49 protein-coding genes (1 of these 49 only partly in view) are annotated in these 56,401 nt (G+C 67.4%); 27 read left to right on the top strand and 22 right to left on the bottom strand.

What is annotated here, in order from left to right; genetic code table 11:
- The 3 genes from AC1DOP_RS05405 to AC1DOP_RS05395 all read left to right on the top strand — a co-directional run.
- A protein-coding gene (locus AC1DOP_RS05405) for a two-component regulator propeller domain-containing protein (RefSeq protein WP_441933484.1) crosses the window boundary here: on the top strand, positions 1-3,668 show its 3' portion. Its footprint begins 166 nt before the window's first position; only the last 3,668 of its 3,834 coding nucleotides appear in the window; its start codon lies off the left edge, out of view; the stop codon is at positions 3,666-3,668.
- A gap of 7 nt (positions 3,669-3,675) precedes the next feature.
- On the top strand, positions 3,676-4,785 hold the full coding sequence (locus tag AC1DOP_RS05400) for a DegT/DnrJ/EryC1/StrS family aminotransferase (protein ID WP_441933483.1): 1,110 nt from the start codon (positions 3,676-3,678) through the stop codon (positions 4,783-4,785).
- Between the two features lie 145 nt (positions 4,786-4,930).
- Positions 4,931-5,380: a RidA family protein gene (locus tag AC1DOP_RS05395; RefSeq protein WP_441933481.1), complete on the top strand. Its 450-nt coding sequence runs from the start codon at positions 4,931-4,933 to the stop codon at positions 5,378-5,380.
- Positions 5,381-5,447: 67 nt separating this feature from the next.
- Here AC1DOP_RS05395 and AC1DOP_RS05390 read toward each other — a convergent pair whose 3' ends face one another.
- The 3 genes from AC1DOP_RS05390 to AC1DOP_RS05380 form a co-directional block, all read right to left on the bottom strand.
- Complete coding sequence (locus AC1DOP_RS05390; RefSeq protein WP_477250241.1) at positions 5,448-6,986, bottom strand: right-handed parallel beta-helix repeat-containing protein; 1,539 nt, start codon at positions 6,984-6,986, stop codon at positions 5,448-5,450.
- A gap of 144 nt (positions 6,987-7,130) precedes the next feature.
- The gene (locus AC1DOP_RS05385) at positions 7,131-7,985 is read right to left on the bottom strand and encodes an oxygenase MpaB family protein (protein ID WP_477250239.1); all 855 of its coding nucleotides are present in this window, start codon (positions 7,983-7,985) and stop codon (positions 7,131-7,133) included.
- Between the two features lie 34 nt (positions 7,986-8,019).
- On the bottom strand, positions 8,020-8,964 hold the full coding sequence (locus AC1DOP_RS05380) for a LysR family transcriptional regulator (protein WP_477250237.1): 945 nt from the start codon (positions 8,962-8,964) through the stop codon (positions 8,020-8,022).
- A 124-nt stretch (positions 8,965-9,088) separates the two neighbouring features.
- On the opposite strand from AC1DOP_RS05380, the gene AC1DOP_RS05375 reads away from it, so the two are divergent.
- The 4 genes from AC1DOP_RS05375 to pyk all read left to right on the top strand — a co-directional run bounded on the left by AC1DOP_RS05375 (position 9,089) and on the right by pyk (position 14,314).
- Positions 9,089-10,177, top strand: a complete 1,089-nt coding sequence (locus tag AC1DOP_RS05375) for a tartrate dehydrogenase (protein WP_477250235.1) — start codon at positions 9,089-9,091, stop codon at positions 10,175-10,177.
- Positions 10,178-10,256: 79 nt separating this feature from the next.
- Positions 10,257-11,612: a dicarboxylate/amino acid:cation symporter gene (locus AC1DOP_RS05370; RefSeq protein WP_477250233.1), complete on the top strand. Its 1,356-nt coding sequence runs from the start codon at positions 10,257-10,259 to the stop codon at positions 11,610-11,612.
- Positions 11,613-11,616: 4 nt separating this feature from the next.
- Positions 11,617-12,903, top strand: a complete 1,287-nt coding sequence (locus AC1DOP_RS05365; protein ID WP_477250231.1) for a glycerate kinase type-2 family protein — start codon at positions 11,617-11,619, stop codon at positions 12,901-12,903.
- Positions 12,893-14,314: a pyruvate kinase gene (gene pyk / locus AC1DOP_RS05360; protein WP_441933468.1), complete on the top strand. Its 1,422-nt coding sequence runs from the start codon at positions 12,893-12,895 to the stop codon at positions 14,312-14,314. Before AC1DOP_RS05365 ends, pyk begins: the two co-directional genes overlap by 11 nt.
- Positions 14,315-14,317: 3 nt before the next feature.
- On the opposite strand, the gene AC1DOP_RS05355 is transcribed toward pyk, so the two are convergent.
- The 4 genes from AC1DOP_RS05355 to AC1DOP_RS05340 all read right to left on the bottom strand — a co-directional run bounded on the left by AC1DOP_RS05355 (position 14,318) and on the right by AC1DOP_RS05340 (position 17,493).
- The gene (locus AC1DOP_RS05355) at positions 14,318-14,701 is read right to left on the bottom strand and encodes a group III truncated hemoglobin (RefSeq protein WP_441933466.1); all 384 of its coding nucleotides are present in this window, start codon (positions 14,699-14,701) and stop codon (positions 14,318-14,320) included.
- Positions 14,702-14,708: 7 nt separating this feature from the next.
- The gene (locus AC1DOP_RS05350; protein WP_477250228.1) at positions 14,709-15,653 is read right to left on the bottom strand and encodes a D-2-hydroxyacid dehydrogenase; all 945 of its coding nucleotides are present in this window, start codon (positions 15,651-15,653) and stop codon (positions 14,709-14,711) included.
- 102 nt (positions 15,654-15,755) lie between these two features.
- The gene (locus AC1DOP_RS05345; protein ID WP_441933462.1) at positions 15,756-16,112 is read right to left on the bottom strand and encodes a hypothetical protein; all 357 of its coding nucleotides are present in this window, start codon (positions 16,110-16,112) and stop codon (positions 15,756-15,758) included.
- Positions 16,113-16,233: 121 nt separating this feature from the next.
- Entirely contained in the window at positions 16,234-17,493 is a 1,260-nt protein-coding gene (locus AC1DOP_RS05340; RefSeq protein ID WP_477250226.1) for a M28 family peptidase, read from the bottom strand.
- 132 nt (positions 17,494-17,625) lie between these two features.
- Between AC1DOP_RS05340 and AC1DOP_RS05335 the strand changes: the two genes are divergently transcribed.
- The 7 genes from AC1DOP_RS05335 (at position 17,626) to AC1DOP_RS05305 (ending at position 28,003) form a co-directional block, all read left to right on the top strand.
- Positions 17,626-19,326 (top strand): M28 family metallopeptidase, encoded by a 1,701-nt coding sequence (locus tag AC1DOP_RS05335; protein WP_477250224.1) that lies wholly within the window; start codon positions 17,626-17,628, stop codon positions 19,324-19,326.
- A gap of 102 nt (positions 19,327-19,428) precedes the next feature.
- On the top strand, positions 19,429-22,056 hold the full coding sequence (ligD, locus tag AC1DOP_RS05330) for a DNA ligase D (RefSeq protein WP_477250222.1): 2,628 nt from the start codon (positions 19,429-19,431) through the stop codon (positions 22,054-22,056).
- A 174-nt stretch (positions 22,057-22,230) separates the two neighbouring features.
- On the top strand, positions 22,231-23,106 hold the full coding sequence (locus AC1DOP_RS05325) for a fumarylacetoacetate hydrolase family protein (protein WP_477250220.1): 876 nt from the start codon (positions 22,231-22,233) through the stop codon (positions 23,104-23,106).
- Positions 23,107-23,126: 20 nt separating this feature from the next.
- Positions 23,127-24,185 (top strand): gentisate 1,2-dioxygenase, encoded by a 1,059-nt coding sequence (gtdA, locus tag AC1DOP_RS05320; protein ID WP_477250218.1) that lies wholly within the window; start codon positions 23,127-23,129, stop codon positions 24,183-24,185.
- Positions 24,186-24,205: 20 nt separating this feature from the next.
- Positions 24,206-25,408 (top strand): FAD-dependent oxidoreductase, encoded by a 1,203-nt coding sequence (locus AC1DOP_RS05315; RefSeq protein WP_477250216.1) that lies wholly within the window; start codon positions 24,206-24,208, stop codon positions 25,406-25,408.
- 92 nt (positions 25,409-25,500) lie between these two features.
- Entirely contained in the window at positions 25,501-26,616 is a 1,116-nt protein-coding gene (locus AC1DOP_RS05310) for a porin (protein WP_477250214.1), read from the top strand.
- Between the two features lie 25 nt (positions 26,617-26,641).
- Positions 26,642-28,003, top strand: coding sequence for an MFS transporter (locus tag AC1DOP_RS05305; protein ID WP_477250212.1), 1,362 nt, complete (start codon positions 26,642-26,644; stop codon positions 28,001-28,003).
- Between the two features lie 30 nt (positions 28,004-28,033).
- Here the strand turns inward: AC1DOP_RS05305 and AC1DOP_RS05300 are convergent, their stop codons facing one another.
- On the bottom strand, positions 28,034-28,702 hold the full coding sequence (locus AC1DOP_RS05300) for a TetR/AcrR family transcriptional regulator (protein ID WP_477250210.1): 669 nt from the start codon (positions 28,700-28,702) through the stop codon (positions 28,034-28,036).
- An 80-nt stretch (positions 28,703-28,782) separates the two neighbouring features.
- On the opposite strand from AC1DOP_RS05300, the gene leuC reads away from it, so the two are divergent.
- Positions 28,783-30,201 carry a 3-isopropylmalate dehydratase large subunit gene (gene leuC, locus AC1DOP_RS05295; protein ID WP_477250208.1) on the top strand — a complete coding sequence of 473 codons (1,419 nt, stop codon included), beginning with the start codon at positions 28,783-28,785 and terminating at the stop codon, positions 30,199-30,201.
- A 9-nt stretch (positions 30,202-30,210) separates the two neighbouring features.
- Positions 30,211-30,858 (top strand): 3-isopropylmalate dehydratase small subunit, encoded by a 648-nt coding sequence (gene leuD, locus AC1DOP_RS05290; protein WP_477250206.1) that lies wholly within the window; start codon positions 30,211-30,213, stop codon positions 30,856-30,858.
- Here leuD and AC1DOP_RS05285 read toward each other — a convergent pair.
- The 3 genes from AC1DOP_RS05285 to AC1DOP_RS05275 are packed head-to-tail and all read right to left on the bottom strand — an operon-like array spanning position 30,853 to position 33,236.
- Entirely contained in the window at positions 30,853-31,140 is a 288-nt protein-coding gene (locus AC1DOP_RS05285) for a hypothetical protein (RefSeq protein WP_441933439.1), read from the bottom strand. The genes leuD and AC1DOP_RS05285 overlap by 6 nt on opposite strands.
- Positions 31,141-32,232, bottom strand: coding sequence for a non-homologous end joining protein Ku (gene ku / locus AC1DOP_RS05280; protein WP_477250203.1), 1,092 nt, complete (start codon positions 32,230-32,232; stop codon positions 31,141-31,143). It lies immediately after the preceding gene.
- Positions 32,233-32,252: 20 nt separating this feature from the next.
- Positions 32,253-33,236: an SDR family oxidoreductase gene (locus tag AC1DOP_RS05275; RefSeq protein ID WP_477250201.1), complete on the bottom strand. Its 984-nt coding sequence runs from the start codon at positions 33,234-33,236 to the stop codon at positions 32,253-32,255.
- A gap of 170 nt (positions 33,237-33,406) precedes the next feature.
- Between AC1DOP_RS05275 and AC1DOP_RS05270 the strand changes: the two genes are divergently transcribed.
- Positions 33,407-34,876, top strand: a complete 1,470-nt coding sequence (locus AC1DOP_RS05270; protein ID WP_477250199.1) for a GGDEF domain-containing protein — start codon at positions 33,407-33,409, stop codon at positions 34,874-34,876.
- Positions 34,877-36,529, top strand: coding sequence for a SulP family inorganic anion transporter (locus tag AC1DOP_RS05265; RefSeq protein ID WP_477250197.1), 1,653 nt, complete (start codon positions 34,877-34,879; stop codon positions 36,527-36,529). It begins immediately after the preceding gene.
- 9 nt (positions 36,530-36,538) lie between these two features.
- Here the strand turns inward: AC1DOP_RS05265 and AC1DOP_RS05260 are convergent, their stop codons facing one another.
- The gene (locus AC1DOP_RS05260; RefSeq protein ID WP_441933429.1) at positions 36,539-37,174 is read right to left on the bottom strand and encodes a 1-acyl-sn-glycerol-3-phosphate acyltransferase; all 636 of its coding nucleotides are present in this window, start codon (positions 37,172-37,174) and stop codon (positions 36,539-36,541) included.
- A 171-nt stretch (positions 37,175-37,345) separates the two neighbouring features.
- On the opposite strand from AC1DOP_RS05260, the gene arsC reads away from it, so the two are divergent.
- Positions 37,346-37,687 carry an arsenate reductase (glutaredoxin) gene (gene arsC, locus AC1DOP_RS05255; protein ID WP_441933428.1) on the top strand — a complete coding sequence of 114 codons (342 nt, stop codon included), beginning with the start codon at positions 37,346-37,348 and terminating at the stop codon, positions 37,685-37,687.
- Positions 37,688-37,707: 20 nt separating this feature from the next.
- Here arsC and AC1DOP_RS05250 read toward each other — a convergent pair whose 3' ends face one another.
- Positions 37,708-38,805, bottom strand: coding sequence for a DUF1565 domain-containing protein (locus AC1DOP_RS05250; RefSeq protein ID WP_477250194.1), 1,098 nt, complete (start codon positions 38,803-38,805; stop codon positions 37,708-37,710).
- Between the two features lie 219 nt (positions 38,806-39,024).
- On the opposite strand from AC1DOP_RS05250, the gene AC1DOP_RS05245 reads away from it, so the two are divergent.
- On the top strand, positions 39,025-39,879 hold the full coding sequence (locus tag AC1DOP_RS05245; protein WP_441933426.1) for an aldo/keto reductase: 855 nt from the start codon (positions 39,025-39,027) through the stop codon (positions 39,877-39,879).
- Here the strand turns inward: AC1DOP_RS05245 and AC1DOP_RS05240 are convergent, their stop codons facing one another.
- The 4 genes from AC1DOP_RS05240 to AC1DOP_RS05225 form a co-directional block, all read right to left on the bottom strand.
- Complete coding sequence (locus tag AC1DOP_RS05240; RefSeq protein ID WP_441933424.1) at positions 39,880-41,658, bottom strand: putative bifunctional diguanylate cyclase/phosphodiesterase; 1,779 nt, start codon at positions 41,656-41,658, stop codon at positions 39,880-39,882.
- A complete protein-coding gene (locus AC1DOP_RS05235; protein WP_441933422.1) occupies positions 41,645-42,973 on the bottom strand; it encodes a sensor domain-containing diguanylate cyclase in 1,329 nt (442 codons plus the stop codon). The genes AC1DOP_RS05240 and AC1DOP_RS05235 overlap by 14 nt, the downstream gene beginning before the upstream one ends.
- A complete protein-coding gene (locus AC1DOP_RS05230) occupies positions 42,970-43,362 on the bottom strand; it encodes a phosphonate transporter (RefSeq protein ID WP_441933421.1) in 393 nt (130 codons plus the stop codon). The genes AC1DOP_RS05235 and AC1DOP_RS05230 overlap by 4 nt, the downstream gene beginning before the upstream one ends.
- Before the next feature lie 116 nt (positions 43,363-43,478).
- Positions 43,479-43,910, bottom strand: coding sequence for an acyl-CoA thioesterase (locus AC1DOP_RS05225; RefSeq protein WP_441933419.1), 432 nt, complete (start codon positions 43,908-43,910; stop codon positions 43,479-43,481).
- Positions 43,911-44,080: 170 nt separating this feature from the next.
- Between AC1DOP_RS05225 and AC1DOP_RS05220 the strand changes: the two genes are divergently transcribed.
- Positions 44,081-44,440, top strand: a complete 360-nt coding sequence (locus AC1DOP_RS05220; RefSeq protein ID WP_441933417.1) for a hypothetical protein — start codon at positions 44,081-44,083, stop codon at positions 44,438-44,440.
- 6 nt (positions 44,441-44,446) lie between these two features.
- Here AC1DOP_RS05220 and AC1DOP_RS05215 read toward each other — a convergent pair whose 3' ends face one another.
- From AC1DOP_RS05215 to AC1DOP_RS05205, 3 genes are all read right to left on the bottom strand, one after another.
- Positions 44,447-45,208 carry a hypothetical protein gene (locus AC1DOP_RS05215; protein WP_441933415.1) on the bottom strand — a complete coding sequence of 254 codons (762 nt, stop codon included), beginning with the start codon at positions 45,206-45,208 and terminating at the stop codon, positions 44,447-44,449.
- Between the two features lie 13 nt (positions 45,209-45,221).
- Positions 45,222-47,864, bottom strand: a complete 2,643-nt coding sequence (pepN, locus tag AC1DOP_RS05210) for an aminopeptidase N (protein WP_477250190.1) — start codon at positions 47,862-47,864, stop codon at positions 45,222-45,224.
- 175 nt (positions 47,865-48,039) lie between these two features.
- On the bottom strand, positions 48,040-49,104 hold the full coding sequence (locus AC1DOP_RS05205) for an alkene reductase (RefSeq protein WP_441933411.1): 1,065 nt from the start codon (positions 49,102-49,104) through the stop codon (positions 48,040-48,042).
- A 167-nt stretch (positions 49,105-49,271) separates the two neighbouring features.
- Between AC1DOP_RS05205 and sugE the strand changes: the two genes are divergently transcribed.
- On the top strand, positions 49,272-49,592 hold the full coding sequence (sugE, locus tag AC1DOP_RS05200) for a quaternary ammonium compound efflux SMR transporter SugE (RefSeq protein WP_441933409.1): 321 nt from the start codon (positions 49,272-49,274) through the stop codon (positions 49,590-49,592).
- A 14-nt stretch (positions 49,593-49,606) separates the two neighbouring features.
- On the opposite strand, the gene AC1DOP_RS05195 is transcribed toward sugE, so the two are convergent.
- Positions 49,607-50,383, bottom strand: a complete 777-nt coding sequence (locus AC1DOP_RS05195) for a substrate-binding periplasmic protein (RefSeq protein WP_441933407.1) — start codon at positions 50,381-50,383, stop codon at positions 49,607-49,609.
- A gap of 180 nt (positions 50,384-50,563) precedes the next feature.
- On the opposite strand from AC1DOP_RS05195, the gene AC1DOP_RS05190 reads away from it, so the two are divergent.
- The 5 genes from AC1DOP_RS05190 to AC1DOP_RS05170 are packed head-to-tail and all read left to right on the top strand — an operon-like array spanning position 50,564 to position 55,348.
- Positions 50,564-51,574, top strand: coding sequence for an NAD-dependent epimerase/dehydratase family protein (locus AC1DOP_RS05190; protein WP_441933405.1), 1,011 nt, complete (start codon positions 50,564-50,566; stop codon positions 51,572-51,574).
- On the top strand, positions 51,567-52,604 hold the full coding sequence (locus tag AC1DOP_RS05185; protein ID WP_441933404.1) for a glycosyltransferase family 2 protein: 1,038 nt from the start codon (positions 51,567-51,569) through the stop codon (positions 52,602-52,604). The genes AC1DOP_RS05190 and AC1DOP_RS05185 overlap by 8 nt, the downstream gene beginning before the upstream one ends.
- Entirely contained in the window at positions 52,601-54,232 is a 1,632-nt protein-coding gene (locus tag AC1DOP_RS05180) for an ArnT family glycosyltransferase (RefSeq protein WP_441933402.1), read from the top strand. The genes AC1DOP_RS05185 and AC1DOP_RS05180 overlap by 4 nt, the downstream gene beginning before the upstream one ends.
- Positions 54,233-54,237: 5 nt before the next feature.
- A complete protein-coding gene (locus tag AC1DOP_RS05175; RefSeq protein WP_441933400.1) occupies positions 54,238-55,071 on the top strand; it encodes a phosphatase PAP2 family protein in 834 nt (277 codons plus the stop codon).
- Positions 55,064-55,348, top strand: coding sequence for a lipid-A-disaccharide synthase N-terminal domain-containing protein (locus AC1DOP_RS05170; protein ID WP_477250186.1), 285 nt, complete (start codon positions 55,064-55,066; stop codon positions 55,346-55,348). Before AC1DOP_RS05175 ends, AC1DOP_RS05170 begins: the two co-directional genes overlap by 8 nt.
- 16 nt (positions 55,349-55,364) lie before the next feature.
- Here the strand turns inward: AC1DOP_RS05170 and AC1DOP_RS05165 are convergent, their stop codons facing one another.
- Complete coding sequence (locus tag AC1DOP_RS05165; protein WP_477250184.1) at positions 55,365-56,264, bottom strand: LysR substrate-binding domain-containing protein; 900 nt, start codon at positions 56,262-56,264, stop codon at positions 55,365-55,367.
- Positions 56,265-56,401: the final 137 nt, after the last annotated feature.

The following is a 56,401-nucleotide window of genomic DNA, read 5'->3' as shown; positions in this document are numbered from 1 at the left end:
GCACCCAGGCCGGACTCGACCGCTACGACGGCTACCGCATCCGCAGCTTCCGCAGCGACCCCGGCGATCTCTCCAGTCTGCCCGACAATTTTACCCAGGCCTCCTACGAGGACGATGAAGGCCGGCTGTGGTTCGGCACGCGCGGCGGCCTGGCCCGCTTCGACGAAGCCGGCCAGAAATTCGTTCGCTATCCCTTCGCGTCCGTCAGCGAACGGGTGGCGCGCAACCGCGCCGTCACCGCCATCGTCGGCGCCGGCCGCGGCGGCCTGTGGGTCGGCACCGGGGATGGACTGATCCACCTCGATCCCGCCAGCGGACGCTTCCGCGCCTTCCGCCACAATGCCGGCGATCCTGCCAGCCTGCGCGACGACCGCGTCAGCGCGCTGGCGCCGGACGGCCGCGGCGGCGTGTGGGTGGGCACCGGCGTCGGCATCGACCATTTGCCGGCCGGCGCCACCAGCTTCGAGCACTACGACATCGATCCGCGCGGCGGCGCCAAGCGCAACACGGTGCTGTCGCTGTCGATGGGGCAGAACGGCACCCTGTGGATCGGCACCGCCGCCGGCCTGGACGCATGGCGTACCGGCGACGGTCCGCCCGAGCGGCGCCACGTCGGACCCGAAGAGGGCATGAGCGACGCCGGTATCCTGGCCCTCTACCACGACGCCGGCAACAACCTTTGGGTCGGCACCGACCTCGACGGCCTGAAATGGCTGGACCCGGTCACCCAGCGCTTCGTCGGCTACAACAACGTGCCGCTCGACCGCCACAGCCTGTCGGACAACCAGGTCAGCGCGGTACGCGTCGACCGCACCGGCACCCTGTGGGCCGGCACCCTGTTCGGCGGGGTCAGCCGCGCCGACCTGGCCAGCGGCGGCTTCGGCAGCTTCGTGCTGTTGCCGGGCGCGGCGGACGAGCGCCCGGAAACCCTCAGCCGCAAGGTCCGCGCGATCGCCGCCGGCGCCGACGGCAAGCTGTGGCTGGGCACGACCGGCTCCGGCCTGATCCACCTCGAACCGATCAGCGGGCGCTTCGAGCGCATCCGCCACGACCCGAAGCGCCGCGACAGCCTGCCGGACGACGTCATCACCGCGGTGCTGCCGGGGCGCGGCCGGCTGTGGGTCGGCTCGGGGACCGGGCTGTCCTGGCGCGACGCCGCCAGCGGCGGCTTCACCACCGTCCCGCTGGGCAAGGACTCGGCGAGCAACTACGTGCAGGACCTGATCCTCGACCACAGCGGCAACCTGTGGGTCGCGACCCGCGGCGGCCTGTTCCTGCTCGACCCGGAGGGCCACGTCCTGAGCGCCTGGCGCCACGATCCCCAGGATCCGCGCAGCCTCGGCGAGAACTACGGCTTCGCCTTGTTCGAAGACCGCGACGGCACCATCTGGTACGGCACCGAGAATGGCCTGGACCGTTTCGACCGCGCCAGCGGCACCTTCCGCCATTACCGCCATGACGACCGGGATCCGACCACCCTGCGCCACAACCGCGTCTATTATCTCTACCAGTCGAAGATCGGCGAGATGTGGGTCGGCACCGCGGCCGGCCTGCACCGCATGGAGCGCGATGCCGGCGGGGCCGCCGTGTTCCGCTATTTCCCGGTGACGAAGGCGCGCGGGCCGGTGCCGATCGGCGCCATCCTCGAGGGCAATCACGGCGAGCTGTGGATCAGCACCACGGTGGGCCTGACCCGCCTCGACCCGGCCACCGGCGAGTTCATGAACTACAGTGCCAAGGACGGCCTGCTGGACGGCACCTATTTCGTCGGCGCGGCCGCACGCGACGCCGACGGCGAGCTGCACTTCGGCGGCGTCAACGGCATGACCTCCTTCATGCCGGACGCGGTGCGCGACAACCCGTATCCGGCCCAGGCGGTCGTCACCGAGTTCCTGGTGCAGGGCCGCTCGCTGCTGCCGCATGGCGTGGCCGAACCGCACATCGATCTGCCTTACCGCGATGCCGGCTTCACGCTGGAATTCGCGGCGCTGCACTACGCCGACCCGCTGGCCAACCGCTTCGCCTACCGCCTGCTGGGCTTCGACCGCGACTGGACCGAGACCGACGCCAGCAAGCGCTTCGCCACCTACACGAACCTCGATCCGGGCGATTACGTGTTCGAAGTCCGGGCCGCCAACAAGGACGGCCTGTGGAGCGACGTCCCGGCGCGCATGGCGATCACCATCGAGCGGCCGTTCTGGATGACCTGGTGGTTCCGGCTGCTGGTCGCCCTGTTCCTGCTGGGCGGCGGCTTCGCCATCTACCGCCTGCGCATCCGCGCGCTGGTGCAGCAGAAGGAAACCCTGGAGCGCACCGTCGGCGCACGCACCGCCGAACTGGTGCTGCAGAAGGAGGCCGCCGAACAGCAGAAGGAAGCGGCCCTGCAGGCGCGCCGCAACATCGCGCTGCTGTCCGACATCGGCCGCGAACTCACCGCCAACCTGGACGGCGACGCGATCATGAAGAATGTCTACGGCCAGGTGCGCCAGCTGATGGACGTGCACGTGTTCGCGATCGGCGTGCTGCGCGGGGACCGGCTCGACTGTCCCTTCGTGATGGAAGACGGCAAGCGCGTCGCCGGCGCCGAGCATTGCGGCGCGCGCGTGCTGGCGATGGCGCAGCGCAGCGCCGAGCGCGCCGAAGAGATCCTGATCGACGACTTCGAACACGAAGCTGCAAGCTGGGTCGGCGAGCTGCGCGATTCGGTGGATACGCGGCCGCCGGCCTCTCTGATCATGGTGCCGGTGATGGTCGGCACCCGTTCGCTTGGCGTGATCTGCGTGCAGAGCCACACGCCCCACGCCTACCAGCACATCCAGCTCGACATGCTCAGCACCCTGGCCGCCTACGTGGGCGTGGCGCTGGACAATGCCGACGCCTACCGCCAGCTGAAGGACACCCAGGCCCAGCTCGCGGCGCACGAGAAACTGGCCTCGCTCGGCTCGCTGGTGGCCGGCGTCGCCCACGAACTGAATACGCCGATCGGCAACAGCCTGCTGATGGCCAGCACCCTGCAGGAAAAGACGGAGCAGCTGGCGGCGCGCTTCACCCAGTCCACCCTGAAGAAATCGGAGCTGGAAGGATGGATCGGCGCGGCCAGCGAAGCCAGCGCCCTGATCCAGCGCAGCCTGCATTCGGCGGCCGAGCTGGTGAACAGCTTCAAGCAGGTCTCGGTCGATCAGGCCAGCACCCAGCGCCGCCGCTTCGACCTGGCCCAGGCCTGCCACGAGATCGCCGCCACCATCATGAACCAGGTGCGGCGCGGCGGGCATGTGCTCGAGATCGAGGTGGCGCCGGGCATCGTGATGGACAGTTATCCGGGGCCGCTCGGGCAGGTGCTGATCAACTTCGTCAACAACGCGCTGCTGCATGCCTTCGACGGGCCGGGCGGCACCATGGTGCTGGCGGCCGCCATGTCGGGCGCCGAGCGGGTGCGGATCGAATTCCGCGACGACGGACGCGGCATCGGGTCCGAGCACCTGTCGCGCATCTTCGATCCCTTCTACACCACGCGCATGGGGCAGGGCGGCACCGGCCTGGGCCTGAACATCGCCTACAATATCGTCACCACGCTGCTGGGCGGGACCATCCGCGTCGAGAGTCTGCCTGCCATGGGGACGGCATTCATCCTCGACCTGCCGCTGCGCGCCGCATCATCACTTCAATGAGGACTTCGTGGCACACCTGAATTTTTCGCAACCGAGCATTTCCGAAGACACGATCGCCGCGATGGCGGAAACCATGCGCAGCGGCTGGATCGCCAGCGGCCCGCGCGTGCTGGAATTCGAGCGCGCCCTGTCGCACTCCTTCGGCGGGCGTCCGACGCGGACCCTGACCTCGGCGACCGGCGCGATGGAACTCGCCCTGCTGGCCTGCGGCATCGGCCCCGGCGACGAGGTCATCACCTCGACCCAGAGCTTCTTCTCGACGATGAACATGATCGTCAAGGTGGGTGCGCGGCCGGTGTTCGTCGACTGCGACCTGGTCACGCGCGCGATCGACCTGGCGCAGGTCGAAGCCTCGATCACGCCGCGCACCAGGGCCATCGTGCCGACCCATTTTCCCGGTGCGCTGGGCGACATGGACGCGCTCTACGCGCTGGCCCGCCGCCACGGCCTGCGCGTGATCGAGGATGCCGCGCTGGTGCAGGGCTCGGCATGGCAGGGCCGCCCGGTCGGCAGCTTCGGCGACATCGCGACCTTCTCCTTCCACCCCAACAAGAACATGACGACCATCGAAGGCGGCGCCATCGTGGTGCCGGACGAGGCGACGGCACGCAGTATCGAGGTGTTGCGCTTCCACGGCATCGAGCGCATGCCCGACGATACGCGCGACGTCGCGGTCGCCAGCGGCAAGTACAACATGTCCGACGTATCGGCAGCCATCGGCCTGGCGCAGCTCGCGCAGCTGCCGGGCTTCCTGGCGCATCGGCAGGCGCTGGCGGACCATTATTTCGAGGTGTTCCCGAACATCGAGGACGCGGTGCTGCCGCCGCGCGGCGTCGCGGGGCAGAGCTGGAACATGTTCTGCGTGCTGCTGCCCTACGACCGCCTGGGGACGACCCGCCAGTCCTTCCGTGCGGCCTTGCGCGAGCGGGGTATCGCCACCGGGCTGTCGTATGAACCCTCGCATTTGACCAGCCTGGGCCAGAGCCTCGGTTACCGCCGCGGGCAGTTCCCGCATGCCGAGCGGATCGGCGACCAGACGCTGACCTTGCCGCTGCATTGCGGCATGGGTGTGGCGGATGTCGAGAGGGTTTGCGCTTCGATTCGGGAAATTCTCTGAACCTGCGGTTCGGGGCGTCCGTCGCGCCTTTGTATTGACACGCCTGATTGGTGATCTATATTGGTTTACCGTGGGACCGAGCTGAGCAACGCGCTCTTTCGCCCCAACGAGTCCGATATCTTTTCTTCGAAGAAAAAGGAAAACCATGAAAACGAATATCCGCTTCGGCTGCGCAATCGTTCTTGCTCTCGCCTGCTACCCGGTCCTGCACGCATCGGCCGCGGACGTCATTGCCACAAAAGACGCCCCCGCGGCAATCGGCCCTTATTCCCAGGCCATCCGGGCCGGCAATATGGTCTTCCTGGCCGGCCAGATTCCCATCGATCCCAAGACCGGTCAGTTGAACCAGGGGTCGATCGAAGATCAAACGAGGCAAGCGCTCGACAATCTCAAGGCGGTACTTGCAGCCAGCAATATGTCGATGGAAAACGTCGTTTCCACGACCGTGTACGTCAAGGACCTGAACGACTTTACCCGGCTGAACACCGTGTATGGCACGTATTTCAAGGATAAACCGCCAGCCCGTGCCACCGTGCAGGTGCAACGGCTTCCCAAGGATGCCGCCGTCGAGATTTCCGCTATTGCGGTGCATTGACGCCTGCGCGGATTCGACCATCCCGGGCATCGCCAGTACCGGGCACCGCAGAATCCGATAAGGGCGCTCAGATATTGCCGACGGTGCTGATGTTTGCGTCCGTGCCGTCGGTATAAACCCCCATCGGGGTCTTCCCTGAAAACGTGTTGTTGGAAACGACGGTGGGCTTGCCGTACACGTAGGCCAGTGCGATATGCGCCTGGAACTGGCTGGGCGTCTTGCCGCCGCTGCGCCGGTTCATTACGGAAAAGCTGCAATTCGAATCCATCTTGTTGGCATTGATCGTGTGGCCGCCCGTGTCGGTCCACTTGGCCCTGTCGCCGCCGCCGTACACCTGGATACCGTTCCCTTCATTGTTCGAAACAATGTTGCCGTAGACCGAGCACCGGTTGGTGCCGTCGTCGATGCCGATGCCGACGCCTTCCGAACCGTTGTCCAGCGGACCGCCATAGTTATAGTTGAACCTGCAGGTGTTGTAGCGGATCGTATGTCCCGATACGGCATCTTGCCCTTTCGCCGACGACAGCTCGATGCCCCGGCCGTAATAGGTCGTGCTCAGGGTCCCGCCATTCGAATTGCAGGTGTTGCGCTCGATGATGTAGGACTTGGCAAAGCCGCTGATATGGATGCCGAAATTCATATTGTTGCTGCAGTTGTTGTTGCCCACATAGCTGCCATCTCCACCGTTGATGAAGATTCCGACCAGCATGCCGGTCACGGTATTGTTGTCCAGCCTGGCAGCGGACCCCTGGATGAGAAAGACGCCCATCGCACTGCCGTTCATGCAGTAAGCGATGCCGGGAGGCGGCGAAACGCGGTTCCCGCTGATCACGAGATGGGTGAGGAAAGAGCTGCTGTTGTAGGTCTCGCAGCGGATGCCATGCGATCCCGAGGTGCCGCCGCCGCGATGGCGGACGGTGTTGTTCAGCAAGCGGAGGTCGTCGATCGTCGTGTTCGCAGCGACCAGGATCCCCTGGTTGCCATAGCTCGGACCATTGCTGATGACGTCGAGCAGGCAGCCGGAAACGGTCACATGGTTTTTTGTGTAGACATACACGCCGCCGCAATTCGACGTCACGTTATTGTTTTCGAAAACGCAGTTATTGCCCAGCCAGATGATCGCTACGCCGGCGGCTTCCGGCAGGGCGGTGTTGCGGATGTCCAGATTGCGGTAGGTGATGAAATCGCGCTCCTGGTTGAGCGCCGCGATCGAGGCGCCGGCGGCCGGGGTGGTGGGCGCGCCCGGCAGGATGATGACCGGTTTTGGCTGGGTAGGATCATCGTCGCCATTCGATTTGTAATAGGCACCGATCGTGATGCGCTGGGCCGCCGTGCCGCTCGCGCCTACCCGGAAGACACCCGAATAGGTCGTGCCCCGTTTCTGCAGGTAGGTATGGCCGGGCGTCCAGGACACGCTGGTCCATGACCGGTAGGGATTGGCAAGCGTGCCGTCGCCGGGACCGGGAGCGGTGGCGCCTGGATCGATGTAGTGCACGCTCGTCTTGCTGCCGCTTTGGGCCATGGCGAAGCGCGGAAGCACGGCCGCCGCGCATGCCGAGACGCCCGCCCTGGAAGCAATCCGAAGGAATTCTCTTCTTCTGGTCATGGCTGCTCCTCCATTCAGGACCCGGGCACAGTGTTGTGCCCGGTTGGAGGATGCTACGCTTGGCGGTCACAGCCTTGCAACGACTGTTTGTTAAAAAACTCGGGAAATCGCCAGGTCGAGTGGCGTCAATACAAATTCCCGACATCAAGTAGCTCGACCTTGATGGCGCACTGCGCGGCCGCCCGCCATCCGCCGCGCAGCCTGCACCGGCGGCGTATCCCCCAGCGGCAGCAACCCGGAACCGCGCGCCAGCGACCGCACCAGCGCCGCCTCCCCGAACCGCAGCCGATGTCCACGCAGCTGCGGCAGCGACCGCACCGGCGCCGGCGTCATCTCCACCGCGGCGCGCACCAGCAGGCGCTGGAGCCAGCGCAGCGGTGCGGGAAGAATGGCCGCTTCCATCATGATGCCCAGGAACTCGGCAAGGACATCCGAGCCTTCCAGCCCGGGCGCGGTCCGCGCCAGCATGGCCTCCCACGCCGACCAGGACGCGGGTGCCCCGGTCGCGCCATACAAGCCGGCGGACGCCAGGCCTTCGGCATATACCGCGTCCTTCTCGGCCGCCGATAAAGCCCGGACGTAGCGGTGATACGCCTCGGCGAACCCGAAGCTGGCCGTCGCATGCACCCAGTCCAGCAGCCGCGGATCGTTGGCGCGGTACGCCACGCCGGCGGGCGTCGTTCCCTGCACACGATCGTGCATGCGCACCACGTGGGCGATCATCTTTTCCGCCGCCGGGCGCGGCCCGTAGACCGTCATCATGGCCGCAAAGCCGGTGCGCCGCAGGCGCGTGGGCGGATCGCGTCGGAAGCCGCTGTGGTCCCACACGCCCGAGCGCACCGAGGGCTCGGCCAGTTCGAGCAGCACCGCCGTCACGCCGCCGACGAACAGCGACACCGGATTGGCGAACACCCGCCAGGAGACACCGTGCGCCGGGGTCAGGGCCGGCTCGCCGCGCGGCTGGCTGAAGTCGAAGGCCATGCCCGGAGGAGGGCGCATCAGGTCCTGGATTGAGTTCAGCAGCATCGCTTCCCTATGCCTCCATCGCGCGATAGGCGCGGTGCTGGGCGAAGCGCTCGAAGGCCTGCGACAGGAAGGCGACCAGGGTCCGGATCCGCGCCGACTGGTGCTGGTGCTGCGGATAGATCGCATAGATGTCCGCATCCGGCGTCCGGTACTGCGGCAGCACCCTCACCAGGCGGCCGCTTTCCAGGTAGCGCTCGATATCCCATTCCGCCCGCAGCAGGATGCCGTGGCCGTCGAGCGCCCAGTTGACCGCGATCTCGCCATCGTTGGTGGTCAGGTTGCCGCGCACCTTGACCGGCTCGCCGGGGCCATTCGTATCGCGGTCCCTGAACAGGCGCCAGGTGCCGTAGGCTTCGTCGCCCTGGCGGATGCAGATGCAGTTGTGGCGCACCAGGTCCGACGGCGTCATCGGCTCGCCGCGCGCCGCCAGGTATTTGGGCGAGGTGCACAGCAGGCGCCGGTTCGATGCCAGCTTCTTCGCGATCACGCGCGTGTCGCCGGGCTCGCCGAAGCGGATGCAGACGTCGAACTGGTCCTCGGTCAGCGGCGGCGGATTCACGGACAGCTGCAGCTGCACGTCGACCTCCGGGTAATTCAGCACGTATTGCGAGATCGCCGGCGCGATGTGCAGGCGGCCGAAGCCCAGGGTGGCGTTCACCCGCAGCAGGCCCTTGGGCTGGTCTTTCGAGCTGCCCAGCAGCTGGTCGAGGTCGGCGATCTCGCCGAGGATGCGGCGGGCGTGCTCGAACAGGACTTCGCCGTCCGGCGTCAGGCTCATGCGCCGCGTGGTGCGGTTCACCAGCGGCACGCCGAGGCGCGCCTCCATCTGCGACAGGCGCTTGCTGACGGCGGCCGTGCTAATGCCGAGTTCGCGCGCCGCACCGCTCAGGCTGCCGCAGGTGCCGAGCGAGACGAAGAAGCCGAGTTCGGCCGGTTGGATGCCGCTGCTCATGTCGATTCTTAACTTCGGGTTAAAGACGGATTAAGTCTAGCCAAGATATTTGCCCCCGTCCAGGCCATACAGTGGCTCCACGGATGCACGTTTACCTATACAGGCTTACACAGGAGACAGGAATATGAAGACCTACCAAATCGCAACCATCCCCGGCGACGGCATCGGCAAGGAAGTGGTGCCCGCGGGCCGCCAGGTGCTGGAGGCGCTCGCCGCGACGAGCAGCAAGTTCAAATTCGCCTTCGAAGATTTCGACTGGGGCGGCGACTACTACCGCAAGCACGGCGTGATGATGCCGGCCGACGGCCTCGACTCTCTGCGTAACAAGGATGCCATCCTGTTCGGCTCCGCCGGCGACCCGGACATCGCCGACCACATCACCCTGTGGGGCCTGCGCCTGAAGATCTGCCAGGGCTTCGACCAGTACGCCAACGTGCGCCCGACCCGCATCCTGCCGGGCATCGACGGTCCGCTGAAGCGCTGCGCGCCGGAAGACCTGAACTGGGTCATCGTGCGCGAGAACTCGGAAGGCGAATACTCGGGCGTCGGCGGCCGCGTGCACCAGGGCCACCCGATCGAAGCCGCCACCGACGTCAGCATGATGACCCGCGTCGGCGTCGAGCGCATCCTGCGCTTCGCCTTCAGGCTGGCCCAGTCCCGCCCGCGCAAGCAGCTGACCGTCATCACCAAGAGCAATGCCCAGCGCCACGCGATGGTGATGTGGGACGAGGTGGCCGTGCAGGTGGCCAAGGACTTCCCGGACGTGAAGTGGGACAAGGAGCTGGTCGACGCCGCCACCGCGCGCATGGTCAACCGCCCGGCGACCCTGGACACCATCGTCGCCACCAACCTGCATGCCGACATCCTCTCCGACCTGGCCGCGGCCCTGGCCGGCAGCCTGGGCATCGCCCCGACCGGCAACATCGATCCGGAGCGCCGCTATCCGTCGATGTTCGAGCCGATCCACGGTTCGGCTTTCGACATCATGGGCAAAGGATGGGCCAATCCGATCGGCACCTTCTGGTCGGTGGTCATGCTGCTCGAGCACCTGGGCGAGAACGAAGCCGCACAGCGGGTGATGCAGGCGATCGAGACCGTCACCGCCACCCCAACCCTGCACACCCGCGACCTGGGCGGCGCCGCCACCACGGCGGACGTCACCAGGGCCGTGTGCGGCATCCTCGACGGCAGCCAGGAGCGCGCAGCGGCCTGAGTCCGCATCAGCCCCGTCCCCGACCGGCCATGAAGAGCCGGGGGGACTCGAAACACATCACATAATGGAGACCGACATCATGTCCAGAAGCTTCTTTGGCAGGCTATACGTCCAGGTTCTAATCGGCGTCATCGCAGGCGGCCTGCTCGGCTACCTGTATCCCAAGCTCGGCACCGACCTCAAGCCGCTGGGCGACCTCTTCATCCGGCTGATCAAGATGGTGTTCGCACCGGTCATCTTCGCGATGGTGGTGCTCGGCATCGCCAAGATGGAGAGCTTGAAGGAACTGGGACGCGTAGGCAGCAGAGCCCTGATCTATTTCGAAGTCATGTCGACCTTCGCCCTGCTGCTCGGCCTGATCGTCGTAAACGTGGTCCAGCCCGGCGTCGGCATGAACGTCGATCCGGCCCACCTCGACACCAAGGCTATCAGCAACTATACGGCGGCGGCGGCGAAATCGACCGGTTTCGTCGACTTCCTGCTGAACATGGTCCCGACCAGCGCCATCGACGCCCTGGCCAAGAACGATATCCTGCAGATCCTGGTGTTCGGCACCATGTTCGGCATTGCGCTGTCGCGCATGGGCCGCCACGCCAAACCCGTGGTCGACATCCTGGAAGCCTTCAATACCGGCATGTTCATGGTGCTCGGCATGGTCATGCGGATCGCGCCGCTCGCCGCTTTCGGCGCCATCGCCTTCACGGTCGGCAAATACGGCCTGGGCTCGCTGCTGTCGCTCGGTCAGCTGATGGGTTCCATGTACCTGACCTGCGTCGCCTTCGTGTTCGTCGTGCTGGGCGTGGTCGCCCGGATCTGCGGCTTCAGCATCTGGAAGTTCCTGCGCTTCATCCGCGAGGAGATCTTCACCGTGCTCGGCACCAGCTCGTCCGAGTCCGTCGTCCCGCAGCTGATGAAGAAGCTGGAGTACCTGGGCGTCTCGAAGTCGGTGGTGGGGCTGGTGGTGCCGTCCGGCGTCACCTTCAATCCCGACGGCCAGTGCATCTACTACACCATGGCCGCGATCTTCATCGCCCAGGCCACCAACACGCCGCTGTCGCTGATGGACCAGCTGGTCGTGCTGGGCGTGCTGATGATCACCTCGAAAGGCTCGGCCGGGGTCACCGGTTCCGGCTTCATCACCCTGGCCGCCACCCTGGCTTCGATGGGCAAGATCCCGGTGTCCGGCATGGTGCTCCTGCTGGGCGTCGACCGCTTCATGTCCGAGGCGCGCGCCATCACCAACACGATCGGCAACGGCGTCGGCACCCTGGTGGTGGCACGCTGGGTCGGCGCCGTCGACCGCGTCCGCATGAACCGCATCCTGAACGGCGAGGAACCGGCGCCGGAACAGGAAGCCCTGATCACCCCGCACGGCAACGAGGACCGCGAGGACGTCGCCGTCAGCCTGGTGAAACCGCAGAACGTATCGGCCTGAAACCATGGACGCGAAAGCACTACTGAAGGCGATGTTCGACGCCGCCATCGCCGCGGCCCAGCCGGACAAATGCGTTCCGCCCCATCTGCCCGCCGCGCCGCGCGGCCGGCTGGTGGTGATCGGGGCGGGCAAGGCCTCGGCGGCGATGGCGCGGGCGGTCGAACGGGCCTGGCCGGGCAAGCTGGAAGGCCTGGTCGTCACGCGCTACGGCTATGCGGTGCCGTGCGAACGCATCGAGATCGTCGAGGCGGCGCATCCGGTGCCCGACGCCGCCGGCGAACGGGCGGCAAGGCGCATGCTGGAACTGGTGCGCGGCCTGGGTCCCGACGACACGGTGCTGTGCCTGGTCTCCGGCGGCGGCTCGTCCCTGCTGCCGCTGCCGCTGCCCGGCATCACGCTCGAAGACAAGCAGCTCGTGAGCCGCGCGCTGCTGGCGTCCGGCGCCAGCATCGGCGAAATGAATTGCGTGCGCCGCCATCTTTCCGCCATCAAGGGCGGACGGCTGGCCGCCGCCTGCCATCCGGCAAAGGTGCTGACCCTGCTGATCTCGGACGTGCCGGGCGACGAACCCTGCGACATCGCCTCCGGTCCGACCGTCGCCGATCCGAGCACCTGCGCGGATGCCCTCGACATCGTGCGCCGCTACGGTATCGCGTTGCCGGGCAGGGTGCGCGACGTGCTGGAGAGCGGGGCAGGGGAATCGGTCAAGCCGGGCGATCCGCGCCTGGCCGGCAATGAAGTCCGCTTCGTCGCCACCCCGCAGATGGCGTTGGAGGCCGCGGCCCGCGTGGCCGAGGCGGCCGGCGTCGCCGTCCACATCCTCGGCGACAGCCTGGAAGGCGAAGCCCGCGAGGTCGGCAAGGTCATGGCCGGCATGGCGCTGCAGGTGGCGCGGCGCGGCCAGCCCTTCGGCACGCCCTGCATCCTGCTGTCCGGCGGCGAGACCACGGTGACGGTGCGGGGCGACGGCCGCGGCGGGCGCAACGTCGAGTTTCTTCTGTCGGCTGCGATCGCCCTGCGCGGCGAAGCCGGCATATACGGCCTGGCAGGCGATACCGACGGCGTCGACGGCCAGGAGGAGATCGCCGGCGCTTACTTCTCGCCGGATACGTTGGCGCGCGCCTTCGACAGGGAGATCCGGCCCATGCAAAGCCTGGACCGCAACGACGGCCACGGCTTCTTCCAGGCGCTCGGCGACGCCATCGTCACCGGTCCCACGCTCACCAATGTGAACGACTTCCGCGCCATCCTGATCGACACGCCCCACGGGAGCACCACACATGCATCGTAATCGCAAGGCGAAAATCGTCGCCACCCTCGGCCCGGCCAGCACGGACGCGGCCACCATCGAGGCCCTGTTCCGCGCCGGCGCCGACGTCTTCCGTCTCAACTTCAGCCACGGCAGCCACGAGGACCACAAGGCCCGCCTCGACAAGCTGCGCGCGCTCGAACAGTCGCTGGGCCGCCCGGTGGGGGTCCTGATCGACCTGCAGGGGCCGAAGCTGCGCATCGGCACCTTTGCCGAAGGCCGCGTCACCCTCGAGGCCGGGGCATCGTTCCGGCTCGACCTGAATGCCGGCCAGCCCGGCGACGGCAGGCGCGTCGCGCTGCCGCATCCCGCGATCTTCGCGGCGCTGGAGCAGGGCACCATCCTGCTGCTCGACGACGGGCGGATCGCGCTGCGGGTCGAGCAATTCAACGCCGAGTCGGCCGATACCACGGTCGTGAATGGCGGCGTGCTGTCCGACCGCAAGGGCGTCAACGTCCCCGGCGTGGTGCTGCCGCTGTCGGCGCTGACCGACAAGGACCGCCAGGACCTGGCCTTCGGCTTGAGTCTGGGGATCGACTGGGTCGCGCTGTCCTTCGTGCAGCGGGCCGAGGACATCCGCGAGATCAAGGAGATCGTGCAGGGACGCGCCCGCATCGTCGCCAAGCTGGAGAAGCCGGCTGGGGTGAAGGACCTGGAAGCGATCGTCGAGGAAGCCGACGCCATCATGGTGGCGCGCGGCGACCTCGGCGTCGAGATGCCGGCCGAGCAGGTGCCGGCGATCCAGAAGCGCATCGTGCGCGTCTGCCGCCGTCTCGGCAAGCCGGTCATCGTGGCCACGCAAATGCTGGAATCGATGGTGACGGCGCCGGTGCCGACCCGCGCCGAAGCCTCGGACGTCGCCACCGCGATCTACGACGGCGTGGATGCGGTGATGCTGTCGGCCGAGTCGGCGTCGGGCAAGTACCCGGTCGAGGCGGTCACCATGATGAACAACATCATCGTCCAGACCGAGTCCGATCCCGTCTACCGCGAAAGCATCGCGGCGAGCCAGAGCCCGGCGCGGGCCGAGATCGCGGACGCGATCGGGCTGGCGATGCGCAACGTGGCCGAACTGCTCGACGTGGCGGCCACCGTCGCCTACACCAGCTCCGGCCACTCGGCCCTGCGGCTGGCGCGCGAACGGCCGCAGGCGCCCATCATCGGCATGACGCCCAAGCTCGCCACCGCGCGCGCCCTGGCGCTGGTGTGGGGCGTGCACGCGGTGCTGACCCATGATGTCGCCGACGTGTCGGAGATGACGGACTTCGCCTGCATTACCGCCCGCCGCGAAGGGCTGGCGCGCGAAGGCCAGACCATCGCGATCGCCGCCGGCATGCCGTTCGGCGCGTCCGGCACCACCAATCTGCTGAGGATCGCGCGGCTCGACCACTGAAGTTCAGACCTGGACCTGGATCTCGCCGAAGAAACCCAGCTGCAGGCTGCTGGCGATGCGGTTGGCCACGACCACCGCCTCGGCGGAGTCCTCGGTGCCGAACACTTCGATCGCGGTCATCCTGAACAGGGTGAGCCAGCGGACGAAGTGTTCTCGGCCGATGCCGCTCAGGGCCATGTGCTTGCCGAAGACATTGCCCTGGAATTCGCCGGTATCGAGCAGGACCTTGGTCCAGAAGGCAACCATGCGCGGCATGTGCTCGTGCCAGTGGCCGGCCAGCTTCTCTTCGAAGACGGGGCCCAGCACGGCGTCTTCGCGGACGCGGGCGTAAAAGGTGTCGACCAGCTGGACGATGGTCGACGGGGTGATGGCGTCGGTGGTACTCATGGCGCGGTCATACGAGGTTCGTGGGCGTGCCGGCCGCCCAGGCGTCGATGTTATCGACCAGCATGTCGGCGAGGGTCTGCATGGCGCCGCCGCTGGCCCAGGCCACGTGCGGGGTCAGCACGAAGTTCGGCAGGTTCAGTTTCAGAAGCGGGTTGTCCGGCACCGGCGGTTCCTTGCTCAGCACGTCGAAGCCGGCGCCGGCGATGACGCCGTTCCTGAGTGCCTCGGCCAGCGCGGCTTCGTCCACCAGGCCGCCGCGCGCGGTGTTGATCAGGATGGCGTTCTTCTTCATCGACGCCAGCTCGGCCGCGCCGATCATGTGGCGGGTCTGCCCGGTCAGCGGCAGGTGCAGGCTGATCACGTCGCTGGTGGACAGCAGCTCGGACAGCGGCAGCTGCACCACGTCGCCGTCGCCGACCGGTGAGCGCGACGCCACCGCGATCTCCATGCCGAAGGCGCGGCCGATCTGCGCCACGCGGCGGCCCAGCGCGCCATAGCCGACGATGCCGAGACGGCTGCCGGCGAGGTCGCCGATCGGGTGGTCGAGCAGGCAGAAGCGCGTCGAGCTTTCCCAGCGCCCGGCGGCGACGTCGGCGGCATAGGCCAGCAGGTTGCGCCGCACCGCCAGCATCAGGGCGAAGCAGTGCTCCGGCACCGACACCACCGAGTAATTCCGGATATTGCAGACCGCGATGCCGCGCTCGCGGCAGGCGGCCAGGTCGACGTTGTCGGTCCCGGTCGCGGCCACGGCCACCAGTTTCAGGTCCGGCAACTGGGCGATCGCCTCCGCGCGGATCGGCACCTTGTTGATGATCGCGACCGTGGCGCCGCGCAGGCGTTCGACGACGTCCTGCTGGGCGGTGGCCCGATAGTCCTGCCAGGCATGTTCGAAGGCGGGCGGACGGACGTCGGCGATCAGGCTGTCGCGGTCAAGGAAGACGATCTTGTGCATGGCGGAATCCCAGTCGGAGGAACCGCCATTGTAGTGCGGAGACGAAAAAAAGACAGGGTAGGCACCCTGTCTTTCGAAGCGATGGGGCTTGAGCCGCTTGGCTTAGTGTGCTGCTGCCGTGTCGGCTTTCTGGTCTGCGTGAGCGGCAGCCTTGTCGGCAGCGGCCTCCGCTTTGGCCTTTGCGGCCTTCTTGTGTGCTTTTGCCTTGGTCTTGGCGGCGTCGGCCTTGGCGACGGCGACGTCGGAATTGGCCTCGGCTGCTTTCTTCTCTACCTTGGCGTCTGCCTTGGCTGCCGCTTTCTCTTCCTTGGCTTCCGCTTTGGCGACATTCTTGTCGGCTTTTGCATCGGCCTTGGCGGCATGGGTGCTTGCCGGCGCCGGCGACATAGCGGTCGACTGGGCGGCAAATGCCGAGGTGGCGAACAGACCGGCGATCAGGGTAGCGACGATTTTGCTCATGGCGATGTTTCCTTCAGTGTTGTCTTCGAAATTTTTGGGACATTCCCGGGTGCTACTGATCCCTCAACGCGGCCAGCCGCCGGCCAGTTGACGCGTTTTTACATGTTCTTACAAATAGCTATCATTTCTTTTCCTGGGCGCCGGCCAGCCGGGCAATCGCCGCCAGCGTGGTCTGGGCCGCATTGAGGCCCAGCAGGAAGTCCTTGTCGCTGAAGGTCGACACCAGGTCGGTCGGCTGGTGCCAGTGCGGATTCCAGCCGGCGCCGATCTGCTGGCCGCGCTCGTTCTCGCGCAGCGAGATCGACGGCACCAGGTCCATGAACGGGGTCGAGTCCGTATTCGTCATGTGCGGACCGACGGCGGCCGGATAGTCGGTGGCGTATTGCTCGTTCGCGGCGCGGAAGGCCCAGGCCAGCTTCTGCGAGCCTTCGGCCTGGCGCGAGTTCGCCTGGAACTCGATGTTGACGTCGGCTTCGCGGCGCTGCTCCGGCGGCGGCGCCGTGACCGTCTTGCCGTTCGCATCCGTGCGCGCGACCGGCATGCCGTGGTCGAACATCATCATGTCGTGCTGGATCATGCCCAGCCAGCGCGGTTCCGGATAGCGGCCCGAGCCCTTGGGCGATTCGATCCCCTGCAAATCCTTGCGCTGGGCCACATAGGCGGAGGCGCCGTTCAGGCCGGTCTCCTCGTTGTTCCACAGCGCGAAGCGGATGCTGCGCTCGGTAGTGACGCCGGGCGCATTGAGGATCCGCGCCAGTTCCATCACCAGGGCCGTGCCGGAGGCGTCGTCGTTGGCCGCTTCGCCGAAGCCGAGGCCATCCATGTGGGCGGCCACGATATACATCTCGTCGGGACGGCTGCTGCCGACCTTGGTGCAAACCACCTCTTCGCGCGGGCCGCCCTTCGGATCCGGCTGCTCGGCGTTGAGGGCGCGGAGGCGCTCGTCGGGCTGGGCCATCGGATCCTGATTGACGCCGGTGGGCGCGCGGGTGCCGAACAGGGTGCTGCCACCCTGGCCGGCCGGGCTGCCGCGGCCGCCTCCCGCTGCCGCCGGACGCGGGCTGCCGGGCGGACGCGGCGCCGGCGGCACATAGTCATAACGGATGCGCTCGGTGGCGCAGCCGTAGGACTTCAGCTGGGCCTCGATCCAGTCAATCGCCTTGCGGTTGCGTTCGGTGCCCTGTTTGCGGTCGCCGAAGCGGGCCAGGCCGCGAATGGTCTCCTTGTAGCGTTCGAGGTCGAGCTGGCCGACCAGGCGGGCGACCGGGTCTTGAGCGGCCGTGGCCGACACCGGCGCGGTGGATTGGGCCAGGGCGGCGGGCAGGGCCAGCGCGAGGGCGGCGAAGACGGCGCAGGGCAGGAGCAGGGCGGAAGGTTTCACATGAGCTCTCGAATCGATGCTGAAGGAAGCTCGACTATATGCGATGCGCACGATTGATGCCTGTTTGACATTGCAAATTATTCAAAGGATACTCATCCGGCATTTCCACCAACCAAGAAAACCAACGAGACCGTGAAGACCACCACCTCCATCGCCATCCTATCCGCGGCCGCGCTGGCCGCGTCCGCGCATGCCGCCCCGGCCGTGAACGCCGCTGTAAAGCCGGCGGTGCCCGCCGGCCAGGCCGTGCAGATCGAAGCCTCCCACCTGTCGCACGACGTCAAGGTGCTGTCCTCGGACGAGTTCGAAGGCCGCGGCCCGAACACGCCGGGCGAAGCCAAGACCGTCGCCTACCTCATCAACCAGTTCGAGGCGGCCGGCCTGAAGCCGGGCGGCGACGCCATTGACGGCAAGCGCGGCTGGACCCAGGACGTGCCGCTGGGCCGCTTCGAGATCAAGGGCCCGGTCGAGGTCAGCGTCAAGGGCGGCGGGAAAGAAGAAACCCTCACCCAAGGCGAGCAGATCGCCGTGCGCGCCTCGATGACGGGCGCCAAAGGCGTGGAATTCAGGGATGCGCCGCTGGTCTTCGTCGGCTACGGCGTGACCGCGCCGGAGCGCAAATGGGACGACTTCAAGGGCCAGGACATGAAGGGCAAGCTGGCCGTGGTGCTGATCAACGATCCGGACTTCGAGGCGGGCCGCGGCGATTTCGGCGGCAAGGCCATGACCTATTACGGCCGCTGGACCTACAAGTTCGAAGAGATGGCGCGCCGCGGCGCCCTCGGCACCATCATTGTCCACGAGACCGCGCCGGCTTCCTATGGCTGGGCGACGGTGAAAAACTCCAATACCAACGTCATGTACGACGTGGTGCGCAAGAACCCGCGCGAATCGCATGCGCCGGTCGAGGCCTGGATCCAGCGCGACCTGGCCGTCGACCTGTTCAAGCGCGCCGGCCTGGACTTCGACAAGCTGAAGAAGTCGGCCGCCTCGCGCAGCTTCAGGCCGGTCGAGCTGACCGGCGTCTCGATGTCGGGCAAGTACGCCGTCGACGCCCAGGTGATCACGTCGAAGAACGTGGTCGCGCTGCGCGAAGGCAGCCGGCATCCGGACCAGGTCGTGATCTACAGCGGTCACTGGGACCATCTCGGCATCGGCCTGCCGGACGCCAAGGGCGACAGGATCTACAACGGCGCGGTCGACAACGCGACCGGCATCGCGGCCCTGCTGGAACTGGCGCGCGTGTACGCCGCCGCGCCGGCGCCCCAGCGCAGCGTGGTGTTCCTGGCGGTGACGGCCGAAGAGAAGGGCCTGCTGGGCTCCGAATACTATGCCTCGAACCCGGTGTATCCGCTGGCGAAGACGGTCGGCGTGATCAATATGGACGCCCTCGACCCGCACGGCAAGGCCAAGGACTTCACGATTTCGGGCAGCGCGAAGCTGGATCTGCTGGACCGCCTGAAGGCCAAGGCCAGGCTGGCCGGCCTGAGCTACTCGCCGGATCCGAAGCCGGAAGCCGGCCACTTCTTCCGCTCCGACCACTTCCCCTTCGCCAAGCGCGGCGTGCCGGCGATCTCCTTCGGATCGGGCGAGCATTGGGAGCAGGGCGGGCTTGCGGCCGGCAAGAAGGAGGCCGAGCGCTACGTCAAGGAGAACTACCACCAGCCGTCCGACGAATGGCGTCCGGAGTGGACCTTCGAGGGGATGGCGCGCGACCTCGGCATCCTGTACGCGGTGGGCCGCGAACTGGCCGATTCGAACGCCTGGCCGAACTGGTCGAAAGACTCGGAGTTCCGTGCGGCCCGCGATCAGAGCGCATCTGAGCGGAAATAAGTGCTCAAATGAGCGTCGGCAGTGACGGTTAGCTGCCGTACAGTCATGCCCGTGGCATCGCAGTATATTGAGCAATATTGCTGCTGATGTACAGGTGATGCCATGCCCGACGCACTCAAGGAATACAAGGCCAAGCGGAATTTTTCGATCACGTCGGAACCCGCGGAAGGGGGCGACGCCAGCACCGGCGCGCTCACCTTCGTGATCCAGAAACACTGGGCCTCCAGGCTGCACTACGATTTCCGTCTCGAGCTCGACGGCACCATGAAGAGCTGGGCCGTGCCCAAGGGCCCCAGCTACGACAGCCACGACAAGCGCATGGCCGTGCACGTCGAGGACCATCCGATCTCCTATTCCGATTTCGAAGGCACGATCCCGCCCAAGCAATATGGCGCGGGCGAGGTCATCGTCTGGGACAAAGGCACCTGGGAGCCGGTCGGCGACCCGCGCAAGGGCTATGCCAAGGGCGAGATCAAGTTCGAGATGCATGGCCACAAGATGCACGGACGCTGGGTGCTGGTGCGCCTGCGCGGCCATGAGGAAGACAAGCAGGAGCCCTGGCTGCTGATCAAGGAAAACGACGAGTACATGCGGCCGGCGTCCGAGTTCTCGGTGGTCGACGAGATGCCGGACAGCGTCAAGGACCTGCCGATGCCGGGCTCGCCCGAAGACCGGGAAGCGGCGCGCGCCAAGCTGGTGGCCTTGAAGGCCGAGGCCAGGCCGTCGAAGAAGCCGGCAAAGACCACGCGGCGCGGCGCCATGCCCGAGGGCGCGGTCAAGGCCGAGCTGCCGGAAACCCTGAATGCCGAACTGGCGACCCTGGTCGACGGCCCGCCCGAACGGCCCGAGGAATGGATCTTCGAGATCAAGTTCGACGGCTACCGCATGCTGACCCGCGTCGCCGACAAGGGCAAGGACATTCGCCTCGTCACCCGCAACGGCAAGGACTGGACCGACAAGCTGCGGCCGCTGCGCGACGAGATCAAGCGCATGAAGCTGCCGGACGGCTGGTACGACGGCGAGATCGTGGTCCACGACGAGAACGGCAAGCCGAACTTCAACCTGCTGCAGCTGGCCTTCGACGGCTCGAACCGCGCCCAGATCGTCTACTTCATCTTCGACATCCCTTACTTCAAGGGCTACGACCTGCGCGAGGTGAGGCTCGACCAGCGCCGCCCGCTGCTGCAGGACGTGCTGGCCGCGAAGGCGTCCGACAGCGTGCGCTTCTCCAGCGAATTCGGCACCGACCCCAGCCAGCTGGTGGTGGCCGCCTGCCAGATCGGCCTCGAAGGCGTGATCGGCAAGCGGCGCGACTCGCGCTACGTGAACCGGCGCTCGCCGGAATGGATCAAGCTGAAATGCGGGATGCGCCAGGAATTCGTGATCGGCGGCTATACCGACCCGCAGGGCGCCCGCACCGGCATCGGCTCGCTGCTGCTCGGCTACTATGACGAGAAAGGCGTGCTGCGCTACGCCGGCAACTGCGGCAGCGGCTTCAACGGCGCCTCGCTGCGCCATATGCGCGAGACCCTGGAAACCATCGCCAGCGACGAGAATCCCTTCCCGCCGCGCGCCGTCCCCGGCCGCGGCAACCACTGGGTCAAGCCGACCCTGGTGGCCGAGGTCAGTTTTTCGGAGTGGACGGCGACGAATTCGATCCGCCACCCGGTGTTCCAGGGTCTGCGCAAGGACAAGCCGGCCGGGAGCGTCGTGCGCGAGCAGGCCAGACATGTGCAGGAGACCGCGAAACCGGCCCCTCGCACGCGTGCGGCCGTGAAAGCGGCACCGAAAGCGAAAGCGGAAGCCAGGGCAGACAAGGCCGAACCGGCGGACAGCAGCCTGCCGGCCAAATTCAAGGTCACCCACGGCGAGCGCGTGATGGACAAGGAGAGCGGCGTCACCAAGCTCGAACTGGTCGAATACTACGCGCTGGTCGGCGAGTTGATGATGCCGCACCTGAAGGGCAGGCCGGTCTCGCTGGTGCGCGCGCCCGAGGGTGTGGGCGGCGAGCTGTTCTTCCAGAAGCACGTGGTCGATCCGCGCAAGATGCCCGGCGTCGGCCAGCTCGACCAGTCCCTCGATCCGGACCACCCGCGCATGACCCGCATCGACACCGTCGAGGGCATCCTGTCCTGCGCCCAGTGGAACGTGGTCGAGATCCACAGCCAGAACGCGGTCGAGAAGCGCTACGACACGCCGGACCGCTTCGTGTTCGACCTCGACCCGGGCGAGGGCATCTCGTTCGCGCAAGTGCAGGAAGCGGCCCAGCTGGTGCGCGCCTTCCTGCAGGAGCTTGGGCTGAATCCCTTCCTGAAAACCAGCGGCGGCAAGGGCCTGCACGTGGTGGTGCCGCTCAAGCCCAGGCTCGATTGGGACACCGTGAAGGACTTCTCGCACGCCATCGTGACCCACCTGGCGAAGACCATTCCGGACCGCTTTTCGGACAAGAGCGGCGCCAAAAACCGCGTCGGCCGCATCTTCATCGACTACCTGCGCAACGGCCGCGGCGCGACCACGGTGTCGGCCTGGTCGGCGCGCGTGCGGCCGGGACTGGGGATTTCGGTGCCGGTGCGCTGGGACGAGTTGATGGACCTGAGGTCGGGGGCGCACTGGACGGTGAGGACCGTGGGGGAGCGGCTGGCGATCGGGAATTCGCCCTGGGAGGATTATGAGGAGAGTGCCACGACCTTGACCAAGGCGATGAAGGCGCTCGGATTCAAGCCGAAATAGTCGCGGCGGCGGCCGCGTGATGGATGAGGACCCTTGCGAGGGTCCTTTTTTTCGCCCCTGCAAATCCTCGTTGACAATCCTCAAGTCCCGCTCAATAATGACCTAACTCAAAAATGAGCGCGCTCAAAAAAAAGTGCGACGCAAAGTTAACCGTGAGAACCTGAGGAGCACGAGATGAAGATTTGCCGTTTCAATGACAACCGCATCGGCCTGGTCGAAGGCGGACAGGTGTACGACGTGACCGAAGTGGCTGCCCAGCTGCCGGCACTGAAGTGGCCGCTCGAGCCGGGCGACCAGCTGATCGCCCATCTGGAGCGCCTGAAGGGCCAGATGCAGGAACTGAAGGGCCGCGCCAACCCCGTGGCGTTGGACAGCGTCAAGCTGCTGAGCCCCGTCGCCAACCCGTCGAAGATCATCGCCGCGCCGCTGAACTACCAGCTGCACGTGGCCGAGTCGAAAGCCGACAAGGGCATCCACAACGGCGTGCACCTGCCGGATTACGATGGCTTCGCTTCGCCGGTCGCCAAGTTCGGTGTGTTCCTGAAGTCGCCGTCGTCGATCGTCGGCGCGGGCGAGGGCGTGCGCATTGCCTACCCGGGCCGCCGCAACGACCATGAAGTCGAACTGGCCGTGATCATCGGCCGGAAGTGCAAGGACGTCGGCCGCGAGGATGCCTTCAGCGTCGTCGCCGGCTATGCGATCGGCCTCGACATGACCGTGCGCGGTCCCGAAGACCGCAGCTACCGCAAATCCGCCGACACCTATTCGGTCCTCGGTCCCTACCTGGTCACCCGCGACGAAGTGGCGGACCCGGACGCGCTGGACTTCTCGATCACCGTCAACGGCGAGCACCGCCAGAAGGCGAACACCCGCGACCTGATCACCGGCGTGGCCGAACTGATCGAAGTTGCCTCGCGCGCCTACACCCTGTACCCGGGCGACATCATCATGACCGGCACCCCGGAAGGCGTGAACAGCATCGAGCCGGGCGACGTCATGCATGCGTATATCGAAGGCATCGGCGAGATGGACGTCGCCATCCGCGCCTGAGACGCGCCGAAGGAGGAGACATGAACACCACCACGACAGGCGAAGCCGGCGCCCTCGAAGCGCGCCGCGACTTTTACCGCCGCATCGACCCGGACAACCTGGCCCCGCTGTGGGAACAGTTGCACAGCCTGGTGACCCGCACCCCGGCCTCGCAGTGCCGCCCGGTGCACTGGGACTACCGCAAGATCCGCCCCTACCTGGACGAAGCCGGCCGCCTGATCACCGCCGAGGAAGCGGTGCGCCGCGTGCTGATTCTCGAGAACCCGGGCCTGCGCGGTCAGGCGGCGGCCACCACCTCGCTGTACGCCGGCCTGCAGATGATCCTGCCGGGCGAGATCGCGCCGCCGCACCGCCACACCCAGGCGGCGATCCGCCTGATCCTCGAAGGCGAGGGCGCCTACACCTCGGTCGACGGCGAGAAGACCTTCATGGAGCGCGGCGACTTCATCATCACCCCGGCCTGGCACTGGCACGAGCACGGCAACGAAGGCGCGGCGCCGATGGTCTGGCTCGACGGCCTGGACGTGCCGATGGTAGCCATGCTCGACGCCAGCTTCGCCGAGCATGCCGCTGACCTGCCGGCTCCGATCCCGGCGCGCCGCGGCGGCGAGAGCAAGGCGCGCTTCGGCAGCAACCTGCTGCCGGTCGACTACCAGGCCCCCGGCCCGTCTTCGCCGCTGTTCAAGTATCCGTATGCCGAGACCCTGGCGGCACTGCGCGCGATCGCGGCCGGCAATCCGCCTGACGCCTGCCATGGCCACAAGCTGCGCTACGCGAATCCGCTCGACGGCGGCTATCCAATGCCGACCATGGGCGCGTTCATCCAGTTGCTGCCGGGCGGTTTCGGCACCGCGCCTTACCGCTGCACGGCCGGGACGGTGTTTGCCGTGATCGACGGCGAGGTCGAGGTCGCGATCGGCGAACAGCGCTTCACGGCGCGCCCGAACGACGTGTTCGTGGTCCCGAGCTGGGCCGAGCATCGCATCACGGCGGGGACGGACGACGCCGTGATCTTCAGCTTCTCGGACCGTCCGGTGCAGGAAGTACTCGGCCTGTGGCGCGAGCAGCGGTCGGCGTGAATCATCAAGGAACTAGAATCATGAGCAAGAAACCCGTAGTCATCGCGGGCGGCGGCCCGGTCGGCCTGGTCACCGCCCTGGCCCTGGCGCGCCAGGGCATCGAAGTCGTGCTGCTGGAAGCGGAGAGCCAGATCCCGCAAGACCTGCGCGCCGGTACCTTCCACCCGCCCACCGTCGAGATGCTCGACCGCCTGGGCCTGGGCAATGCCATGCTGGAGCAGGGCATCAAGGTGCCGGAATGGCAGATCCGCGACCGCCGCACCGGCGTGGTCGCCCAGTTCGACCTCGGCCTGCTGGCCGACGTCACCCCGCATCCCTTCCGCCTGCATTGCGAACAGCACAAGCTGTCGCGCATCGCCGCCGACGTCCTGGTATCGATGCCGAACGTGAAGCTGCTGTTCGGCCATCGCTGCACCGGCTTTGTCCAGGATGCCGAAGGCGTCACGGTCAAGGTGCAGTCGGAAAACGGCGAAGACGAGATCCGCGCGAGCTGGCTGGTCGGCACCGACGGCGCCCACAGTGTGGTGCGCAAAGGAATGAACGTCGAGTTCGATGGCTTTACCTGGCCCGAACGCTTCCTGGTGTTCGCCACGCCCTATGACCTGCGCGAGCAGGGCTTCACGGGCAATGCCTACGTCGCCGATCCTGACGAGTGGTGCGCGATCTTCATCCAGCCGCACAAGGGGCCGCCGGGAATCTGGCGCATCGCCTTCCCCACGAAGCCGGAGATGAGCGAGGAAGAAATCCTGTCCGACGCCTTCGTGCAAAGCCGGATCCAGGGCTTCCTGGCGCCCGACCGCGAGTACGAGATCGCCTACCGCAGCGTGTACCGCGTGCACCAGCGCGTGGCCAGCGATTTCCGCGACGGCCGCGTGCTGATCGCCGGCGACGCCGCCCACATCAACAATCCGCTCGGCGGCATGGGCCTGAACAGCGGTATCCACGACGGCGTCAACCTGGCGGAGAAGCTGACCGCGGTGTTCGAGGGCGCGAGCCAGGACCTGCTGGACCGCTACGTGCGCCAGCGCCGCCTGACGAATATCGAGTACGTGCAGGCGATCACGATCCGCAACAAGCGCCTGCTGGAAGAACGCGATCCGGCCATCCGCAAGGAGCACCTGGACGAGCTGCGCCAGACCGCCGCCGACCCGGCCAGGGCCCGCGCCTACCTGCTCAATTCGTCGATGATCGCCAGCATCGCGCGGGCGCGGGAGATCCAGTAAGCAGTAGACCCGTAGTACAACCCGGAAGGCGGCCGTTACTAGAGGCGCAGCAAGCGCCCGGCCGAGCTGCCTTCCTCTTTGGAGGAGACTCGATGTTCAAGCAGCAAACGATCGCGCTGGCCTGTGCCGCCTGCGCAGCAGGCATGCCGGCCGCGTCCGCGATGGCGCAGACCAGCGTGGCACTTTACGGCAGCGTCGACGGCGGCATCAGCTATGTCAGCAATGAGCGCGGCAGCGGCAACACCCGCGTCGACAGCGGCAACCGCTCGCCGGACCGCTTCGGCTTCCGCGGCGTCGAAGACCTGGGCGGCGGCCTGAAGGCCATGTTCATGCTGGAGAGCGGATTCAATCTCGACGACGGCACGCTCAAGAAAAGCACGGCCCTCTTCAACCGCCGCGCGGTGGTCGGCCTGGACAGCAGTTACGGCCTTCTCACTCTCGGGCACATGCCCGACTTCATGTACGATTACCTGCGCTTCCAGAGCAACGGCATCATGGGGTCTTCGTACTTCTTCCATCCGGGGAACCTGGACAACCAGGCCAGCACCTTCCAGATCGATAACGCGGTCCGCTACGAGACCCCGAGCGTGGGTGGTTTCAAGCTGGGTGCGATGATCGGCTTCGGCGAAAATCCTGGCGACAGCAGCAAGAACCGCAACTGGAGCGCAGGCGCCCAGTATGCGGCCGGCCCGCTGAAGGCAAACCTCGCGTACACCGTGTCGAACGACCGCAGCTTCAACCTGGGCGGCACGCTCGGCATCCGCAGCCTGCTGGGCCAGGCGCTCTCGAACGGCGACCCGTCGGCGCCGAGCGCCGCCTACACGAACTTCGCATCGTCGAAGACGACCAGCGTGGGCGCCACCGGGAGCTACACCGTCGGACGATTCACGCCGCACGCGATGATTTCGCGCGTCGAGCTGGAAAACCGCGTGGGCTCGGCCGCCCAGACGAACTATGAGCTCGGCACGGATATCGATACCGGCAATTTCAATATCGTCGGCGTCTCGACCGGCATCTCGCGCTTCGCCGGCGTGCGCTGGACCCAGTTCAACGTGATCGACATGCTTGCCCTGTCGAAGCGCACGACCTTGTATGCCGCGGTGGCCTACCAGCGCGCCAGCGACGGCCTGGCGGTGATCAACGGCCTGGCGCCGTCGTCCACCAACCGCCAGGTCGTGAGCCGCATCGGTATCCATCATTTCTTCTGATTTCCAGCCGTATCGGGATTTGTACATGAATACATCACATAAAAAGGTCGACGTCGTCGACCTGCTCGACCACGCCAGAGTGAGCCGGCTGCACGTCAGCCTGATCGTCTGGTCCTTCCTCGTCATGGTCGTCGACGGTTTCGACCTGCAGGCGATCGGCTATGTCGCCCCTTCCTTGATCAAGGCCTGGGGACTGAACCGCGCCGCCTTCGGCGTGGCCTTCTCGGCCGGCCTGGTCGGCATGATGATCGGCGCCACCCAGGGCGGCACCCTGGGCGACCGCATGGGCCGCAAGCGCACCGTGCTGAGCGGCGTGCTGCTGTTCGGTGTCTTTACCCTGGTCACGGCCTGGGTCTCGGGCCTGACCGAACTGGTGGCGCTGCGCTTCCTCGCCGGCGTCGGCCTGGGCTGTGCGGTGCCGAACGCGATCGCGCTGAACACGGAGTACGCCCCCAAGCGCCTGCGCGCCACCATGGTCACGCTGATGTTCCTCGGCTATACGATCGGCGCCGCCCTGGGTGGGGCCGCCGCGGCCTTCCTGATCCCGCGTTTCGGCTGGAGCTCGGTGTTCGTTGCCGGCGGCGTCGCGCCGCTGGTCGTGGCCGCGCTGTGCGCACGCTTCCTGCCGGAGTCGGTGCGCTTCCAGATCCTGAAGGGCGACCTGGCGGCCGCCCGCAGCCGCCTGCAGGCGTGGTTCCCGCAGGCCGGTATCGCACGGGACACGGAACTGGTGCTGCACGAGGAGAAGCGGCCCGGCTTTTCGGCCGGCCACCTGTTCAAGGAAAAGCGTGCGCCCTTCACCATCCTGCTGTGGATCTGCTTCATCGCCAACCTGGTGACGCTGCACTTCATTGCCAACTGGCTGCCGACCGTCATCGAAAGCACCGGCGTGCCGCTGCAGCGCGCCGTGATCGTCACCTCGCTGTTCCAGGTTGGCGGCACTGTCGGCGGCATCATCATCAGCCGCCTGCTGGACCGCGGCAGCCTGCTGCCCCTGGTCGGCTTCTTCGCCCTGGCCGCGCTGATGATCGCCTCGATCGGCATGTTCAGCCGTAGCGAAACCATGCTGGAAGTGATCGTGTTCGCCGCCGGCCTGTTCGTGGTGGGCACCCAGTTCGGCCTGAACGCGCTGGCCGGCAGCTCCTACCCGACCTTCATCCGTTCGACCGGCGTGGGCTGGGCCCTGGGCATCGGTCGCATCGGCTCGATCATGGGCCCGATGGTGGGCGGCATCCTGATCGCGTTGAAGTTGCCGCTGCAGGAAATTTTCCTGTGGGGCGCGATGCCGATGCTGGTGGGCTGCATTGCCTCGGGCATGCTGCTGCGGCTGCGCCAGGGAGCGATCCGCGCCGGCGCCGACCTCCAGGTGGCGGCAGGCTCACATTAGGTGAGCCTGCCGGGTTCGCACTAAGCGGGCTCAGGGTGTGGCTTCGCCGTCGGCCGGCCGCACCCCGGACAGCGCCAGCGCCAGCAGCTTGCGCAGCCTCTCCACGCCGGCCTCGGGCTGAGGATCGTCATCGTTGAGCCAGCGCCGCACCTCGGTCAGGTAGATCGTCATGCACAGCGAGGCGATGTCGGCGGCGGCATGCTCGCGCCCGATGCGCCCCGCGTCCTGCTTGGCGCGGATGATTGTTTCGAGCAGCTCCACGATGCGTCCGCGGCGGCCGTAGAAGCGGGCGGTCTCCGGTCCCTGGCCGGTGCCGCGCGACAGGAAGTCGAAGGTTTCCTGGACAGCGGGGCGGGCCAGGCGCGGCTCGCTCGCCCAGTAGGCGTAACGGCGGCCGAAAAATCCGGTCAGCTGGTCGATCAGTGGACCTTCCCAGCGCCGGGCTGCCAGCTCGTCGTTCACCTGGTCGAGATCGTCGTTGATGATCATCATCAGGAGGTCGCGCTTGTCTTTCGCATACACGAACAGGGTGCCAATGGCGACCTCGGCGGCGTTCGCGATCTCGCGTGTGGTGGCATCCTCGTAGCCCTTGTCGAGGAAGACCTTGCGCGCGGCCTGCTTGATGCGGCGGCGCTTTTCCAGCTTGCCGCGTTCGCGCAGGCCGAGCTTGGGGGCGGTGGTGTCGTCGGTGTCTGTCATATGGAAAGTATATCGAGTTCGCCATGTGAAATAAATAGAGCGCGCTCATTTTTGATCATGTTGTTGAAAGGAAGTATCAAATGACGGCAGCCAGAACCCTTTACGACAAGCTGTGGGACGAGCATGTGGTCCGCGTCGAAGACGACGGTACCGCCCAGCTCTACGTCGACCGCCACCTGCTGTACGAAGTCACCAGCCCGCAAGCCTTCGCCGGCCTGGCGCTGGAGCGGCGGGTGGTCTGGCGGCCCGGCGCCAGCCTGGGCGTGTGCGACCACAACGTACCGACCAGTGGCCGCGCCGGCGGCATCCGTGATCCGCTGTCGCGCATGCAGGTCGAGACCCTGGAAGCGAACTGCGACGCCCACGGTATCGCCCAGCTGCGCCTGCTCGATCCGCGCCAGGGTATCGTGCACGTGGTGGGCCCCGAGCAGGGCGCCACGCTGCCCGGCATGACCGTGGTGTGCGGCGATTCCCATACCAGCACCCACGGGGCCTTCGCCGCGCTGGCGTTCGGTATCGGGACTTCCGAAGTCGAGCACGTGCTGGCGACCCAGACCCTGCTGATGAAAAAGAGCGGCAACATGCTGGTCGAACTGGAGGGCAGCCTGGCACCCGGCTGCACGGCCAAGGACCTGATCCTGTACGTGATCGCGCAGATCGGCGCCGACGGCGGCAATGGTATGGCGATCGAGTTCGGCGGCAGCGCCGTGAGCGCACTGTCGATGGAAGGCCGGATGACGCTGTGTAACATGGCGATCGAGGCGGGCGCGCGCGCCGGACTGGTGGCGGTCGACGATACCACCATCGCCTGGCTGGAAGGCCGGCCCGGCGTGCCCCGCGGCGAGGAGTGGCGCCAGGCGGTCGATCACTGGCGTGGCCTGGCCAGCGATCCGGATGCCCGGTTCGACCGCCGCGTGCGGCTCGAGATCGGCGGCCTGCGCCCGCGCCTGACCTGGGGAACCTCGCCGGCGATGGCCGGCGACATCGATGGACAGGTGCCCGATCCGGCGCAGGAACAGGACGCGGGACGCCGCGCATCGATGTGGCGCGCCCTCGACTACATGGGCCTGGAGCCGGGACAGGCATTGAACGGCTTGCGCTTCGACCGGGTCTTCATCGGCTCCTGCACCAACAGCCGGATCGAGGACCTGCGCGCCGCGGCGCAGGTCGTGCTGCGGATGGGCGTACGCGTGGCGGCCGGCGTGAAGCAGGCGCTGGTGGTGCCAGGCTCCGGGCTGGTCAAGCTGCAGGCCGAACGCGAAGGCCTCGACCGGGTGTTCGTCGAAGCCGGCATGGAGTGGCGCGAGCCGGGCTGCTCGATGTGCCTGGCGATGAACGAGGACCGCCTCCAGCCGGGTGAGCGCTGCGCCTCGACCTCGAACCGCAACTTCGAAGGCCGCCAGGGCGCCGGCGGCCGCACCCACCTGATGAGTCCCGCGATGGCGGCGGCGGCGGCCCTGGCCGGCCATCCCGTCGATGTCACGTCCTTTTTCGCCTGAGGAGCCGTCATGCAAGCATTTACCGTACTGCGCGGTGTGGCCGCGCCGCTGGACCGCGACGACGTCGATACCGACGCCATCATCCCCAAGCAGTTCATGAAGTCGGTCGAGCGGACCGGTTTCGGTCCCAATCTGTTCGACGCCTGGCGCTACCTCGACATCGGCGAACCCGGCATGGACCATGCGGCGCGGCCGAGGAATCCAGAGTTCGTGCTGAACGACCGGCGCTACGCCCAGGCAAGCATCCTGCTGGGACGCCGTAATTTCGGCTGCGGCAGCTCGCGCGAGCACGCACCCTGGGCGCTGCTGCAGGCCGGCTTCCGGGTGGTCATCGCGGCCAGCTTTGCCGACATCTTCATGGGGAACTGCTACAAGAACGGCCTGCTGGCCGTGCCGCTGGGCGTGGAAGCGATGGACCGGCTGTTCGCGGCCGCCGGCGGGCCGGAGCCCTTGCTGCTCGAGGTCGACCTGCGCGCCCAGACCGTTACCGGGGCGGGCATTGCGGAGCGCTTTGCGATCTCGCCATTCGTCCGCGAGAATCTGCTTACCGGGAAGGACGACATCGCGCTGTCACTGGCGCATGCGAGCGATATCGCAGCCTTCGAAGCGCGCCGCAATGCGCGCTATCCGTGGCTGGCGCGGGCGCTGGCCTTATGAGGCGGGCTGGGCCCCGGATTCGTTGCGGGTCTCGGCTTCGGCCTCCTTATGATTCCGCACGATCCCCCGCACATTCATCGCGCACAAGCCCGCCTGCAGCGCAATCAAGGCCCAGGCCTCGTCGTGCACGCCCCACACGATCCACAGCAGGTTGCTGACGATGAAGGTATAGAAGCCGAAAATCCGCCGCCTGGCGTGGCGTGCACCGACTAAAAACGCGGCGCCCAGGGTGACCGCCATCGCCGGCCATTGCAGGAGATCGATCAGCGTATCCCAGTCCACTCAGGCCGCCTTCCTGCGCCTGGCCGGGGTCTTGGCCGCCGTGGCGGTTTTGGACGCAGCGGCCGTGCGCTTGGCGGGCGCCTTCGAAGCGGCGGTCTTCGTCGCAGTCTTTTTTGCAGGCGGCTTCTTGGCCGCGGTGGCGCGCGCCTGCACGGTGGGGGACGAAGCCGTCTTGCGGGCGCGCGGCGGCGGTGAGTCGGTGCTGTCCTCGTCCTCGTCGCTGGACGGCTTGCGCGACTTGCGCGGCGGCGGGTCGTCATCGTCGTCGCCGTCGCCGTCCGCATGCGCGGGCGCCGGTTTCTTGCCCAGGCTGGCCTGCAGCAGCGAGACCAGGTCGATGACGTTGGATTTCTTCGGCTTGTCTTGGTCCGGCTCCGGCATGGTGATGGTCTTGGTCTGGTTGGCCGCGATCTTCTTCTTCACCATCGCCATCACGTCTTCGCGATAGGTGTCGTGGTACTTCTGCGGCTTCCATTTCTCGCTCATTCCTTCGACGAGCGCCTTGGCCATCTGCAGTTCCTTTTCCGTGAGCTGGGCCGCCTTCGAGTTCTCGTCGGGAATCTTCAGTTCGTCGGTGGGGCGGATCTCGTCCGGGTAGCGCAGGGTGTTGAGGACGATGGTGTCGCCCACGCAAACCAGCGCCGCCAGGTGCTGCTTGACGCGGATGACGACGTTGGCGATGCCGATCTTGCCGACTTCGCGCAGGGTCTCGCGCAGCAGCGCATAGACCTTGTCGCCGCCCTTGCCGGGCGCGAGGTAGTAGGGCTGCTCGTAGTAGATCAGCGGCACCTGTTCGGCGTCGACGAAGGCCAGGATGTCGATGGTGCCCGTGGCCTCCGGATTCGCGCGGCGCAGGTCCTCGTCGGACAGCACCACGTATTCGTCGGTCGCGTACTCATAGCCCTTGATGATGTCGTCCCACGAGACTTCCTTGCCGGTGTTCTTGTTGTAGCGCTTGAAGCCGATCGGCGAGAAGTCGCGCCGGTCGAGCATGTGCAGGTCCAGGCCGTTGTCGCTGGTTGCCGGGTACAGTTCGACCGGGATGTGCACCAGACCGAAGCTGATCGCACCCTTCCACATACTCCTCGCCATGATCACACTCCTTTAGTAGATCACTCGCCCACCGAACCCGTAATCGGCAGCACCACGCCCGTCACATAACCCGAGCACACGTTCGACGCCAGGTAGACGTAGGCCGGCGACAGCTCTTCCGGCTGGGCCGGGCGGCCGAAGGTGGTCTGCTGGCCGAACTTGGTGATGTCCTCGGGCGACTGGTCGGCCGGGTTCAGCGGGGTCCACACCGGGCCCGGGGCCACGGCGTTCACGCGGATGCCCTTGTCGAGCAGGTTGGCCGCCAGCGACATCGTGAAGGCGTGGATGGCGCCCTTGGTGGTCGAGTAGTCGAGCAGTTTCTTCGATCCCTTCAGGCCGGTGACGGAACCGGTGTTGACGATCGCGGCGCCGCGCTTCATGTAGGGCAGACAGGCCTTGGCCATGTGGAAGTAGCCGTAGATGTTGGTCTTCATGGTCTCGTCGAAACGGTCTTCCGTCAGGTCGAGCAGGGACTCGGCATGCTCCTGGAAGGCGGCATTGTTGACCAGGACGTCCAGGCGGCCGAATTTGGCGACGATCTGGTCGACGGCCTGCTGGCAGAACTCCATGTCCTTGACGTCGCCGGACACGGTCACGCACTGCTGTCCCTCGGCTTCGATGTGGCGCTGGGTCTCGGCGGCGTCCTCGTGCTCGTTCAGGTAGAGGATGGCGACGTCGGCGCCTTCGCGCGCGAACAGGATCGCGACCGCGCGGCCGATGCCGGAATCGCCGCCGGTGACGATCGCCACCTGGCCGGCCAGCTTGCCGCTGCCCTTGTAGTGCTCGGCCATGAATTTCGGCTTCAGTTCCATCTGGGCTTCGAGGCCGGGCTTGGCCAGGTGCTGGGCCGGAAAGTCGCCCGACGGCTGCCGGATGCCGGTCTGGGCGGGTTTCTCTTCGCCTGCGCCCGAGCCATGATCGCCTTTCTGCATGCTGCCGTCCAGCTGGTCCTGGCGGTTCTGAATCGCTTTCTGCTTGTTCGCTACATCATCCTGGTTTGCCATGCCGATCTCCTTGTGCACTCGGTAGTACGTCATCCTTCAGTATTCCCGCCGGGTGGGCTTCGCTACCGTGCGCTTCCACACACAGCGCCGCAATTGCTAGGCGCGCATGGTGCTTTGTGGCAAACTTCAGCCCGTAGCACGCTATACCTTCAGCTTTTCCAGGAGTGCAGATGTCGCAGCTGACCGAGCAGGATGCAGGATGGACCGGGATCTACCTCAGCCCGATGGCGCCGCGCCGCGCCGACTTCGCCCAGGCCTGCGGGCCGCTGTTCGCGCGCCTGGACCTAGCCGATAGCCCCGAGGCCGCGCTCGCGCTGCTGGCCGCACAGGCACCCCGCCTGTTGATCGTCGACCTCGAACGCTTCGAGCCGGGCATCGATCTCGATGCGCTGGGCGGCCTGCTGGCGCGTCGCGGCGGTGCCCGGGTGCTGCTGCTGTGCCCCTTCGCCAACGCCCGCTGGCTGCCGCTGCTGAACGCATCCGGTCCGGCCGCGTATGCGATCACGCCGATCGAAGCGCCGCGCCTGCAGGACGTCGTGCGCGCATGCCTGGAGACGCCCGCCGGCGGCGCCCCGGCCGCCGATGCCGGCGCCTTGCGTGCGCTGCTGGCGCTGCGCGTCCGCGTGCAGGCGGCGCTCGAGGAAGGCGAAGAAGAAAGCCTGGCCGAGCGCCTGTGCCGGGCCTTGCTGGCGTGGCCGGGCGTACTGCACGCCGCCATGTTCCAGCTGCGGGGCGACAACGACCTGCAGCTCGAGGCCGAATCGGGCCGCGGGCCGGCCGCCGGCCTGCGCCTGGCGGCGCTGCTGCAGCGTGGCGAGCGCCTGCTGCAGGTGCCGCTGCGCCATGCCTTCCCCGGCCTGCTGGCCGCCGCCAGCGGTGAACTGGTCCTGCTCGACACCCTGGAGCAGGCCGGCGAGCCGGCGCTGGCCGAGACCCTGGGCGCGCACGGCGTGGTGCAGGCGCTGGGCATTCCGGTGCCGGCCGACGGTCCCGGCGCCCCGCGCGGCGCGCTGTCGCTGCTGCTCGACGACGGCGCGGCGCTGGCGCCGGAAGTCTTCGACACCCTGCGCGACTGCGCCGCCATGGCCGCGCTGGGCCAGCGCCAGATCGACATGAACATCGAGAGCGAGCAACTGCTGGCGCGCCTGACCTATGTGTCGACCATGGACGCCCTGACCGGCGTCGCCAACCGCCGCCACGGCGAGGAACTGCTCGAGCGCGAGGTGCGGCGCGCGCGCCGCTACCGCACCCCGCTGGCCCTGCTGTCCTTCGACATCGACCGCTTCAAGGCCATCAACGACAACTACGGCCATCCGGTCGGCGACGTCGTCCTGCGCACGGTGGCCGACTGCGTGCGCGCGGTGCTGCGTTCGAGCGATGTGCTGGTGCGATCGGGCGGCGAGGAATTCCATGTGATCGCGCCCCACACCAGCGCCATCGACGGCCTCAAGATGGCCGAGAAGATCCGCCAGGCGGTCGAGCAGGCCGCGATTCCCGGCTGCGACCACGTGACCGTCAGCCTGGGCGTGGCCCAGCTGGGCGAGCAGGAGAGCGCCGATTCCCTGTCCCGGCGGGTGGACGCCGCGATGGCGCGCGCCAAACGGGCGGGGCGCAACTGCGTCGAACTGGCGATGCAATAGATGCTGGGCTGGTTGAAGGGCTACCGGCGCGCCTGGCTGCCGGGCGACCTGGGCGCGGGCGCCGTCGTCGCCATGATGATGATCCCGCAGGGCATGGCTTACGCCCTGGTGGCCGGACTGCCGCCGGTGGTCGGCCTGTACGCCAGCATCGCACCGCCGCTGCTGTACGCGCTGTTCGGCACCAGCAGCACGCAATCGGTGGGGCCGATGGCGATCGTCGCGCTGATGACGGCATCGAGCCTGGCGCCGCTGGCGAGCCATGGCAGCGCGCTGTACGGCGAGCTGGCCGCGCAGCTGGCCCTGCTGTCCGGGCTGGTGCTGCTGGCCTGCGGCCTGCTGCGGCTCGGCTTCCTCGCCAATTTCTTCTCGCGTCCGGTGATGAACGGTTTCACCATCGGCTCCGCGATCGTGATCGCGGTCGGCCAGGTCCGCCCCCTGCTGGGCGCCGCGCCGCCGCACTGGCACGGTCCCAGCGCCGCCCTCGGCCTCGGATCCCTGGCGCTGCTGATGCTGGCGCGCCGCCACGGCGCCGCCTTGCTGAGGCGCTGCGGCCTGGCACCGGGCGCCGCCGATGTCGGGGCGCGCCTGGCGCCGATGGCGCTGGTGGCCGGCGCCATCGCCCTGGTCGCCATCTTCGGGCTCGACCGCATGGGCGTGCGGACCATCGGCCAGGTGCCGGCCGGGCTGCCGCAGCTGAACCTGGCCGTCTCCAACGCGCACTGGCGGGCGCTGCTCCAGCCGGCCCTCCTGATCGGCTTCATGTGCTTCCTGATCTCGATGTCGGGCGCCCAGACCCTGGCGGCCCGGAAGGGGGAAAAGCTGTCCACCGACGCCGAGCTGGTCGGCCTGGGCGCGGCCAACGTCGGCAGCTTCCTGAGCGGCGCCTTTCCCGTCACCGGCGGCCTGTCGCGTTCCGCCGTCAATTTCGCGGCCGGCGCCAACACCCAGCTGGCCGGGGTGAGCGCGGCCGCGCTGTTGGGCGCCGCCCTGGTACTGCCGACCGGCTGGCTGGCCCTGCTGCCGCTGCCGGTGCTGTCGGCCACCATCATCGTCGCCGTGCTCGGGATGCTGGAGACCGCGACCCTGCGCACCGCCTGGCGCTACGACCGCGCCGACGCGCTGGCGCTGCTGACCACCGCCGGCGGGGTGCTGCTGCTGGGCGTCGAGGCCGGCGTCGTGCTCGGCCTGCTGCTGTCGATGGGCGCGATGATCTGGCGCGAGAGCCGGCCGCATATCGCGGTGCTGGGCCGCATCGCCGGCACCGAACATTTCCGCAACGTCGACCGCTACGAGGTCGAAATCCGCAGCTGCGTGCTGCTGCTGCGCGTGGATGCCGGCCTGTTCTTCGGCAACGTGGAAGCCGTCCACGCGCGGGTCGAAGAAGAGCTGGCGCTGCATCCGGGCGCCCGCGAGCTGGTGCTGGTGCTGTCGGCCGTGAATGCGATCGACACCTCGGCGCTGTTCGGCCTGCTGGAACTGAATGCGGAACTCGGCCGGCGCGGCGTGCGCCTGCACCTGGCCGAGGTGAAGGGACCGGTGATGGACAGGCTGAAGGAATCGAGCCTGCTGGATCGCCTCAGCGGCCAGGTCTTCCTGACCACCGCGAAAGCCTGGGACGCCCTGTCCGCCAGCGACGAATCCTGGTCGGTCTGAGCGCTCCGCTTATTTGCCCGAGGTCTGCTTGCGGGCGTCGTCGGTGCCCGGCTCGGCCAGGCGGATCGGCGCCGCATCCTTCGGATACTTCGCCTGCACGCCTTCGTAGGCCTGGGCGATCGCGGCCATGTCGGCGGCTTCGTCGCCGCTCAGGGTCATGGTCTTGGTGACGTCGACGACCTTTTTGCCGTAATCGATGGACACCAGCAGCACCGGCACCTGGGCCGCCAGCGCGATGCGGTAGAAGCCGCTCTTCCAGTAGGGACGGTAGCCGCGCGTGCCTTCCGGCGTGATCGCCAGCCAGAACCACTTCGATGCCAGCATGGTCTCGGCCAGGCGCCGGATGGCGCCCTGCGGCGCGCTGCGGTCGACGGCCACGCCGCCCCAATAGCGCATGATGGCGCCCATCGGGCCGCGGAACAGGGAATCCTTGGCCAGCCAGCGGAATTGCAGGCCGACCGCCCACTTGGCCAGCAGGCCGACGAAGAAGTCGAGATTCGAGGTGTGCGGGTAGACCACGGCGATGCCGTGCGGGCCGGGCAGGGGTTTGAAATATAGATTCCAGCCGATCAGGTTCAGCAGGCGCAGGGCGGTGCGCTGGCCCCAGGTCGGCAGCTGTGCCGGGCGCGTCAGGTATTCTTGCATTGTGTCTCTTTCAACCGGGCTTCTTTCATTTCGTCCCGGCAAATAAAGCGGCGATTCTATAGCGGGAAAAAACGCCGGACAAGCGAAAAAACTGGAAGCGTTGTAGCGCCGTCGGTATCATGCCTCGCCTGAGCAACAAGACTCACGCATTCTGCAACCTGGGATTTAACGATGGATATCAAGATTTTTCACAATCAGCGCTGTGGCACCTCCCGCACCACGCTCGGCCTGCTGCGCGACGCCGGCCACGAACCCGAAGTGGTCGACTACCTGGCCAATCCGCCCGCACGCGAGGAGCTGAGGGAAATGATCGCGAACGCCGGCCTGTCGGTGCGCGAGGCGGTGCGCAGCAAGGAAGCACGCTACGCCGAGCTGGGACTGGACGGCGCCGACGACGAGGCCCTGCTGGACGCCATGGTCGCCAATCCAATATTGATCAACCGGCCTTTCGTGATCACGCCGAAGGGTGTGCGCCTGTGCCGGCCTTCGGAACGGGTGAACGAGATCCTGTAGAGCGTCAAACGCTCTTGAACTCAGTGCTGGCAGGCGCCGATGTCGACCGAATCCGCCGGCCCGCGCAGCTTGCCGTAGAAGTCGGGCCCGTCGGCGCCATGCTCGAGGCCCTTGCCGATCGCCGGTGAATCCGCCGCCAGGCGGAAGTCCGGCGTGCCGCTGCGCGAGTAGCCGATGAAGCCGGGTGCGGCGGCGACGGTGCCGGACTGGCGCATGCCCTCGGCCAGGCGCCAGTCCGCCCCGCGGTTTCCGAACACCAGGTTGTTGCGGTAGCTGTTGTGCTTGCCCGTCGCGCCCTGTTCGGAAATGCCGTAGCGGTTGTCGAACACGATGTTGTTGAACACGTGGGTATGGTCGTTCGGCCCCTTGCTGTGATAAAAGTCGCCGCCGCCGACCAGGATGCCGGTGTTCGAGGCCGTGACCGTATTGTTGACCACCACCACCCGATTGGCGTCGTGCCACAGGTGGATGCCGGCTTCGGTCACGCGGTAGACGATGTTGTTGCGCACCGTGCCCGAAGTGCTCATGGCGATGCCCTTCACGTAGCGGCAGCCGGGCGGGCCGATGTCGTGCACGCTGTTGCTGGCGACTTCGGAAAACATTCCCTTGTAATAACTGTCGACGGCGATGCCGGCGCCGCCCTTGCTGGTGCAGGGCTGGCCGGTGGCGATGTGGTGCACGTGGTTGGCGGCGATGCGATTATAGGAACCGGTGCTGTAGATGCCTGTAGTCCAGGCTTGTCCGGCAACGTGGGCCGAGCCGTCGACCTCGAAGCCGAGGATGTCGACGTAGCTGGCGCGGTTGTCCCAGGCCACCTCGTGCCGCGAGGCCGGCGGCGGCACCAGGCGGGCCTGCCAGCGTTCGGTGGAGCGGAACACGATGCGGGCATTGGCCAGGCCGTTGACGCTGGTGCGGAAGCCGCCCTGGTAGGTGCCGGGCAGCACGTTGACCGTGGTGCCGGGCGTGACCAGCTGGGCCGCACGGGCCAGCGAGCGCAGCGGTGCCGTGGGCGTGCCGGGGTTGCTGTCCAGGCCGTCCGGCGCGACGTAGAGCTCGGTCGGCACGATCTGGGGCGTGACCGCCACCGGATGGTTGTCCTTGACGGTGCAGCCTGTCATGGCAAGGACTAGAAGAAAGAAACGGAAGCGCGTCAGTGTCATGGTCGCAAGGCATGGGGCCGGTAAGAACCTGTCGGCTCTAAGCGGCCCAGTGTGCGCCTCGCAGGGGCGCGGAAACCCGGCTGCCTCAATCTCGCTTTTGTGCGCGCACAAACCCATGCGGCGCTTTGCTGCATGCCGTGTCTGCGGTATGGTTGGCTTTTACGCAAGGGAGGAAGCATGAAGGGATTGCTGTTGCCATCCGGAAGCCGGATTCCCGTGCTCGGCCAGGGCACCTGGAACATGGGCGAGGATCCATCCGCCCGCCGCGGCGAAGTAGCGGCGCTGCGCCTCGGGCTGGAGCTCGGCGTGACCTTGATCGACACCGCCGAGATGTACGGCGAGGGTGGCGCCGAGGAAGTAGTGGGCGAGGCGATCGCCGGCCGCCGCGACCAGGTGTTCCTGGTCAGCAAGGTCTATCCCCACAATGCCGACCGCCGCGGCGTGCAGGCGGCTTGCGAGCGCAGCCTGCGGCGCATGAAGACCGACAGCATCGATCTCTACTTGCTGCACTGGCGCGGCAACGTGCCGCTGGAAGAGACGCTGGAGGCCTTCGTGCGCCTGCGCGAACAGGGCAAGATCCGCGACTTCGGCGTCAGCAACTTCGACCTCGACGACATGCTGGAAGCGGCGGCGCTGCCCGGCGGCGAACTGATCGCCACCGACCAGGTGCTGTACAACCTGTCCCGGCGCGGCATCGAATGGGAGCTGCTGCCGTGGTGCCGCGAGCGGCGCATCCCGGTAATGGCCTACTCGCCGCTGGAGTCGAACCCGAACGAGCAGGCCGGCCTGCTGGGCAATCCGCAACTGGCGGCGGTGGCGGGCCGCCATGGCGTGACGCCGGCCCAGGTGGCGCTGGCCTGGCTGCTGCGGCAGGAAAACGTGGTGGTGATCCCGAAGGCGGTGCGGCCACAGCACGTGCGCGAGAACCGCGCCGCGCTGGACCTGGCGCCGGCGCTCAGCGCCGAAGACCTGGCCCAGCTGGATGCCGGGTTTCCGCCGCCGCAACGGAGACGGCCGCTGGCGATGCGTTGATCAAGCCGCTTTGCACAGGCCGGCCCGCAGCCAGTCCACGAGGGCCGCCGAAGTCAGCGGCCGGCTGAACAGATAGCCCTGTCCCTTGGCACATTGCTGACCGCGCACGGCGGCGGCCTGGGCTTCGGTCTCGATGCCCTCGGCCACCGTGCTCATGCCCAGGCTCTGGGCGACCTTCACGGTGGCTTCGATCAGCACGCGGTGGTGCTGGCTGGTGTCGGCCTGGCAGACGAAGGAGCGGTCGATCTTGACCGTGTCGACCGGCAGCTGGTGCAGGCTGGACAGCGAGGAATAGCCGGTGCCGAAGTCGTCCAGCGCCAGGGTGATGCCGATCGCCTTCAGCTCGTGCAGGCGCTGCTGCACCTGCTGGTCCTGGGCCGCCAGGCTTTCCGTCACTTCCAGCTGCAGCTGGGACGGGTGCATGCCGGCATCGAACAGCACGCCGCGCACCGTGGCCGGCCACTCAGGCTGGCCCAGCTGGGCGCGCGACAGGTTCACCGCCAGCAGGCGCGGGGCGGCGTCGCCGAGTTCGCGCTGCCAGCCCATGAAGTCGCGGCAGGCGCGGCGCAGCACGAAATCGCCCAGCGCCCCGATCAAGCCCGATTCCTCGGCCACCTGGATGAATTCGAAGGGCGCCACCACGCCGCGCGCCGGATGCTGCCAGCGCACCAGGGCTTCGACCCCGGCCGAGAGGTCGGTGCCGCCGTCGGCGCGCAGGCCGACCACCGGCTGGTAGACCACGAACAGCTGATCCTCGAGCAGGGCCAGTCTCAGGTCCGACTCGATGTCGGCGCGGCGCGCGGCGCGTTCGCGCATGGCGGGCTCGAACATGGTGCACTGGTTGCCGCCGGCGCGCTTGGACTCGACCATCGCGATGCTGGCGTCGCGCAGCATCTCGCCGGCGAAGTCGCCGGCATCCGCGCCCCAGACCAGGCCGATCGACAGCTTGCAGGTGACTTCCTGGCCGCCGGACAGCTGGTGCGGACGGCCCAGCGCGTCCAGCAGGCGCGCCGCGATGCGTTCGGCGTCGTCGCGGCTGCGCAGGCCGTCGAGCAGCACCGCGAATTCGTCGGCGCCGACCCGGGCCGCCAGCTGGCCGCTGCCGCCGTTCGGATCGATGCGGTCGCTGGGCGGGCGCAGGGTAGCGCGGATCCGCTCGCCGATCTGCACCAGCAGGCGGTCGCCGGCGCTCTGGCCGAGGGCGTCGTTGATCTGGCGGAAGCGGTCGCAATTCATGAACAGCAAGGCGAAACCGCCACGGTTCGGATCGAGCCCGTACGAGCGGGCCAGCATCTGCTGCGCCTGCTCCAGCAGGGCTTCGCGGTTCGGCATGCGGGTCAGGGCGTCGGTGCGGGCCGCCGTCTTGAGGCGCCGGGCCAGCCTTTCCTGCTCGCGCTGGACTTCATGGGTGGCGTCGGTGACCACCGCCATCAGGCGGGTCGGGTCGAGCTTCAGCACCGACAGCGAGAGCCACTGCGGCGTGCCGGGCCCGGCGGCGTCGCCGAGCTGCAGGCGCAGGCCTTCGCAGACCGCGCCGGACGGCTCGGTGAAGTTGTCGGTCAGTTCGCGCAGCTGCGGCGCCACGCCGGCCAGCACGGTGAACAGGTTGTCCATGCTGCCGTCGCGCACCAGCGGCATCAGGAGACTGGACGACATCGGGTTCAGCATGTCGACCGCGCCGTCCAGGCTCGCCTGCACCAGGCCGATCGGGGCCCGGTACAGGAACTGCACCAGGGCTTCGTAGGCGTCGGCGTGATTGATCGGCTTATCGGTGTGCATCGCGGTCTCCGCTCCAGCATTCGATCCGGTTGCGTCCGTTCGCCTTGGCGGCGTACAGGGCCCGGTCGGCGCGCTTGATCAGGGTGTCGAGATCGATGGTCTCGCCGGCATCGACGGCGGCGATGCCGGCGCTCACGGTGTACGCGATCGAAACGCCGTCGCACACGACCGGCTGGCTTTCGACCAGGCGGCGCAGGCGCTCGGCCACGGCCTCGGCGCCGGCCAGGGTCGAGGAGGGCAGCAGCACGGCGAATTCCTCGCCGCCCACGCGCGCCACCACGTCGACCTGGCGGAAGGTCAGCGACAAGGCCGCGCCGAGCTGGCGCAGCACGCAGTCGCCGGCCGGGTGGCCATGGCGGTCGTTGATCTGCTTGAAGTGGTCGGCGTCGAACAGGACCAGGGCGATCGGGCGCGGCGTGCGGCGGTTGCGCGTCAGCTCCAGTTCGGCGGCTTCGAAAAAGGCGCGGCGGTTGGCCACGCCGGTCAGGTGGTCGCAGAACACCGACTTGCGGCGCTTGTCGACGGTGTCGCGCTTGTCGCTGATGTCGCGCAGGACCAGGCAGTAGGCCGCTTCGCCGTCGGCGGGCAGGTCCGGCTCGCGGTCCGGCAGCGGCGAGATCATGGCGCTGCCCCAGAACTGGCTGCCGTCCGCACGCAGGCGCGGGCCTTCGTCCAGGCTCCAGCCATTGGCGTCGGCTTCGTGCAGGCGGTCCTGTACCTGCTCGGCGGTGGTCGCGCCTTCGGGATAGAACACGGAATAGGGCTGGCCGACCACCGAGGGCTGGAAGCCGGTCACGCGGCCGATGGTCTCGTTCCAGTCGCTGACCCGGCCTTCGCGGTCCAGCCCGACCAGCGCATAGTCGCTGATGCTGGTCAGCAGGGCGCTCAGCCAGGCGTCGCTCTGGCGCAGCTGGCGCTCGCGGCGCACCTGCTCGCTGACGTCCTGCAGCACCGCCATCAGGCGCGAGCCGTCCAGCTTCAGGAGGCTCAGGGACAGCACCTGCGGCACCCGCATGCGCTTGCCGGCGGCGCCGCTGTTCAGGTGGATGTGCAGGCCGTCGCAGATCATGCCGCTCGGGCGGTCGAAGTTTGCGCACAGGTGGCGCAGCTCGGGCGCCACGTCTTCCAGCGCCGTGAACAGATTGGTCAGGCTGGCGTCGCGCGAGAGCGGCATCAGGAGCTGGGCCGAGATCGGATTGATCATCACGATCTCGCCGTCGATGCCGGTCTGCACCAGACCCACCGGGGCAAGGTAGAGGAACTGGATCAGCGCCTCATGCTCGGCCGCCAGTCGGGCGTGCGCGTCGGCGCTCACAGCTTGCGCTGTACCAGCACGTAGCGTTGCTCGCTGCCCGGCTCGGCCAGCAGGCGCAGCTTCACCTTCACCGGACGCATGCGCAGGGTCAGCACGTAGTCGATGGTATCGTCGAGCGCATTGCCCTCGTCCTGGGCGTCTTCGAAGCGCTGGGCCACCATGAAATTGTTCATGCAGGGGGCGACGTTGGTGAACAGCGGCTGGCCCAGCACGCGCGCGGCGTGCAGGCCGGCGGCGTCGGACTCGGTCTGGTTGTACTTGCAGACACTGGTATCGGCGCCGAAGCCGATCACGCCGAAGTCGAGGCGGTCGAGTTGTTCGGCATTCAGTTGCGCCAGCTGGCCATGGAGGCCGGGCGCGGTGAAAGACAGGTCGGTGGCGGCGGTCATGGCGATGTTTTTTTTGTCGGAAAGCGAAAATTGTTGCAACACAGAAAGGAATGGTGACATGTCAGATTCCGCATGTCAAATCAATCGTGTGCGCATGTGACATTGGCACAAGGGGTTCAGTCGACGATCGCCGGCATGTAGGCGGCGAGGAACTCCTGCGGCATGCGGCGCGGCTTGCCGCTGCCGATCTCGATGCAGACCAGGTCCCAGCGGCCGCGCAGCACGGTGGCGCGGTCGCTGGCGCGCACCAGCTGGAAGCGGCGCGCCATCGACAGCTTGCCGTCGCCGCCCACCAGCCAGGTGGCCAGCAGCAGTTCCTCGTTCTCGAAGGTCGGCAGGATGTAATCGTATTCGCCGCGCCGGATCGCCATCGCGCGGTCAAGGCGCCGGTAATCCTCCAGGCCGAGCCCGAGCGATTCCGAATGGGCCCAGCCGATCTGCTCGCACCAGCGCACGTAGACGGCGTTATTGGTATGGTTCAGCCCATCGATATCGGCGGCGACCGGCACGCGCGGCAGCGTGAAAGGGTTTGCATGATCCCAGTTCAAGACGGTTCCTTCCTGGCGTTTGCGGTAGGGCCGGCCATTCTACAGCCGGTGCATGCGACACGCCAGGACGCGCTTTGCGACAATCAAGGCGGAGATGATGCAGCTCAGGCGTGCGCCGGGAACATCAGGGCGCTAATGTGGTCAAGCATCCGTTCAACGCGGGGGAGCCGATGTACACGATGATTCTGTTGCTGTATCTGCAGGCGGGGCTGGACGTCACCCTCGACCAGGCCAATCTGCGCGGGGAGTTCCGCAGCATGGGCGACTGCGAAGCCGCGGCGCGCAAGCTGCGCGGGCCGATCCCGATTCCGCGCAACGTCCAGGCCGCCTGGCAGGACGTCATGTGCATCAAGATCGATCCGAAGGTCAGCGTCAACCAGATGAAGCCGGTCGAGCTGGGCAAGCTGCTGCAGGAGCATCCGCCACTCGGTTGCCAGGGGGAGGGGGCGTGGGAGCGGGTGGCCGAAATGTGCGTGGCGGCGCCTGCGGCGTCGAAAGGTGGCGCCGACAGCCCGGGCGGCAAGCGCTGAGCCCTCTCAGTCTTTCTTCCACTCCACGTTGCTGGGGCAGGGAATGTTATCGGCCACCTCGTTACCCATGGCCATGCGTCCCATGCCGAGCGGACTGATGTTGCCGCCGCGCCGGCAGATGCTGCCGTTGCCGATCCGCTTGCGGTAGATGACGGTGCCGTCCGGCGAGGTATAGGTGTCGAAGTGCACGCTCTTCGAGCGGTCGACATGGGCCGCTTCGAGGCCGCGCCGGAAGCGTCCCATCGGCGTGTCCGGCTCGTCCGGCACTCCGGATTTCCCATTGCGCAGCCCGCGGTCGATGCGGCCGGCCTGGCGCTTCGCCAGCCCGAGGGCGAAGCCGCCGTCGGCTTCCTTCTGTTCGCGGATCGCGTCCTGGACGGTGGTTGGCGCATGCGCGTCTTCGAGGCGCGGAACTGTGGGCGCCGCAGGCACGGCGGCGGGAGCGGGATCGGCAGGCGTGGCGGCCGGCGCGCCGGACTTCGCCGTTGGCGGCAAGGGGCTGTTGAAGAAATCGGCGATCGGCGGCAGGTGCCCGGCCCGCGGCCTCGGATAGCCCGGCGCGGACGGCGCCTCGGGTTTTGACGGCGTCGGCGGCGGTAGCGCGGGAACGGTGCGCAGCAGCCAGGTTGCCGCCTCCGGCGTCTCCGGCATGGGCGCCGGACGATGCCGCATCCAGGCCGGCAGCATCGCCATATGCATGAAAAAAATCAGCGCCAGCGCAGCGCGGTTCCTGGGAGGGAAACCTGCTGCGCCGGCGCCGTAGCTCATGCGGCGGGCTTGCTTACTTGACCGTCAAGGCCTGCTTGATCGCCACGCAGCGCTGGTCTTCTTCCAGCGTGTCGAGCAGGGCGCGGCGGGTGCCGGCGGACAGGTCCTTCATCTGCGCGCTGGCGGCCTGCAGGCGCTTGACGCTGGCCGGGGTGCAGCCCGACGGGATCATGCTCGGACCGTAGGCGCGCATGTAGACCGGGCCGGCCGTCTTGTCCAGCTGCGGCAGCAGGGACAGGCGCTGGTCGGCGGACTTCTCGGCCAGGGCTTTCTGCTCGGTCGGATACAGGCTGCCCATCGCCGTGCGCACCTTCGAGAACGGCAGCTTGGTCTTGGTGTCCTGGATGGTGCCGAGCCACTCGGACTTCACCGCCGGGTCCGGACGCACCACCGTCGACGCCAGCGCCGCGGCCTGGCCGCTGTCCGACTTGTCGCGCTCCTGCTCGGCCTTCACCAGGTTGGCCGCGCCCGGATAGTCGTAGCGGTTCAGGCGGGCGATGATGGCCCAGCGCAGGTCCTGGTTGATGCTCAGGCCGTCGAGCGTCTGCTTGCCTTCCAGCAGAGCGGCCAGACGGTCCAGCGCCGGACGTGAGCTGGCCACGCCGATATACATGCCGAACCAGCGGCGCTGGAAGTCGTCGTTGCCCTTGGCGGCGACGGCGGCGTTCCAGGCCATGTCCTCGAGCTGGCGGTCGACCTGGCGTGCGTAGGCACTGTTCGGGTCGATGGCGACGAGGTAATGGCGGGCGGCGCCGACCTTGCCCAGCACGTCGCCCAGCAGGGTGTAGTCCTTCTCCTGCGGCGCGTTGTTCAGCGCGGTGGTGATGAATTCGTTGAGCGGCAGCTTGGCGTCGCGCACGCCGTCCCACAGGCTCTGCCACAGCATGGCGCGCAGCAGAGGATCGTCGACGCCAGAGAGGCCCGTGCGCGCGGTGTCGAAGGAGCGCTTGTCCAGCTGGACCTTCACGAAGCCCCAGTCCTCGAAGTTCGGGTACACCAGGTCGGGGCAGCTGGCGCCGACCATGCCCGGCACGGCCGTCTTCGCGCCCTTGTAGATGATGGCGACGTTCTTGTCGAGCTTCAGTTCCTTGCCGTCCAGGCGGAAGCTGGCGACCTGCACGCGCTGTTCGCGCAGGGTCGGGAACTGCTTCGTGGCCGACTGGTCGAGCGTGAACGAAGCGATCTTGCCGTTCTTGCAGCTGAAGCTGGCGGCGATGGTGTTCACGCCCGGCTGGTACAGCCACTCCCTGGTCCAGCCCTTCAGGTCGCGGCCGGCGGCGTCGCCCAGGCTGCCGATGAAGTCGTCCAGGGTGGCGTTGCGGTACTGGTACTTGACCAGGTAGTTGTGCACGCCCTTGCGGAAGGTGTCCGCGCCCAGCAGGTGGCGCAGCTGCATCAGGGTCGAGGCGCCCTTCGAATAGGTGATCGCGTCGATGTTGTCGAAGGCGTTCTGGGTCGACGGCACCGGCACCTCGATCGGGTGGGTGGTCGAGCGCTGGTCCTGCGCATAGGCGCTCTGCTTGCCTTCCGAGTAGAAGGCGCGCCAGGCGTCCTTGAACTCGGTGGCTTCGGCAGTGGCCAGGGTGCCCATGAAGGATGCGAAGCTCTCGTTCAGCCACAGGCCGTTCCACCACTTCATGGTGACCAGGTCGCCGAACCACTGGTGGGCCATCTCGTGCATGATCACCGCGGCCAGGCGCTGGCGCTGCTCCGAGGTCATGTCGGCCTTGTACATGAAGCCGCGCTCGGCGAAGGTGATGGCGCCGGCGTTTTCCATCGCGCCATACAGGAAGTCCGGCACCAGGATCTGGTCGTATTTCTCGAACTGGTAGGGGATGCCGAAATAGTCGTCGAAGAAGGCGAGGCCGGACTTGGTGTACTTGAACCACTCGGCCGGCTTGATCTGCGAGGCAACCGACTGGCGCGCGAACAGGCGCATCGGGTACTTGCCGCTGCTGTCTTCCCACTTCTTGTAGGGGCCGGCGTGCATCGAGAAGTTATACGGGCTCAGCTTCTTGGTCCTGGGGAAGGTCCAGCGTTTGGCATCGCCATCGGCATCGATCTTCGTCTCGCGGGTAGTCGAGATCACTTCCCAGTCGGCGGGGACGGTCACGTTGACCTGGTAGGTGCCCTTCAGGTCGGGCTGGTCGAACACCGCGAACATCTGGTGGGCGGCGGCCGGCTCGAAGTGGGAATAAGTGTAGACGCGGCCGTCGACCGGGTCGACCATGCGGTGCAGGCCTTCGCCGTTGGTGCTGTGCGGACGCTCGTACGCGATGGCGACGGTATTGCGGCCCTTGACCAGGTCGCCGGCGGCCAGGGTGATGAACCAGCCGTTGTACTGCGGGGTAACGCTCTTGCCGTTCACCGTCACCGACTTGACGCTAGCCTTGTCGAGGTCGATGGTGAGCGGGCTGGACGCATCGTTCAGGTCGAAGCTCAGGGTCGTGGTGCCGCTGAAGTTCTCCTTGCCGGTCAGCGTGAAGTCGAGCACGTAGTCGACGTTCGAGACGCGGGCGGCGCGGGCGGCGGCATCCTGTTGCGACAGGAAGGCGTTTTCGGCGCGCGGCGCGGCGGCGGTGGCGGCATGGGTGGCGGGAGCGAAGGCCAGCGCGGCGGCGATGGCGAGCGGCATCAGGCGAAGAGCAGTTTTCACGGTTATCCTTGCGGCGATGGTCTGGGAATGAATCGCGCAAGAATAGCATGTCAGCAACATTAATCGTACTGATATGCCGGCCGGAACGGAGATTTTTTGCTGCCTTCGCCGCCCGTAGGGGGAAGTAAATACCCTTCGATATATGCATGCATATATCGAAGGGCGGCAAAAGCGCTTAGCCGTTCGCCTGCAAGGCCGGATAGTCGGTATAGCCCTCCGCACCCGGTGCGTAGAACTTGTCCGGACGCGCCGGGTTCAGCGGGGCGCCGGTCTTCAGGCGGGCCGGCAGGTCGGGGTTGGCGATGAACCACTGGCCCCAGGCAACCGCGTCGGCCTTGCCGCTGGACAGCAGCTCCTCGGCGCTTTCCTTGCTCATCTTTTCGTTGGCGATGTAGACGCCGCCAAAGATCTCTTTCAGCTGCGGACCGAGGCTGTCCGGGCCGACCGCTTCACGCGCGCAGATGAAGGCGATGCCGCGCTTGCCCAGCTCGCGGGCGACATAGCCGAAGGTTTCCAGTGGGGCCGAATCGCCCATGTCGTGGGCGTCGCGGCGCGGCGCCAGGTGCATGCCGACGCGGTCGGCGCCCCAGACTTCGATGCAGGCGTCCGTCACTTCAAGCATCAGGCGGGCGCGGTTCTCGATCGAGCCACCGTAGGCGTCGCTGCGCTGATTGGTCTTATCTTGCAGGAACTGGTCGAGCAGATAGCCGTTGGCGCCGTGGATCTCGACGCCGTCGAAGCCGGCCTTCTTCGCATTCTCCGCGCCCTTGCGGTAGGCGGCGACGATGCCCGGGATCTCTTCCAGGTCGAGGGCGCGCGGGGTCTCGTATTCCTTGACCGGCCGCACCAGGCTGACGTGGCCGGCCGGCTTGAGCGCCGACGGGGCCACCGGCTGGTCGCCGTTCAGGAACAGCGGATCGGAGATGCGGCCCACGTGCCACAGCTGCAGGAAGATACGGCCGCCGGCCTGGTGCACGGCCGCCGTCACCTGTTTCCAGCCCTCGACCTGCTCGTCGGACCAGATGCCCGGGGTGTCGGCATAGCCCACGCCCATCGGCGTCACGGAAGTGGCTTCCGACAGGATCAGGCCGGCCGAGGCGCGCTGCCCATAGTATTCGGTCATCAGGGCGTTCGGCACGCGGCCTTCGCCGGCGGCGCGCGAGCGGGTCAGCGGCGCCATCACGATGCGGTTCGGCAGCTCCAGCGCGCCGACTTTCAATGGATCAAACAACGAAGTCATTGCTACTCCTGTTCTTGTTGACTGGGGATTCAGTAAGGCCGTGTCATCTTAAAGCACACGCGCAATTCCTGCCGGGATCGCCTCGTTTTTGACGCGCCGGCCGCAGGTGAGTCCATGGCGCCGGTGCTATACTTGCGGCCCTTTGAGTGAAGATGAGCGGAGTTGCGATGAGCTGGGCGTATCTGGTGGTTGCCGGACTGTTGGAAGTGGCCTGGGCCGTGGGTCTGAAATACACCGCCGGCTTCACCCGCCTGTGGCCCTCCGTGTTCACCCTGGCAACGATGGCGGGCAGCGTCGGCATGCTGGGCCTGGCCCTGCGCGCCTTGCCGCTCGGCACCGCCTACGCCATCTGGACCGGCATCGGCACCGTCGGCACCGCAGTGTTCGGGATGATCATGCTGGGTGAGCCGGCGGGCGCCCTGCGCCTGCTGTCGATCGGCCTGATCGTGGCCGGCATCGTCGGCCTGAAGCTGCTTACGCCGGCCTGATCCGGCGCGACGGGTCAGTGCAAGCCCGTCCAGCGCGTGTAGATGCGGTCCAGCTCGCCGTCCGCCTTGAGCTTCTCGAGTGCGGCGCCGAGCAGGCGGGCGAGGTCGGGATCGGCCTTGCGGCTCACCCAGAAATACGAAGGCGCGGCGCCAAGGACCACAGGGAGCACGCGCACGCGCGGGCCGAGCCCCTCGCTGTGGATGTAGTGCTGCAGGGTCACTTCGTTGAGGTAAGCAAAGCGGCCGTGTCCGGCCAGCATCTTGTGCAGGTTGACGCCGTTGTCGTCGGTGGCGTCGTCGACCTGCACGCCGCCCGCTTTCAGCCAGTCCGTGAACACCGAGCCACGCTGGGTCGTGACCAGCGCGCCCAGTCGCACCAGGTCCTGCATGTCGCGCACCACGGCCGTGTCGCCGGCGCGCGCCACCAGCAGATGGCGCGCGACGTACACCGGTTTGCCCACCGGTACCGCGATGGCATTGCGGCGCGGCGAGGCGATCAGGGCGCAGGCGGCGTCCAGCTTGCCCGACTCCAGCCCGGCTTCGATGCCGGGCAGCGAGCGGCTGCGGTCGTAGCCCATGAAATGCAGGCGCGGCTCGATGCGCTCGATCGCGGCCATGACGTCCGGACAGATCCCGGTGACCCGCCCGGGCAGGGCCACCCATTTGGGCGCGATGGCTTCCTGCCCGACGACGCGCACGTCCATGGCCCACGCGCCGGCGCAGGCCGCCAGTCCGACGATGAGTGCCGCCAGGCGGTGAATGTGCTGTGATGCCTTGAAGCTGTTTGTCATTGTTATCGTTATGGTTCTATCAAGCGCCAGGATTGTCGCACGAAGCGACATCATGCCGCGCGCCGATTAACGCCGCCCGCACTCCGCGCACGTTTGATCCGTTCGGCATAGCCGCACCCTCAGCTCCCTAAACTCGGTGGCGAACCGGGGCCGCTTCGCCCCGACCGCGGAGGGAAACCGATGATCCTGTTGACGGGAGTGGCCGGCTTCATCGGCATGCACCTGGCGCGCCGCCTGCTGGCCGAGGGACATGAGGTGGTCGGCATCGACCATCTCGGACCCTGCGCCGAGCCCGGGCTGAAGGAAAGGCGCCTGGCCGCGCTGGGCGATGCCGCCGGCCTGCGCTTTTACCGCGTGGACGTCACCGACGGTGCCGCGCTGGACGCCCTGTTCCGCGAGCACCGTTTCGAACTGGCCATCCATCTGGCGGCCCAGACCGGCGTGCGCTATTCCTCCGAACATCCGCACGAATGCGTGATCAACAATGTGGCGGGCTTCGCCAACGTGCTCGAGTACAGCCGCCGGCACGGTCTCGGGCACCTGGTCTACGCCAGCAGTTCCAGCACCTACGGCGCCAACCGCCGCCTGCCGTTCAGGGAGCACGACCCGGTCGACCACCCGGTCAGCGTGTACGCCGCCAGCAAGCGCAGCGACGAGCTGCTGGCCCACAGCTACAGCCACCTCTACGGCCTGCCCACCACCGGGCTGCGCTTCTTCACCGTCTACGGGCCCTGGGGACGGCCCGACATGGCGCCGATGCTGTTCGCGAAGGCCATCGCGGCCGGCCGCCCGATCGAGGTCTACAACGGCGGCCACATGCTGCGCGACTTCACCTATATCGACGACGTGGTCGAAGCGGTGCTGCGCCTGTGCGGGCGGCCGGCCGAGCCGGATCCGGACTTCGATCCGCTCGATCCGCACCCGGCCACCAGCCATGCGCCTTTCCGCATCTACAACGTCGGCAACCAGCAGCCGGTGCAGCTCTCGGAATTCATCGACGCCCTCGAGGACGCGCTCGGACGCCGCGCCGAGCGGCTGGGGCGGCCCATGCCCGGCGCCGACATGGCGGCCACCTGCGCCGACACCCACGACCTGCGGCGGGCGATCGGCTGGGCGCCGTCCACGCCGCTGCGCACCGGCATCGCGCACTTCGTCGCGTGGTTCCGCCACCATGGGGCCTGCCATGCGTAAGCAAGAGGCGGCGCTGGAGCCGCATTCCCTGTCGCTGGTCGTGCCCATGCACGACGAGGAAGACAATGTGCTGCCGCTGAGTACCCAGGTGCAGGCGGCGATGGCGGCGGCGCCCTGGCCGTGGCAGCTGATCCTGGTCGACGACGGCAGCCGCGACCGCACTGCCGAGCGTATCCGCGAAGCCGTGGCCACCAGTCCCGGCCACATGGCGGCGGTCATCCTGCGGCGCAACTTCGGCCAGACCGCCGCGATGCAGGCCGGCATCGACGCCGCCGGCGGCAGCGTGATCGCCACCATGGACGGCGACCTGCAGAACAACCCGCACGACATCGTGCGCATGGTGAGGCGCCTGCTCGACGAGGACCTCGACCTGCTGGTCGGCTGGCGGCGCGAGCGCAAGGACAGCTTCTGGCTGCGCCGCTTGCCCTCGATGCTGGCGAATCGCCTGATCGCGGCCGTCACCGGCGTGCGCCTGCACGACTATGGCTGCTCCCTGAAGGTCTACCGCGCCCCGGTGCTGCGCGAGATCCGGCTGTACGGCGAGATGCACCGCTTCATCCCGACCTGGATGGCCACCGTGACCTCGCCCGACCGCATCCGCGAAGAGGAGGTCAGCCACTTCCCGCGCATCCACGGGCAATCGAAGTACGGCTTGTCGCGCACCTTCAAGGTCCTGCTCGATCTGCTGTCGATGTATTTCTTCGTGCGTTTCCGCGCCAGCCCCGGCCATTTCTTCGGACGCATCGGCCTCGCCTGCGGCTTCGCCGGCACTGCGGCGCTGGGCTGGCTGGCCTGGCTCAAGCTGGGGGAGGGCGAGGCCATCGCCAGCCGGCCGTTGCTGCTGCTGGCGGTGCTGCTGGTCGTGATCGGGGTGCAGTTCGTCTGCACGGGCATCGTCACCGAAGTGCTGGCGCGCACCTATTTCGAGGTCGGCGCCGCCCGCACCTACCTGGTCCGCGAAACCCTGGGCGGCCTGGGCGAAGCGGACCCCGCCGACGGGCGCCGCGCCGGCGAGGCGGCGCAGCCATGAGCGGCGGTCCGTTGAGGGAAGGCGCCGGCCTGCCGCGGTCCATGGGAGGCGACGGACGCCGGCTGGGCAGGGCGGCTGCAACGGCCGAGGCGGTGCCCTGGCTGCTGCCCCTGCTGCTGGCCGGCGCGGTCCTGATCGGGCTCTACCTGAACCTCGGCGCCTTGCCCCTGTTCGACGTCGACGAGGGCGCCTTCGGCGAAGCCACGCGTGAGATGCTCGAACGCGGCGACTACGTGTCCACCTGGCTGAACGGCCAGCCGCGCTACGACAAGCCCATCCTCGTCTACTGGCTGCAGGCGGCGTCGGTGCGGGTCCTGGGCCTGGACGCGTTCGCGCTGCGCCTGCCGTCGGCGCTGGCCGCCAGCGCCTGGATCGTGGCCGTCTTCGCCTTCGCGCGCCGGCACATCGACCGCGACACCGGCTACGCCGCGGCCTTCATTGCCGCCGGCACGGCCGGTGTCGGCGTGATCGGGCGCGGGGCGACCGCCGATGCGCTGCTCAACCTCTTCCTGGCGCTGAGCATGTTCGACATCGTCCGCTACGCCGGGGACCCGCGGCCCTTGTGGCGACGGCGCGCCTTCCTGTGGATCGGCCTCGGCCTGCTGACCAAGGGGCCGGTGGCGCTGCTGGTGCCGGGCGCCGCCAGCCTGCTGGCCTTCTCGCTGCTGGGAAGAATGGCCGACTGGGGGCGGGCGGTGCGCGACCCCGCCGGCTGGGCCATCCTGCTGGCGGTCGCCTTGCCCTGGTACCTGCTCGAATACGTAAGCCGCGGGGATGCTTTCCTGGCCGGCTTCTTCATGCGCCACAACGTCGAGCGTTTCCTTTCGCCGCTGCAGGGGCATGGCGGCGGGCCTTTGTATTACCTGCCGGCGATCCTGGTGCTGCTGCTGCCGTATACCGGGCTGTTCCTGCGCAGCTTGCCCGGACTGCGCAAGCTGCGGCATCCGCGCGCGACGCCGCTCGACACCTTCCTGTGGTGCTGGTTCCTGTTCGTCTTCGTGTTCTTTTCGCTGGCCGGCACCAAGCTGCCGCACTACCTGCTGTATGGTGCGACCCCGCTGTTCATCCTGATGGCGCGAGAGCGCGGCACGCTGCGCTCGCATGTGCTGGCCTTTACGCCGCCGCTGCTCTTCCTCGGGCTGGTGGCGGCCCTGCCGGTCTTGCTGGAGGGCCTGCCCCCCGGCATCCGCAACCCCTATGTGCGCGAGGCGCTGGGCCGGACCGAGGTGTTCGGCGCGGGCTGGCGACTCGGCGCGCTGGCGCTGCTGGCGGCCGTGCTCGGGCTGGCGTTGTGGCGCGGCGCCTCGCTGTGGCGGCGCCTGGCCCTGGCCGGACTGCTGTGCTCGCTGGCCCTGGCCTGTCTGCTGCTGCCGGCGGCGGCCGAGTTGCAGCAGGGTCCGCTGAAGGAAGCGGCCCTGCTGGCCCGGCGCGCCGGCTGGGAGGTGCACAGCTGGCGCATCGATATGCCGAGCTTTTCGGTCTACCGCGGCGCCGTCACGCCGGCGGCGCCGCCGCTGCCGAGGCCCGGCCAGGTGATCCTGACCCGCAGCGACGCCCTGGCTGCCCTCGGCCCGGTGCGGCTGCTGTATCGCAAGGGCGGCATCGTGCTGGCCCGCATGCCTGGATGAGGCACATGGTTCCCGCCTTCCGTTCTCCCTGGGTATGGCTGCCGCCCGCCATCGGGCTGGCGCTGCTGGTGCTGGTGCTCGCCAGCGGCGCCAACCGCGCCGCCTTCCTGGCGCTGAACCATGCCGGCCAGGCCCTCGGTCCCCTGTTCTGGCTGCACCTGACCATGCTGGGCGACGGCGCGGTGGCGCTGGCGCTGGTGCTGCCCTGTATCCGGCGTGTCCCGCACTGCTTCTGGGCGGCGCTGGCGGCGGCGGTGTTCGCGGCGCTCTGGACCCAGGTGACCAAGCAATTCGTCGACATGCCGCGTCCCTTGTCCGTGCTGGCGCCGGACCAGTTCTTCCAGGCGGGACCGGCCTACCGGCGGGTGTCCTTCCCGTCCGGGCATGCGGCGGCGGCCTTCGCCATGGCCGGCATCTGGAGCATGGGCGTGGCGGGGAGCCCGCTGCGGCGCATGCTGCTCCTGCTGCTCGCCAGCCTGGTCAGCCTGTCGCGCATCATGGCGGGCGTGCATTGGCCGGTCGACATCCTGTGGGGCATGCTCGGCGGCTGGCTGGGCGCCTGGCTCGGCCTCAGGCTTTCCGGCCGCTGGGCCTGGCCCACTGCCGGCGTGGGCGGCCTGGTGGCCGGTCTGGTGCTGCTGGGCGTAGCGGCGAGCCTGCTGGTGAGCCGGCATGTCGGCATTCCGGCGGTGCTGCCGGCCCAGCGCCTCATCGGGCTGGTCTGCCTGTTGTGGGGCGGCTGGGAACTGCTGCGGATGTGGCCGTGGTCGGCAGGGCGCCTGGGCGGGCGCCGCACCGCGCGGCGGCGGCAGATCGAGGAGGAGGAAGTCGATGGGTGAGGATGGCTGGTGGCTGCTGGTCGGCTTCGGCGGCCAGGCTTTGTTCATGGGGCGCTTCGTAATCCAGTGGTTCGTCAGCGAACGGCGGCGCCGCAGCGTGATTCCTGTGTCCTTCTGGTACCTGAGCATCCTGGGCGCGCTGGTGCTGCTCGCGTATGCGGCGCACCGGCGCGATCCGGTCTTCATCGCCGGCCAGGGGCTGGGCGTGGCGATCTACCTGCGCAACCTGCACCTGATCCGGGCGGAACGGGCGCAGATGCGCGAGGCCGGCGGCTAAGGCAGGCTCGGCACGCTCAGTGACTGCTGAGAAGCCATTTTGCAAACCCCAATACACGCGCATCGTTTTGCAAGTGGCGCGGATACACAATCCAGAAAGCGTATGGGTTATCCAATCTCAGCTTGAATGGTTCGACCAGATCGCCATTGTGCAAATCATCCCGCACCAATGGCTCAGGTGCCAGCGCAATGCCTTTCGCCGCTCGCGCCGCTTCGATCGCCAGGAAAACGCTGGAATAACGCAGGCTGGCCTGATTGGGCGGCATCGGCAATCCTTGTGTCTCCAGCCACTCGATCCAGCCAGGTGGCTTGCCGGGAAGATGGATCGTACTGTCGTGTATCAGCGTGTGGTGTAGAACATCTGCGGGCGTGTGAAGCGGCGGGGAAGCGAGAGCTTGCAAGGCAGGGCTGCAGACCGCAATCATGTCGGCACTCATCCAGTGCTGGGTGATCGCACCAGGATACCGGCCATCACCATATCGCAGGGCAATATCAAATTTGCCGTCCTTAAAATCGACGACTTCATCGTCGTCGCTCAGTTCAAGGGTTAAGCCGGGGGGGGTGGACTGATATTCAGCGATGCGGTGCACCAGATATTTCGCCGCTAATGAGGGCATGGCGGTAACGCGCAATGCCTGAGTGTTGCCGATCGATGGCGGCTGCAGTACGTCTTCAAGTCCTCTAAACAGCTCGAAAAGGCGGGCTGCCAGGGTCTTGCCGTAAGGGGTAAGCACGACGGCGCGGTTCTGGCGTACAAACAAGGGCAGTCCCAGGTATTCCTCCAGGCGCTTGACTTGATGACTGATCGCCGTCGGGGTGACATGCAGTTCCGCCGCCGCCTCCTGAAAGCTCAAATGTCGTGCGGCGGCTTCGAAACTGCGCGCAGCGATGAGTGGAGGATTCGGTCGACGCTTCATCCAATGATTCTATCAGATGAATTTGGTTCATCTGAAAGCGAAAAGCTTTCGTTTGTCCGCCCCGTGCACGCAAACTAGACTTGCCGCATTCATCTGTTCTGGAGCGACTATGCAGAGCGCAAATCCCAGGATTGCCA

Source organism: Massilia sp. 01N410, assembly GCF_056399665.1.
Note: the sequence above shows the minus strand (reverse complement) of the source record. Positions and strands in the feature narration are given on the sequence as shown.

Bases quoted from the DNA above. Each gene is read 5' to 3' on its own strand.
- AC1DOP_RS05175 (WP_441933400.1), top strand. From the start codon at position 54,238: ATGGTTCCCGCCTTCCGTTCTCCCTGGGTATGGCTGCCGCCCGCCATC.
- AC1DOP_RS05205 (WP_441933411.1), bottom strand. From the start codon at position 49,104: ATGACTTCGTTGTTTGATCCATTGAAAGTCGGCGCGCTGGAGCTGCCG.
- AC1DOP_RS05315 (WP_477250216.1), top strand. From the start codon at position 24,206: ATGAGCAAGAAACCCGTAGTCATCGCGGGCGGCGGCCCGGTCGGCCTG.
- AC1DOP_RS05170 (WP_477250186.1), top strand. From the start codon at position 55,064: ATGGGTGAGGATGGCTGGTGGCTGCTGGTCGGCTTCGGCGGCCAGGCT.
- AC1DOP_RS05325 (WP_477250220.1), top strand. From the start codon at position 22,231: ATGAAGATTTGCCGTTTCAATGACAACCGCATCGGCCTGGTCGAAGGC.
- AC1DOP_RS05180 (WP_441933402.1), top strand. From the start codon at position 52,601: ATGAGCGGCGGTCCGTTGAGGGAAGGCGCCGGCCTGCCGCGGTCCATG.
- leuC (WP_477250208.1), top strand. From the start codon at position 28,783: ATGACGGCAGCCAGAACCCTTTACGACAAGCTGTGGGACGAGCATGTG.
- arsC (WP_441933428.1), top strand. From the start codon at position 37,346: ATGGATATCAAGATTTTTCACAATCAGCGCTGTGGCACCTCCCGCACC.
- AC1DOP_RS05305 (WP_477250212.1), top strand. From the start codon at position 26,642: ATGAATACATCACATAAAAAGGTCGACGTCGTCGACCTGCTCGACCAC.
- AC1DOP_RS05265 (WP_477250197.1), top strand. From the start codon at position 34,877: ATGCTGGGCTGGTTGAAGGGCTACCGGCGCGCCTGGCTGCCGGGCGAC.
- AC1DOP_RS05195 (WP_441933407.1), bottom strand. From the start codon at position 50,383: ATGACAAACAGCTTCAAGGCATCACAGCACATTCACCGCCTGGCGGCA.
- ligD (WP_477250222.1), top strand. From the start codon at position 19,429: ATGCCCGACGCACTCAAGGAATACAAGGCCAAGCGGAATTTTTCGATC.
- AC1DOP_RS05390 (WP_477250241.1), bottom strand. From the start codon at position 6,986: ATGACCAGAAGAAGAGAATTCCTTCGGATTGCTTCCAGGGCGGGCGTC.
- AC1DOP_RS05245 (WP_441933426.1), top strand. From the start codon at position 39,025: ATGAAGGGATTGCTGTTGCCATCCGGAAGCCGGATTCCCGTGCTCGGC.
- AC1DOP_RS05380 (WP_477250237.1), bottom strand. From the start codon at position 8,964: ATGAGCAGCGGCATCCAACCGGCCGAACTCGGCTTCTTCGTCTCGCTC.
- AC1DOP_RS05310 (WP_477250214.1), top strand. From the start codon at position 25,501: ATGTTCAAGCAGCAAACGATCGCGCTGGCCTGTGCCGCCTGCGCAGCA.
- AC1DOP_RS05165 (WP_477250184.1), bottom strand. From the start codon at position 56,264: ATGAAGCGTCGACCGAATCCTCCACTCATCGCTGCGCGCAGTTTCGAA.
- AC1DOP_RS05250 (WP_477250194.1), bottom strand. From the start codon at position 38,805: ATGACAGGCTGCACCGTCAAGGACAACCATCCGGTGGCGGTCACGCCC.
- gtdA (WP_477250218.1), top strand. From the start codon at position 23,127: ATGAACACCACCACGACAGGCGAAGCCGGCGCCCTCGAAGCGCGCCGC.
- AC1DOP_RS05190 (WP_441933405.1), top strand. From the start codon at position 50,564: ATGATCCTGTTGACGGGAGTGGCCGGCTTCATCGGCATGCACCTGGCG.
- AC1DOP_RS05185 (WP_441933404.1), top strand. From the start codon at position 51,567: ATGCGTAAGCAAGAGGCGGCGCTGGAGCCGCATTCCCTGTCGCTGGTC.
- AC1DOP_RS05345 (WP_441933462.1), bottom strand. From the start codon at position 16,112: ATGAGCAAAATCGTCGCTACCCTGATCGCCGGTCTGTTCGCCACCTCG.
- AC1DOP_RS05270 (WP_477250199.1), top strand. From the start codon at position 33,407: ATGTCGCAGCTGACCGAGCAGGATGCAGGATGGACCGGGATCTACCTC.
- AC1DOP_RS05240 (WP_441933424.1), bottom strand. From the start codon at position 41,658: ATGCACACCGATAAGCCGATCAATCACGCCGACGCCTACGAAGCCCTG.
- AC1DOP_RS05365 (WP_477250231.1), top strand. From the start codon at position 11,617: ATGGACGCGAAAGCACTACTGAAGGCGATGTTCGACGCCGCCATCGCC.
- pyk (WP_441933468.1), top strand. From the start codon at position 12,893: ATGCATCGTAATCGCAAGGCGAAAATCGTCGCCACCCTCGGCCCGGCC.
- AC1DOP_RS05215 (WP_441933415.1), bottom strand. From the start codon at position 45,208: ATGAGCTACGGCGCCGGCGCAGCAGGTTTCCCTCCCAGGAACCGCGCT.
- AC1DOP_RS05375 (WP_477250235.1), top strand. From the start codon at position 9,089: ATGAAGACCTACCAAATCGCAACCATCCCCGGCGACGGCATCGGCAAG.
- AC1DOP_RS05275 (WP_477250201.1), bottom strand. From the start codon at position 33,236: ATGGCAAACCAGGATGATGTAGCGAACAAGCAGAAAGCGATTCAGAAC.
- AC1DOP_RS05300 (WP_477250210.1), bottom strand. From the start codon at position 28,702: ATGACAGACACCGACGACACCACCGCCCCCAAGCTCGGCCTGCGCGAA.
- AC1DOP_RS05355 (WP_441933466.1), bottom strand. From the start codon at position 14,701: ATGAGTACCACCGACGCCATCACCCCGTCGACCATCGTCCAGCTGGTC.
- AC1DOP_RS05385 (WP_477250239.1), bottom strand. From the start codon at position 7,985: ATGCGCCCTCCTCCGGGCATGGCCTTCGACTTCAGCCAGCCGCGCGGC.
- AC1DOP_RS05230 (WP_441933421.1), bottom strand. From the start codon at position 43,362: ATGACCGCCGCCACCGACCTGTCTTTCACCGCGCCCGGCCTCCATGGC.
- AC1DOP_RS05395 (WP_441933481.1), top strand. From the start codon at position 4,931: ATGAAAACGAATATCCGCTTCGGCTGCGCAATCGTTCTTGCTCTCGCC.
- AC1DOP_RS05220 (WP_441933417.1), top strand. From the start codon at position 44,081: ATGTACACGATGATTCTGTTGCTGTATCTGCAGGCGGGGCTGGACGTC.
- ku (WP_477250203.1), bottom strand. From the start codon at position 32,232: ATGGCGAGGAGTATGTGGAAGGGTGCGATCAGCTTCGGTCTGGTGCAC.
- leuD (WP_477250206.1), top strand. From the start codon at position 30,211: ATGCAAGCATTTACCGTACTGCGCGGTGTGGCCGCGCCGCTGGACCGC.
- sugE (WP_441933409.1), top strand. From the start codon at position 49,272: ATGAGCTGGGCGTATCTGGTGGTTGCCGGACTGTTGGAAGTGGCCTGG.
- AC1DOP_RS05260 (WP_441933429.1), bottom strand. From the start codon at position 37,174: ATGCAAGAATACCTGACGCGCCCGGCACAGCTGCCGACCTGGGGCCAG.
- AC1DOP_RS05350 (WP_477250228.1), bottom strand. From the start codon at position 15,653: ATGCACAAGATCGTCTTCCTTGACCGCGACAGCCTGATCGCCGACGTC.
- AC1DOP_RS05370 (WP_477250233.1), top strand. From the start codon at position 10,257: ATGTCCAGAAGCTTCTTTGGCAGGCTATACGTCCAGGTTCTAATCGGC.